46 protein-coding genes, 8 tRNA genes and 1 pseudogene (1 of these 55 running past the window's edge) are annotated in these 57,671 nt (G+C 42.8%); 9 read left to right on the top strand and 46 right to left on the bottom strand.

The features are described from left to right. The 3 genes in view from BLV90_RS13080 to BLV90_RS13070 are tightly spaced (at most 12 nt apart) and all read right to left on the bottom strand, a layout consistent with a single transcriptional unit that may run on beyond the window. A protein-coding gene (locus BLV90_RS13080; protein ID WP_091741910.1) for a non-ribosomal peptide synthetase crosses the window boundary here: on the bottom strand, positions 1-4,079 show its 5' portion. The gene continues 3,397 nt to the left of window position 1, outside the view; 4,079 of the gene's 7,476 nt are visible here — the first part of the coding sequence; its start codon is at positions 4,077-4,079; its stop codon lies beyond the left edge, outside the window. 12 nt (positions 4,080-4,091) lie between these two features. Further along, positions 4,092-5,120, bottom strand: coding sequence for a TauD/TfdA family dioxygenase (locus tag BLV90_RS13075; protein WP_177168063.1), 1,029 nt, complete (start codon positions 5,118-5,120; stop codon positions 4,092-4,094). 5 nt (positions 5,121-5,125) lie between these two features. Beyond that, positions 5,126-8,260: a non-ribosomal peptide synthetase gene (locus BLV90_RS13070; RefSeq protein ID WP_177168062.1), complete on the bottom strand. Its 3,135-nt coding sequence runs from the start codon at positions 8,258-8,260 to the stop codon at positions 5,126-5,128. Between the two features lie 430 nt (positions 8,261-8,690). Here BLV90_RS13070 and alr point away from each other — a divergent pair, with 430 nt between their 5' ends. Next, positions 8,691-9,848, top strand: a complete 1,158-nt coding sequence (gene alr, locus BLV90_RS13065; protein WP_091741901.1) for an alanine racemase — start codon at positions 8,691-8,693, stop codon at positions 9,846-9,848. A gap of 15 nt (positions 9,849-9,863) precedes the next feature. Here alr and BLV90_RS13060 read toward each other — a convergent pair whose 3' ends face one another. Then, entirely contained in the window at positions 9,864-11,099 is a 1,236-nt protein-coding gene (locus tag BLV90_RS13060) for an MFS transporter (protein ID WP_091741896.1), read from the bottom strand. Positions 11,100-11,447: 348 nt separating this feature from the next. Here BLV90_RS13060 and BLV90_RS13055 point away from each other — a divergent pair, with 348 nt between their 5' ends. Further along, positions 11,448-11,741 carry an antibiotic biosynthesis monooxygenase family protein gene (locus BLV90_RS13055; protein ID WP_091741891.1) on the top strand — a complete coding sequence of 98 codons (294 nt, stop codon included), beginning with the start codon at positions 11,448-11,450 and terminating at the stop codon, positions 11,739-11,741. Positions 11,742-11,770: 29 nt separating this feature from the next. After that, positions 11,771-12,229, top strand: a complete 459-nt coding sequence (locus BLV90_RS13050) for a hypothetical protein (RefSeq protein WP_091741886.1) — start codon at positions 11,771-11,773, stop codon at positions 12,227-12,229. Positions 12,230-12,328: 99 nt separating this feature from the next. Here BLV90_RS13050 and BLV90_RS13045 read toward each other — a convergent pair whose 3' ends face one another. The 5 genes from BLV90_RS13045 to BLV90_RS13025 all read right to left on the bottom strand — a co-directional run bounded on the left by BLV90_RS13045 (position 12,329) and on the right by BLV90_RS13025 (position 18,255). Beyond that, a complete protein-coding gene (locus BLV90_RS13045) occupies positions 12,329-13,948 on the bottom strand; it encodes an MDR family MFS transporter (RefSeq protein WP_091741882.1) in 1,620 nt (539 codons plus the stop codon). Between the two features lie 368 nt (positions 13,949-14,316). Continuing rightward, on the bottom strand, positions 14,317-15,864 hold the full coding sequence (locus BLV90_RS13040; RefSeq protein WP_245726355.1) for a S8 family serine peptidase: 1,548 nt from the start codon (positions 15,862-15,864) through the stop codon (positions 14,317-14,319). Beyond that, complete coding sequence (locus BLV90_RS13035; protein WP_091741876.1) at positions 15,851-16,075, bottom strand: hypothetical protein; 225 nt, start codon at positions 16,073-16,075, stop codon at positions 15,851-15,853. The genes BLV90_RS13040 and BLV90_RS13035 overlap by 14 nt, the downstream gene beginning before the upstream one ends. A 199-nt stretch (positions 16,076-16,274) precedes the next feature. Further along, on the bottom strand, positions 16,275-16,940 hold the full coding sequence (locus BLV90_RS13030) for a winged helix-turn-helix domain-containing protein (RefSeq protein ID WP_091741869.1): 666 nt from the start codon (positions 16,938-16,940) through the stop codon (positions 16,275-16,277). Positions 16,941-16,989: 49 nt separating this feature from the next. Beyond that, complete coding sequence (locus BLV90_RS13025; RefSeq protein WP_091741863.1) at positions 16,990-18,255, bottom strand: MFS transporter; 1,266 nt, start codon at positions 18,253-18,255, stop codon at positions 16,990-16,992. A 225-nt stretch (positions 18,256-18,480) separates the two neighbouring features. On the opposite strand from BLV90_RS13025, the gene BLV90_RS13020 reads away from it, so the two are divergent. Together BLV90_RS13020 and BLV90_RS16705 are read left to right on the top strand one after the other, a co-directional pair. Beyond that, on the top strand, positions 18,481-18,852 hold the full coding sequence (locus tag BLV90_RS13020; protein ID WP_091741858.1) for a DUF423 domain-containing protein: 372 nt from the start codon (positions 18,481-18,483) through the stop codon (positions 18,850-18,852). 206 nt (positions 18,853-19,058) lie between these two features. Continuing rightward, complete coding sequence (locus BLV90_RS16705; protein WP_281242034.1) at positions 19,059-19,187, top strand: hypothetical protein; 129 nt, start codon at positions 19,059-19,061, stop codon at positions 19,185-19,187. A 25-nt stretch (positions 19,188-19,212) separates the two neighbouring features. Here the strand turns inward: BLV90_RS16705 and BLV90_RS13015 are convergent, their stop codons facing one another. The 14 genes from BLV90_RS13015 to BLV90_RS12950 all read right to left on the bottom strand — a co-directional run bounded on the left by BLV90_RS13015 (position 19,213) and on the right by BLV90_RS12950 (position 33,176). Continuing rightward, the gene (locus BLV90_RS13015) at positions 19,213-20,058 is read right to left on the bottom strand and encodes a YihY/virulence factor BrkB family protein (protein ID WP_091741851.1); all 846 of its coding nucleotides are present in this window, start codon (positions 20,056-20,058) and stop codon (positions 19,213-19,215) included. A gap of 43 nt (positions 20,059-20,101) precedes the next feature. Further along, a complete protein-coding gene (locus BLV90_RS13010) occupies positions 20,102-20,773 on the bottom strand; it encodes an LrgB family protein (protein WP_091741843.1) in 672 nt (223 codons plus the stop codon). Beyond that, a complete protein-coding gene (locus BLV90_RS13005; protein ID WP_177168060.1) occupies positions 20,773-21,147 on the bottom strand; it encodes a CidA/LrgA family protein in 375 nt (124 codons plus the stop codon). Before BLV90_RS13005 ends, BLV90_RS13010 begins: the two co-directional genes overlap by 1 nt. A 210-nt stretch (positions 21,148-21,357) precedes the next feature. Continuing rightward, positions 21,358-21,813 carry a CBO0543 family protein gene (locus BLV90_RS13000; RefSeq protein WP_143035059.1) on the bottom strand — a complete coding sequence of 152 codons (456 nt, stop codon included), beginning with the start codon at positions 21,811-21,813 and terminating at the stop codon, positions 21,358-21,360. A gap of 457 nt (positions 21,814-22,270) precedes the next feature. Continuing rightward, complete coding sequence (locus tag BLV90_RS16410) at positions 22,271-23,152, bottom strand: C40 family peptidase (RefSeq protein WP_091741834.1); 882 nt, start codon at positions 23,150-23,152, stop codon at positions 22,271-22,273. 189 nt (positions 23,153-23,341) lie between these two features. Further along, the gene (locus BLV90_RS12990; protein WP_091741830.1) at positions 23,342-24,277 is read right to left on the bottom strand and encodes a cation diffusion facilitator family transporter; all 936 of its coding nucleotides are present in this window, start codon (positions 24,275-24,277) and stop codon (positions 23,342-23,344) included. A gap of 316 nt (positions 24,278-24,593) precedes the next feature. Further along, positions 24,594-26,195: a DHA2 family efflux MFS transporter permease subunit gene (locus BLV90_RS12985; protein WP_091741827.1), complete on the bottom strand. Its 1,602-nt coding sequence runs from the start codon at positions 26,193-26,195 to the stop codon at positions 24,594-24,596. A gap of 37 nt (positions 26,196-26,232) precedes the next feature. Beyond that, a complete protein-coding gene (locus tag BLV90_RS12980; protein WP_091741824.1) occupies positions 26,233-26,868 on the bottom strand; it encodes an HlyD family secretion protein in 636 nt (211 codons plus the stop codon). Positions 26,869-26,898: 30 nt separating this feature from the next. Continuing rightward, a complete protein-coding gene (locus tag BLV90_RS12975; protein ID WP_177168059.1) occupies positions 26,899-27,666 on the bottom strand; it encodes an HlyD family secretion protein in 768 nt (255 codons plus the stop codon). Beyond that, a complete protein-coding gene (locus BLV90_RS12970) occupies positions 27,666-28,124 on the bottom strand; it encodes a MarR family winged helix-turn-helix transcriptional regulator (RefSeq protein ID WP_177168058.1) in 459 nt (152 codons plus the stop codon). Before BLV90_RS12970 ends, BLV90_RS12975 begins: the two co-directional genes overlap by 1 nt. 177 nt (positions 28,125-28,301) lie before the next feature. After that, positions 28,302-29,744, bottom strand: coding sequence for a cardiolipin synthase (gene cls, locus BLV90_RS12965; RefSeq protein WP_091741815.1), 1,443 nt, complete (start codon positions 29,742-29,744; stop codon positions 28,302-28,304). Between the two features lie 671 nt (positions 29,745-30,415). Next, the gene (locus tag BLV90_RS12960) at positions 30,416-30,928 is read right to left on the bottom strand and encodes a DinB family protein (RefSeq protein WP_091741812.1); all 513 of its coding nucleotides are present in this window, start codon (positions 30,926-30,928) and stop codon (positions 30,416-30,418) included. Positions 30,929-31,259: 331 nt separating this feature from the next. Beyond that, positions 31,260-32,426: an MFS transporter gene (locus tag BLV90_RS12955; protein ID WP_091741809.1), complete on the bottom strand. Its 1,167-nt coding sequence runs from the start codon at positions 32,424-32,426 to the stop codon at positions 31,260-31,262. Between the two features lie 258 nt (positions 32,427-32,684). Further along, positions 32,685-33,176 (bottom strand): GNAT family N-acetyltransferase, encoded by a 492-nt coding sequence (locus tag BLV90_RS12950; protein WP_091741806.1) that lies wholly within the window; start codon positions 33,174-33,176, stop codon positions 32,685-32,687. 505 nt (positions 33,177-33,681) lie between these two features. Between BLV90_RS12950 and BLV90_RS12945 the strand changes: the two genes are divergently transcribed. Together BLV90_RS12945 and BLV90_RS16565 are read left to right on the top strand one after the other, a co-directional pair. Beyond that, positions 33,682-34,527 carry a LysR family transcriptional regulator gene (locus tag BLV90_RS12945; protein WP_091741803.1) on the top strand — a complete coding sequence of 282 codons (846 nt, stop codon included), beginning with the start codon at positions 33,682-33,684 and terminating at the stop codon, positions 34,525-34,527. 95 nt (positions 34,528-34,622) lie between these two features. Further along, positions 34,623-34,769, top strand: a pseudogene (locus BLV90_RS16565) (MFS transporter); the annotation flags it as partial. 220 nt (positions 34,770-34,989) lie between these two features. On the opposite strand, the gene BLV90_RS12940 reads toward BLV90_RS16565, so the two are convergent. The 6 genes from BLV90_RS12940 to argJ all read right to left on the bottom strand — a co-directional run bounded on the left by BLV90_RS12940 (position 34,990) and on the right by argJ (position 41,353). Continuing rightward, the gene (locus BLV90_RS12940) at positions 34,990-35,997 is read right to left on the bottom strand and encodes a phosphotransferase enzyme family protein (RefSeq protein WP_091741800.1); all 1,008 of its coding nucleotides are present in this window, start codon (positions 35,995-35,997) and stop codon (positions 34,990-34,992) included. Positions 35,998-36,108: 111 nt separating this feature from the next. Beyond that, positions 36,109-37,083 carry a LacI family DNA-binding transcriptional regulator gene (locus tag BLV90_RS12935; RefSeq protein WP_091741797.1) on the bottom strand — a complete coding sequence of 325 codons (975 nt, stop codon included), beginning with the start codon at positions 37,081-37,083 and terminating at the stop codon, positions 36,109-36,111. A gap of 47 nt (positions 37,084-37,130) precedes the next feature. Then, a complete protein-coding gene (locus tag BLV90_RS12930) occupies positions 37,131-37,985 on the bottom strand; it encodes a Cof-type HAD-IIB family hydrolase (RefSeq protein WP_091741794.1) in 855 nt (284 codons plus the stop codon). Positions 37,986-38,558: 573 nt separating this feature from the next. Then, entirely contained in the window at positions 38,559-39,299 is a 741-nt protein-coding gene (locus BLV90_RS12925; protein WP_091741792.1) for an SDR family NAD(P)-dependent oxidoreductase, read from the bottom strand. Positions 39,300-39,612: 313 nt separating this feature from the next. Next, entirely contained in the window at positions 39,613-40,107 is a 495-nt protein-coding gene (locus BLV90_RS12920) for an arsinothricin resistance N-acetyltransferase ArsN1 family A (RefSeq protein ID WP_091741790.1), read from the bottom strand. A gap of 40 nt (positions 40,108-40,147) precedes the next feature. Further along, positions 40,148-41,353 (bottom strand): bifunctional glutamate N-acetyltransferase/amino-acid acetyltransferase ArgJ, encoded by a 1,206-nt coding sequence (argJ, locus tag BLV90_RS12915; protein WP_091741788.1) that lies wholly within the window; start codon positions 41,351-41,353, stop codon positions 40,148-40,150. A gap of 297 nt (positions 41,354-41,650) precedes the next feature. Between argJ and BLV90_RS12910 the strand changes: the two genes are divergently transcribed. Both BLV90_RS12910 and BLV90_RS12905 read left to right on the top strand, forming a co-directional pair. Then, entirely contained in the window at positions 41,651-42,469 is an 819-nt protein-coding gene (locus BLV90_RS12910) for a hypothetical protein (RefSeq protein ID WP_091741786.1), read from the top strand. Between the two features lie 29 nt (positions 42,470-42,498). Further along, a complete protein-coding gene (locus BLV90_RS12905; protein ID WP_091741784.1) occupies positions 42,499-44,088 on the top strand; it encodes a hypothetical protein in 1,590 nt (529 codons plus the stop codon). A 228-nt stretch (positions 44,089-44,316) separates the two neighbouring features. Here BLV90_RS12905 and BLV90_RS12900 read toward each other — a convergent pair whose 3' ends face one another. From BLV90_RS12900 to BLV90_RS12820, 17 genes are all read right to left on the bottom strand, one after another. Further along, on the bottom strand, positions 44,317-44,823 hold the full coding sequence (locus tag BLV90_RS12900; protein ID WP_091742030.1) for a GNAT family N-acetyltransferase: 507 nt from the start codon (positions 44,821-44,823) through the stop codon (positions 44,317-44,319). Positions 44,824-44,884: 61 nt separating this feature from the next. Further along, positions 44,885-45,751 (bottom strand): GNAT family N-acetyltransferase, encoded by an 867-nt coding sequence (locus BLV90_RS12895; RefSeq protein WP_091741782.1) that lies wholly within the window; start codon positions 45,749-45,751, stop codon positions 44,885-44,887. Positions 45,752-45,883: 132 nt separating this feature from the next. After that, on the bottom strand, positions 45,884-47,716 hold the full coding sequence (glmS, locus tag BLV90_RS12890; protein ID WP_091741780.1) for a glutamine--fructose-6-phosphate transaminase (isomerizing): 1,833 nt from the start codon (positions 47,714-47,716) through the stop codon (positions 45,884-45,886). Between the two features lie 450 nt (positions 47,717-48,166). After that, positions 48,167-49,519 (bottom strand): phosphoglucosamine mutase, encoded by a 1,353-nt coding sequence (glmM, locus tag BLV90_RS12885; protein ID WP_091741778.1) that lies wholly within the window; start codon positions 49,517-49,519, stop codon positions 48,167-48,169. 26 nt (positions 49,520-49,545) lie between these two features. Then, a complete protein-coding gene (locus tag BLV90_RS12880; RefSeq protein WP_177168057.1) occupies positions 49,546-50,742 on the bottom strand; it encodes a CdaR family protein in 1,197 nt (398 codons plus the stop codon). Beyond that, complete coding sequence (gene cdaA, locus BLV90_RS12875; RefSeq protein WP_091741774.1) at positions 50,735-51,547, bottom strand: diadenylate cyclase CdaA; 813 nt, start codon at positions 51,545-51,547, stop codon at positions 50,735-50,737. The genes BLV90_RS12880 and cdaA overlap by 8 nt, the downstream gene beginning before the upstream one ends. A 160-nt stretch (positions 51,548-51,707) precedes the next feature. After that, positions 51,708-52,352, bottom strand: coding sequence for a sigma-70 family RNA polymerase sigma factor (locus BLV90_RS12870; RefSeq protein WP_091741771.1), 645 nt, complete (start codon positions 52,350-52,352; stop codon positions 51,708-51,710). Between the two features lie 189 nt (positions 52,353-52,541). Continuing rightward, on the bottom strand, positions 52,542-55,319 hold the full coding sequence (ppc, locus tag BLV90_RS12865) for a phosphoenolpyruvate carboxylase (RefSeq protein WP_091741768.1): 2,778 nt from the start codon (positions 55,317-55,319) through the stop codon (positions 52,542-52,544). Positions 55,320-55,468: 149 nt separating this feature from the next. Next, positions 55,469-56,383 (bottom strand): arginase, encoded by a 915-nt coding sequence (rocF, locus tag BLV90_RS12860; protein ID WP_091741765.1) that lies wholly within the window; start codon positions 56,381-56,383, stop codon positions 55,469-55,471. A 451-nt stretch (positions 56,384-56,834) separates the two neighbouring features. Then, a tRNA-Gly gene (locus BLV90_RS12855) sits at positions 56,835-56,909 on the bottom strand. A gap of 8 nt (positions 56,910-56,917) precedes the next feature. Then, a tRNA-Lys gene (locus BLV90_RS12850) sits at positions 56,918-56,993 on the bottom strand. Positions 56,994-56,997: 4 nt separating this feature from the next. Then, a tRNA-Gln gene (locus BLV90_RS12845) sits at positions 56,998-57,072 on the bottom strand. Positions 57,073-57,080: 8 nt separating this feature from the next. Continuing rightward, positions 57,081-57,165: transfer RNA gene (locus BLV90_RS12840), tRNA-Tyr, on the bottom strand. A 14-nt stretch (positions 57,166-57,179) separates the two neighbouring features. Beyond that, a tRNA-Val gene (locus BLV90_RS12835) sits at positions 57,180-57,255 on the bottom strand. A 5-nt stretch (positions 57,256-57,260) separates the two neighbouring features. Then, positions 57,261-57,336, bottom strand: a tRNA-Glu gene (locus BLV90_RS12830). A gap of 4 nt (positions 57,337-57,340) precedes the next feature. Continuing rightward, a tRNA-Thr gene (locus BLV90_RS12825) sits at positions 57,341-57,417 on the bottom strand. A gap of 4 nt (positions 57,418-57,421) precedes the next feature. Continuing rightward, positions 57,422-57,496, bottom strand: a tRNA-Asn gene (locus BLV90_RS12820). Positions 57,497-57,671 lie beyond the last annotated feature (175 nt).

Here is a 57,671-nt window from a genome sequence, read left to right as displayed (position 1 = left end):
ACTAATTTTTCAAAGGGAAGATCCTGATGATCATAGGCTTCCAATGCCGTTCTGCGCACTTGTTGTAACAATTCGCGCAGGGATGGATTTCCTGAAAGATCCGTTCGAATGACTAACGTATTCACAAAAAATCCAATTAGCTTTTCTAACTCTGGCTGATTACGGTTTGCGATAGCTGACCCTACCATTATATCCTCTTGATTCGTATAACGATAAAGTAGGGTGTTAAAAGCAGCTAGTAGGACCATAAACAAAGTAGCCCCTTCTTGCTGACCCAACTTCTTCAAATTCTTCTTTAATTCTTCATCTATCGTGAATCGTCGCAGTGCACCAGCAAATGTCTGCTCCACCGTTCGTGATCGATCCGTCGGTAGTTGTAATTGCACTAAATCTCCACTTAGTTGTGTCCGCCAATACTGCAATTGTTTCTCCAACAGATCCCCCTGCATCCATTCCCTTTGCCATACCGCAAAGTCTGGATATTGAACGGCTAGCGAAGGTAAGGGCGAATCTACTCCTCGAGAGAAGGCTTGGTACAGTTCGCTTAATTCCTTCACAAATAACCCTCTAGACCATCCATCATGTACAATATGATGGATGTTAAGGATAAATAAATGATCCTCTGCACTTAGTTTTATGACTTTTCCTCGAATCAGTAAATCCTCTTCCAGATTAAATGGCTTCTTTGCTTCATCTGCAGCGATCTGTAAAGCAAATTCCTCTCGTTCCTCTTCATTCTCGCCCTTTGCCTCCATCACCGGTAACTCAAAGGTAACTCGTTTGTGCACTTTTTGAATCGCTTCTCCTTCCAAAGAATGAAAAGAGGTACGAAGCGCTTCATGGCGTTCGATTATCTTCTGTAGCGCCTTCTCAAGGCTCTCGATATGGAGCGTTCCTTTCAATCGAATAGCAGACGGCATATTGTATAGGGGACTATCTGGTTCTAAACGATCCAAAAACCATAATCGTTGCTGAGCAAATGAAAGCGGATATGTCTCTCGTTTCTCTATCAATGCATCAAATCGTGGTTTTGGTATTGCCTTTGCAGACTTCCTTAGATCTGAAATTAATAAAGCTAACGCTCCTACCGTGGATGCTTCAAATACTCTCAATAGAGAGATTTCCACATCAAACACGGCACGAATTCGCGTAACCAATTGTGTAGCAACTAGGGAATGGCCACCTAAGTTAAAGAAATCATCTGAGCGCCCTACTTTTTCTACTCCTAGAATCTCAGTAAATAAACCTGCGACAAGTTCTTCCGTCTCATTTTGTAAGGGTTGACTCTCCTGCTGACCTTCTATTCCTTCCTGATTCGGGCGAGGAAGGGCTGTTCGATCCACCTTTCCATTTGATGTCAGCGGCAGTTCTGGTAGAATCATCACAATCTGAGGAAGCATATGCCCAGGAAGATTTTCCCTCAACATACTCTGTAACGCACTCTCATCTAAGGAACCTTCTCTACAAACAAGATAAGCGGCTAATACAGGATGATCATCTTCGCCTAGCGGAGTTACAATGACGATAGAGCTTTCAACCCCTGGAAATTGGTTGAGACAATATTCAATCTCCCCTAACTCAATCCGAAACCCTCTCCACTTCACCTGGTGATCCTTACGGCCTTCAAATATGATGCTCCCATCGTCTAAATATCTTCCGCGATCCCCCGTTTTATAAATCCTTCCGAGCTTTGCATGATGAATAAATCGCTCTTCCGTCAGCTCCGGACGATGAAGATAACCTGTTGCCAACCCATTCCCTACAATGTACAACTCCCCCGTTACACCGATTGGAACGGGTTGTTGCTGTTCATCTAAAATGTACACACGTGTATTATCAATCGGCTTCCCAATTGGAATTACCTTGCCTTTTTGATTCCTTTCACACGTCCAATAGGTCGTATCAATGCAGGCCTCTGTTGGTCCATACAAATTGACCAAGTCACAGGACATGGTTGCAAAGAAGCGCTCCTGTAATTGCGGAGTTAAGATTTCACCCCCACAATAAACACGCTTTAATGTATCACACTGCGCAAATTCTGCATGATTAAGAAGCATGGTCAATTGTGTAGGGACCACCTGCAACACAGTAACACTAGCTTCTTGTATCACTTGTGTAAGATATTCTGGGTCCATGTGGCCTTTTGGTTTAGCCATCATCAATGTTGCACCTGCAACTAGGGGAGCGAAAATCTCCCAGACCGAGGCATCAAAACTAAAAGAGGTCTTTTGTAGTACAGAGTCCCCTTTGCTCAGAGGAAATTCTCGTTGCATCCAGATCATATGATTACTTGCTGCTTTATGGGGAATCACAACCCCTTTGGGAGCACCAGTTGATCCCGATGTATAGATAATATACGCCGGTTCTTCCAATCCCACGTCAGCTATAGGATTACTCTGACGGGAATCTACAACACGATTATGTTCATCTATGAAAAATTGTTTTCCATCGCTAAAGGCCTCTTCTGCACCCTGAAATAAAGCATTACTGGTAATTACCATTTTAGGAGAAACATCTTTAATGATATAGGAAAGTCGTTGCTCTGGATAATCGGGATCGAGTGGCAAATAAGCCGCCCCTGATTTCATCGTTCCTAAGATTCCTACAATCATCTCCACCGAGCGTTCTAGACAAATACCAACGATTTCCCCCGCTTTTACACCACCATCCATCAAACCATAGGCCACTTCATTTGCCCATTGATTTAACTCTGTGTATGTGTAAGATTGATCCTCACTCTTGAGCGCAATCTCATGAGGCGTTTTCACCACTTGATCCGCAAACATTTGATGCAATGGTTGTAAAGCGTGCTTGATCTCAACTGGATTGAACTGGCTTAACACGGCTTCTTGTTCATTTATCGAAAGCATGCGCAATGTATCCACTGACTTTAAAGAATCAGCAGCCACATCCTCAAACATAGTAATTATGTAGTCACTCATCCGTTGGATACTTGACTCGTCATACCACTGTGGATCATACTGCAGTGTTGCTTCCAACCTATCATCCCGAAGAATGACGGATAACCTCACCTTAAAATAATCATAGATGTATTGCTGATCAACCACAGATAAACCTATTTCGTCCCCAATGACCTCACATGTCTGTTTTACAAAGTCGAATCCATAAGAAAAATAAGGATCATCCTGTTTTGATAAATCCCAAGAGAAACATTCATGGTAATCAAATAATTCTGTTCTCTCCTCTTGAACTGCATGCATTGCATGGACTACTGAATCATTACCCAATCCCTTAGTAAAAGGGACATACCTACCTAGTGGCCCTGTCATTCCTGCTAAGTCTTCTTCTCCCAGCCGTGGGTCACAATACACCCCCATCGTAATTTCATCCTGTTGTGTCAATCTGCAAAGCAAAAGGTTCCAGACAGTAAGCAGCAAAGATTCAACCTCTACCTCTGCTTTTTCTGCAGTTCGTATAAGCTTGTCACTCAGTGAAGCAGGTATTTTTACAGGCACATAGCTAGGACGAAACGTTATCCACGGCTCCTCTAGCAAATTATCCCGTTCATTAGGCAAAGCAGGTTGATAGATCTTTTGTTTCCAGTATTCTCTTCCTTCCTCTGCTTCGTTAGAAGTTAGCAAGTCATTAAACCATTCAGAAACCATCACATACTGTAGTTCCTCTTCAGATCTCCCTTCATCCCTATTGGCATGATAGCAATCCGATAAAGCCTGAAGGAATCCAGCCAACTCATGGTCCATATTCATGGAGGAGATCGTCAGGGATAAGAGACTCTCTGTCTCTGATTTTACAGTTATCTTGGCACCCATCACCCCTGCTTCCAATAATTCCTTTTCATCTTGATTACTTATTGCTGGAGAATCCTTAACCACTTGGATTGGATAATTCACCCCTGGAACAGGGTCAAATTGTGTCTTCAAGATATGTTGACAGTTCATCACCTGATCCAATGCCTTCTCCAATCGCTTATGATCCAGAACACCTGTGATTTTCACTACAAAATGAGTGCGATATGGAGAATGAGCCAAGTTCCGATTCATCGACCATACATGTTTTTGCTGTGGAGACATCGGGTAACCCTTTAATTGATTTTCCATTTGTTCTCCTCCTTATCGTTGAATGGGTTCTCCCATAGATACCAACACTTTTCGCTCACCTTCAAAGGAATTTCTGCCATGTGCAACCATCATATTATCCAGCATCAATACATCCCCTTCTTCCCAAGGGAAGGCAATTGTCTCTGCTTGATAAGCTGCTCTAATTTCGGCGATCACTTCGTCCTCAATCTGTTCCCCATCGCCGTAATACGTATTAAACGGAAGTCTATCTCGCCCAAATTCCGCTAATAACATCTCCCTCACTTGTGAATCTAAGCTAGATTCATGCCAGAAAACCATATGGTTGAACCACAATGGTTCCTTCGTCAGCGGATGAATTTCTTCTGTCGGTCGCACCTGCTTCGTGCGCAACTGATTATTTCCCAGAAACTCTAGGGTAATCCCATGGTTTTCACAATATTCCTCTACCTCTTTCAAGGAATCCGTCTGAAAAACATCCTGCCATGGTAATCCTAACTTTTCACCAAAATTCCTTACGAGCATCCAGCCCTTCTCTACAAATCTAGCTCTCGTTTCCTCACTAATCCGTTTATAGACATTTCTCACATCGGCTATTGGCGTTTCCCCGCCCTTTTGAGCATTTTTGATCGAACAAAACCAGATTTTACGTGGCCAATTATGGACATACGAAAGTTCATTGTGCAGTTCAATTCTTTGGGATGCAGGAAATTCTGTGGATGTATACACTTGTTCACTCAGCTTCGTGCGAGGAGTGGCCCCTTCTTTATAAGTCATCACTTGTGGACAAACCTCTTGAATAAAACGATTAAAATCCTCTTGCTTGCCAATATTAAAACCCCGAAAGAGAAGACCACCATAATGTAGAAGATTTTCTTCAACCCAGGCTTCATTATTCTTGTACCAACCTGTTAAGTCCACATCCGGAATCGTTGGTTGAATGATTAATGGTAGCTTCCCATTCTCATTCCCATTAAAATGACTCGTACCCACAATTTCTCGTGCAGAGATCGGCGAAGACCCCAGCTGAAAGGACTTTTTCTTCCAAGAAGGTTTTTTCATTCTCCCTATAACCCCTTTTTGAATTGTAGTTTTTTCTTTTTTTTCTTCCATTCGTTTCTCTGCTGAGAAGAAAATTGCTTGCCGATAGCTGATAATCGCTTATCTGGCTCATGGATCAACAACGTCAGGATTTGCTCAAACTGACTCATCCACTTGCTAATCGTTTCTGATTGAAATAAATCCTTATTGTACGTAAGTGAGACACGAAGTCGCTTATCGAGCTCCACTACCGACATGGATAAATCAAAATTGGTTGTATCCACCTCTAAAGGCATTAGCTGAAATTCAATACCGTTTGTTTTTACCGCTTGCGGAATATGCTGAAAAACAAGCCAAGCTTGTATTAACAACGGATATCTCAAATCCCGTTTTGGTTTAACCACCTCCACCAACTGATCAAAGGGCAAATCCTGATGATCATACGCCTCCAGGGCCGTTTGTCGTACTCGATAGAGTAAATCAGAGATGGTTGGATCTCCAGATAGGGATGTGCGCAAGACGAGCGTATTGACAAAAAATCCAATAAGATTTTCAGTACCTTTTTGCTTGCGAGAAGCAATTGGTGATCCTACTAAAATATCTTCTTGATGAGTTTTTGTATGTAGTAATACTTTGTATGCTGTAATAAAAAGCATGAAAAGCGTTATTTCATATTTTTTAGCTACTCTATATAGGTCATTTGTAATACTTTCATTGAGGTAAATGACTTCAGAATCTGCTAAGTGGGTAAATCGAGGAGGGCGGGGACTGTCTAAGGGTAAATCTAATGTTGGTAATGGACCAGCTAACTTCTTTTTCCAATAACTTTCCTCTTTCTTCATCCTTTCTTCATTTTTCAAGTGATTTTGCCATACAGAGAAATCACCATATTGAATAGGAAGATCCGGTAAATCCGCTTGCTTTTTGAAGAACTTTTCCTCATAGATCGCAGTCCATTCACCAATCAAAACTCCCATCGACCAGTCATCCGAGATGATATGGTGCATCGTAACTATTAACGCTTGGTCTTCTGTTCCAAACTGCAAAATATGTGCACGAATTAAGGGACCTTCTTCTAAGGAAAAACGTTCTTTTCGTAATTCTTCTGCCACTTCACTAATTGTTTGTTCGCGCTTTTCTTTCTCTACTTCTGGCCGTTTCATAACCCTTAGTGGAACAGCTAATGAAGGCATCACCCTTTGTACAGGTATCCCTTCTGATTCCATAAACACAGTCCTTAAACTCTCATGCCGCTGTACAATTTCTTGCAGGCTCTGTTCTAGAATCTCAGGGTCACAACCTGCTTTTATACGCCATACCGTCACCACATTATAGGAGGGACTATCCTCATAGAGTTTATCTGTAATCCACAAGCGGTGTTGAAAAAGAGATAGGGGCTTTAAAGATGAGTCATCATCCTTGTATTCTCTCTCCGTTAACTGCCACACTGGACGGTCTACTCTGACCTCAGAACCTTCCTCTATTACAGCCGCTAGTTTCGCAATAGTGGGATTTTTAAATAAGTCACCGATGGAATACTTCCCATGGAAAATATGATTCACTTCTTGCATTACTTTTGTAGCAAGTAACGATTGTCCACCCAAATGGAAGAAGTCCTCATTACGGTCAATGGTTGATACTCCAAGTATGGTCGACCAGATTGAACTTAATTGCTGTTCTGTCGGGCTTACCGGTAGCTGTAGTGCATCACTGGTCAACAATCGTGCCTCTTCCAACTGTTTGACCGCCTTACGATCCACTTTTCCATTCGGTGTCAGTGGCAACTGATCCAACACATAGAATTCCCTCGGAATCATGTACTGTGGTAGTTTATTTTCTAAGTGTTGATAGAGAGCTATCCGTGTAGGATGTTGTACACATTGGATATAGGCACAAAGCACTTTCAACCCTTCTTCTCTCTCATCCACTGTAACAACAGCTTCATCCATCCCGGGAAAATCCAATAACTGCTTTTCAATCTCTTCTAGTTCCACACGATAACCATTTACTTTGACTTGGTTATCTACCCGGCCTATATATTCGTAATCACCATTTGGGAGCCTTCGAACTAAATCTCCTGTCTTATACAAGCGCTTCCCTTTAAGTGCCTTGGAAACTATAAAGTTTTCTTCCGTCCGAGCAGAATCGTTAAGATATCCCCGCGCTAACGTTTCCCCTGAGATATATAATTCATTCCGCTCATCCACATAAAACTCTACTCCACGGATAGGCTGACCAATCGTAATATGATCTGCATCGGTTACATCCTTTGCTGTGATCGATACTGTAGTCTCCGTCGGCCCATACAGGTTATACAACGTTGCACAAGTAACCCTTCGGGTTTTCTGCAACAAGCTTACAGACAGAGGCTCCCCTGCAAAAAATATTTTCCTTACATGACGAAGGCCCTCTGTTGCTTTAGCACTAAGAATCTGTTGCATGCGTGTAGGGGTAATATTAATTAGATCGACGGAGTGCCTCATCAGTAATTGGTTTAGTAAATGAGGGTCCTGTTGCTCCGACTGATTAGCCATCACAACTGTAAATCCGAACCCCAAAGGCACTAGTATCTCTAAAATGGATGCATCAAATGAAATCGTCGCTAATGCTAACATCTTGCTATGATCCACTAAGTTTACTTCCTCTTTAAACCCAGTCATAAACTGTTTCAATGCATGATGCTCAATCATAATCCCCTTCGGTTTCCCAGTTGAACCCGAAGTGTAAATAACATAAGCTACCTGATCCGGTCTAACTGGAGAAAAGGGAACCTGTTCATTTTGGAAATCATCGACTGAGTCCATAAGTTCTCTATACTTCTCATCGGTGATTATGTAATTGAGCCCGGCATCTTCCATAATCGTATTTACCCGTTCCGATGGAAGCGCTGGATCCAGCGGAAGATAAGATGCGCCCGTTTTTAAAATGCCCATCATTGCGACAACTAAATCAATAGAGCGATCCATCATCAAACCAATGGAATCTATGGATATTGGTAGTGCCAAAAGTAAAGCGGTTGCCAATCGATTTGATTCTTGATCCAACTGTCTATAGGTAACCGAATTTCCACTGCAAATTACCGCCGTAGCTTCTGGTTGATCCAAAGCATAATGCTTAAATCCCTCTACCACCGTATTAAACGCCAACTTTGGAATACTCATCATTCTCCCACTTTCATATTTTTAAAATACTATAAAATGGAAAAAGAATGTTTTTATAAGATATTTAAATAATACCTATTAATTTAATTGATTGTACCAAATGATAACAAAAGACATGGACTGCGCAATTATGATATTATATACAAAAATGTGTATATTTAATAATTTTATACCAAATTTAAAAATAGAAATGATTTCTTTCCATGAAAAAATGAAATGATTTCTTTCCGCTTTTCACTTTACACGATATAAAAATTAATTTCAATGCTATTCATCAATTTTATAAAACAAATAATTATAAATTAAAATAAATAATTTGTTTCATAAAATAACAATAATTAATAAAAAATAAAATAATGATATATAAGCAGTATTGACACCTTTCTATAATCAATATATTATTAAAAAATATAAAAACAGGAGGATCCATATGCTCAAGAGTACGGATAGGCTCCAAAAAAACTTCTCATCGGTATGGGCAACAGTAAATCTAGCTACAATTCGTCATAATTATCAAGAAATAAAAAAAATGACCACCGCCAAAATAATGGCTGTAGTCAAATCAGATGCATATGGCCATGGTCTTCTTCCTATAGCCGAAGAACTTGTTGAACAGGGTGTGGATCAACTGGCGGTTGCTACAGTGGATGAGGGCCTACAATTACGTCAACATGGGATTCAAACCCCCATTCTCGTTTTTGGAAACACACATCCGGCGGATATGGAACCATTAATTCGCCATGATCTCATGCAAGCTGTATTTTATGATGAAATGATCGATGAATTAGCCTACCGATCCTCTAGTATTGGACAGCCTGCAAAAATCCACCTCAAATTAGATACAGGATTAGGGCGTATCGGTTACCCCCCACACTACCCTGTGATTTACCAAACGATGCAACGAATCCAACAATCTCCAAATGTACATCTTAAAGGAATCTACACCCAATTATCCTCCGCCCATGTCCTCGATCACTCATCTGTTTGGAAACAATCCGGGCAATTTATATCGATTACAGAGCGACTGGAACAGGACGGTTTTACAATCCCTGACCGGCACCTCGCAAACAGCTCCACATTCTTAAATTTCCCTGGTCTTCATCTGGACATCGTTCGACCTGGAATTTTATTATATGGGGCTTTTCCGTCCCAGGATATCACATCAGAAGCACTCTCCTTACAGCCCGCGATGACTGTCAAGACTCAAGTGATCTTCCTCAAAGATGTAGAGGCCGGAACTTCGATCGGTTATGGCTCAAACTATGTTGTTTCACGAAAAAGTAGGATCGCAACCCTATCTGTCGGATTCGCCAATGGTTATAACCGTCACTTGACAAATACTAGCTCCGTACTTCTTCATGGCAAATTAGCTCCTCTAGTAGGTAGCATTTATATGAACCATTGTACGATAGACGTCACAGATATTCCCCAGGCTTCCCTATGGGATGAAGTGATTTTATTTGGCCCAGATCACCCAGAAATCAACATCACTGCCCTTGCAGAACAAGCTTCTACAGTAAATACCGAACTCCTCAGTCTGATCGGTTCACGCCTTGACAAGATCTATATCGATGACAATACTAACTAATCTTCCATCATTCTATCAATCTGCTTTGCGCATGGGCTTGGATATCCCCATCACAATAATCGCAATCCCGACTAATATCCATCCACAATAAAATTGAATGGATGAGATGGATAGGTGCATGGATAATGCCCCTGAAACTGCTGCATATCCCACCGGAATCAAACCCATGGATACAGTAGTATTCAAACTTAGCACACGGCCCAGTTTTTTAACCTCTGTATTTTCTTGCACTATACTGGGACCAAAAATATTGATTGAAGCGATACACATCCCCACCGCAACCATCGTTCCAATCAGAAATACGAGATTAGTGAGAAAGCTTAAAGCGATTAGTAGTATCCCTTCGACTATTAAACAACTCAGAATCAATGAGCCCCTCCTACGTTGAGGGTTGAGATAAGCAATTACCATGGCGCCTATCAGCATTCCCCCAGTAAGAGCACTTTGTAAGTAACTGAGTGCCAGTGGACTACCATCCAATATGGTACTAGCTATTATCGGAATCCCCATCATTAACGGACCGACAAAAAAGAAGTTTACTAAAATAAATAATCCAATCAATGTCGCTATCAATGGTGAACGAACAACATAGAGAAAACCCTCCTTTAAGTCCTGGAATAATGCAAAGGGCCGTGTAATCGGCTCAATGGGTTCTCGAATAAAAAACAATAAACTACCTCCCAGTAGCAACACCACAAAAATAATAATCAATGCTCCCTCATACCCTACACCAGTAATCGCCAGTCCACCTACCAACGGGCCGGTTAAGATCGATACCTGACTGGTTGTCTGCATGAAGGAATTGGCTCGTGTAATCTGATCCTTTGGTACGATCACAGGTACCAAGGCATCCCGGGCTGGCCAAAATAGTGCATCCAACGATCCAAAAATAAAAGCGACACCCATTAGTAGCCATACATTTAACCAACCATAATGGAGAAGAAGAATAAGGATTACTATCGATAAACAGCGTGTAAACAAGGAGATCAACATCAACTGAGAGCGACGAAATCGATCTGCTAATACTCCACCCACCGCCATAAATAATACCCTTGGCAAAGATGTAGCTATCATCACTAACCCCATATAAGCAGCACTCATATGTAATTGTTGCAGGACAAAAAGTTGCTCAAATACGATGTACATTGAAATCGATATCCCCGATAGAACGGTCGATGCTAGTAATAGAAAGATTTCTTTATTCCTCCAAATCGATCGTGCCTCTACAGTTACTTCTCGCTCTAATTCCATAACCTAAACAGCATCTCCTTTTACACTCTTTTGTGTAATCACCGATAGGGCGAAGAACTATAGAAATATAATATTCCTTCTATATGATAAGAGACAAGTATAATTTCAAAAAAATTTATTTTTCATAGTGTGTCGTTTCATGATTCCCCTAAAATAAATTCTATTTAAAAAATAATGTCCCCTGAGCCCCTGAGCAAGTTGCTTGGGGACATTATTTTTCACCATACTATTGACTCATCTTTGTAACACAAGAAAAGCTATTTTCCCAATTTATCGGGATACACTGGTGTTGTAAGCAGACACAGATCCTATTTCCATGTACAATAAAATCAAGAAAGGAGTGATGGCATGTATCAGGTGAATAACCGCATCGCGATTCAGTCAACTGAACAACTTAATCACCTCGTTGAGAGGTTTCAAGACGCAGACAAGCGCATGCAGTCCGTGCCTGGTTTTGTCTCTTTTCGACTTCTCAAGGCAGAGGATGGCAGTCGTTTAGTCGTCGAGAGTGTATTTGAAACCCAAGAAGATTTTATCAACTGGACAAAAAGTGAAGCCTTTTCTCGCGCACACGGAGGAAAAAGTGGAAACAATGAAGGTCGCAAACCTGACTTAGAAACCTTTGAAATCCTCATCGGCTAATTTCATGATGAAAGGGATTGGAGTGAATCATGCAAATGGATTACAGTATTGCTCTCTTTATTCACGTCTTGTCTATGGCTAGCTGGTTTGGTGGCCTTGCTGTGATGGTGATATGGCTTCGAAAATCAACACGCTTAAACGAAGAAGGCCTTTCCATGAAGAAGAGCATGGAAAGCATTCACAATCTCAACGTACGTATGATGATCCCAGTTGCTGTCCTTGGTGCACTTGCTGGATTTTACATGTACTTGTCTCCAATGTGGTCTTCCAACATGCCTCTCTGGCTCACCATTAAGGAACGGGGCATTAGTATCTTCATCCTTCTCTATATCATCGCTTTCCCTATCTATGGTGGGAAATTATCCAAACGCGCTCAAGCCGAAAGCGGACAGGCTGCAGAAACCGCAGTAAAACGCTACATCATGCTTCTCAACATCTCTGTGCTTGTTCTTCTTTTCACCATCTTCATCGTAACCATCAAACTTTAATAATGCCATTGTCGGCGTTGTTAACATCTTCTCTCCACAAAAAAACCAGGGCCTTCCGCTCATCGCGAACAGGCACTGGTTTATTATTATGAGCCCTCTTTATTTTACTTCAGGCAGAGGCTCCTCACCTTTTTCTTCTTCTCGATCCGATATGCGGACATTTCCTAGAAACACAGTTAACACCGTACCCAACAACACAAAAACCAGTCCAAAAAGAAAAACACTGTGCAAAGATTGGACCAAGGATGTTTTTAATATCGGCAACACTGATTCGTTAAACATGGGAGGCATCTTAGCTAAGGTTTTGGGATCCAGTAAGGAGGAGTACAAACCTTGGGCATTTTCATTTACTTTCACCATCAGTTGCTGGATCATCTCGTTGCCAGGCATCCGAGCGGCGATGGGTTCCATCTTATCTGTCAAGAGCTGGCTCGATTTCGCATTGAGTACAGCCCCTAAAATCGCCATCCCAAACGTCCCCCCTATTTGACGAGAAAATTGACTGGAAGAGGTGACGACACCTAGCTCCGATTTTGGGAAACTCTCCTGAAGAGCGACAGTGAGAATCGGCATGACTAATCCCATTCCCATTCCTAAGACCACCATGTAAAGAGTAACCATCCAGCGGGATGTATCAATCGCCAGCGTGGACAGCAAAACAAAACTGATCGCCATAATCACCATACCCGTGGCTGTTTGTAATCGTACGCCTAGCTTTTGTACTAGTCGCCCACCCAGGATACTCCCTAACACGATAGTAAGCATCATCGGTGTCATTGCACTTCCTGAGGCGGATGCACTCACCCCAAGAATGCCCTGCAAATATAACGGAACAAACATAATGGAACCAAACATCCCTACACTCATCAAAAAACCGATCCCGTTTAATGTAAGAAAGGTTTTATGTTTAAACAATCTCACAGGCAAAATTGGTTCTGCCGCTCTGGACTCAATCCAAGTAAAGAGGGTAAGCGTGATCACTCCTATACCAAAGAGTCCAATGATCTGCCAGGATGCCCATTCATATTGATTGCCGCCCATGGTCAACCCAAGTAAGATCGATACGACTCCCACGATCATAGTGAAGATGCCTGCCCAATCAAATTGAATATTTTTCTTAAGCTGACTCTTTCCTAAGCCGATGGAAATCAAAATGATGGCTAGCACGCCAATGGGTAGATTGATATAAAATACCCATCTCCAATGGCTCGCATCCACAATCCAACCACCAATCTGTGGACCAATGACCGATGACAAACCAAACATCGCTCCAAAAATACCCTGCCACTTTGCCCGTTGTTTGCCGGTAAAGAGATCACCGATGATAATCATAGCCATCGGCATCATCACGCCTGCACCAATCCCTTGTAGCCCTCGGAACCAGATCAACTGTGTCATGTTCTGGGCTAATCCGCACATTGCAGATCCAATCACAAAAATAAGTAGGCCTGTCACATAAATGCTTTTTCTCCCCATCAGATCCGCTAATTTACCCGCAATGGGTACAACGGTTGTCGAAGCGAGCATATAGGCAGTCGTCACCCAAGTCATCATAGAGAGTCCACCTAACTCTCCAATAATCCTCGGCATGGCTGTCCCTACAATCGTTTGATCCAAAGAGCCAAACAACATCGCAATAATAAGTCCAGTAATTAAGATCGCCCGGTTGCCTCCTGTACTCTCCAAACCGCCCTGCAACTTTTCTGCCGTGTGATCCATGATTGATCTTCCTCTCCTGCCCATCAGCAAATCTTCACCACATTAATATTTCTGTAGTTGATAATTTAATAAGGTTAAGTAATTTCACTTTAACGCGCACTCCGTATTATGTCAATTAAAATTTCCCAAATCCCGATAGTTCCCTTAATCTACAATTAGTCTCTACTCGCGGGGTAATTACCCTTATTATCCATATAAATCCATTTTTGATAGGGTTGTTCCTCCCACTTCAATACAACCTACGAGACATGAATTTCCGAGTCATTGGTTACCCTGCTCTCCAATCAACAATAGATAAATAGCCTACTCCGATGAATCGAAGTAGGCACTTTGACTACCAACGTTGATCAAGAAACTACCTGGTTTGCTTACTTAAAAGTAGCTTTTAAAGCATAGTTGCTCGTGGTGCTATGGGCACCATCCCAACCGACTACCTTGATATAGTAAGTACCAGCTGCCCTTCTAGTAGAGATGGACTCGTTGGAGGTTCCGGAATTCCATGAATAAGAAAGCAGGTTCCCCGAAGAATTATACAGGTAAAGATCGTAGTCCGCTGGTACATTGGAGAGGTTCACAGCAATGGTTCCGGTGGAGCTGGTTTTTATTTTGTACCAATCTTCATCGGTCTCACTGAAGATTTTGCTGTTGTAGACAGTGCCAGATGTTAGGGGTCCATGGGATGTGGCGAGACTGTTGTTGGGCTCAAAAGTATCCTGAGGGTCTGGATCTGGATCGCCACCACCCGCACCCACGGCTTTCGCCGCATTCAACCTGCCATGTACCCAGTAGTCACCTGTCCCTGTAATTTTATCTGCTGTACTCTCCAACGTGGAACGAATCTCTGTATTGGATCGTCCTTGAGATGCCAAGAGCGCAGCGACACCAGATGCATGGGGTGTAGCCATCGACGTACCACTATACTTGTCATACCCTCCACCTAAGACTGTCGATATGATGTTTTCTCCAGGTGCCGCTACATCTACCCAAGTTCCATAGGTAGAGAAGGAGGCTTTTTTATCATCGGCATTGGTAGCCGCTACTGCAATCGCTTTTTCATAGTACGCAGGGTAATTTGGGGAGGTATTTCCTGAATTTCCGGCCGCACATACTACCACAGCTCCCTTATTCCATGCATAGTTCACTGAATCCTCCAAGGTTTTCGAGGGGCTAGATCCCCCGAGGCTCAAGCTGATAACCTTCGCCCCTTGGTCTGCTGCGTAGGTAATTCCTTTGGCCACTCCCTCGTTGGTACCCGAACCATTTTCATCGAGCACACGGACCGCCAACACTTTTACATTGGGAGCTACACCAGCAACACCTACACCATTATCCGTTAACGCAGCAACGGTTCCTGACACATGTGTCCCATGGCCCTGTTCATCCTTAGCATCATTGTCGTTATCTACAAAGTCATATCCTTGAAGGATTTGTCCTTTTAAATCCGGGTGGTCAAACTGTACGCCTGTATCCACTACGGCAACTTTCACATCACTACTACCTTTGGTAACATCCCAAGCCGCTGGTACCTGCATTTTCTGTGGCCCATATTGATCAGATGCGTACAGAGGATCATTCGGGGTCCAGAAAGCTTTATATTTAATGACAGGCTCTGCGTATTCCACATCCGGCATCTTATTGTAATCCTTAATTGCTTGTTGTGCAGATTGACCATGGACTTTGACTACTTGAAACCCTAAACTCTTGTTTTTGGATTCAACCGTCGACTCCTCTTTTTTGTGCAGGCTGCTAATCTTACTTGCCGATACATCTTTTTTGAACTTTACAATAATTCTGTCTTTTACTTGCAATCCTTTGTGTTTTGCCGATGGTTGCGCTCCAGCGATGGGTGACCATGCCATAGATAATCCAAAACCAAGAGCAGCAACAACTAATCCTATACGCCTAAACCTTTTCAAGCACATCACTCCTTATTTTTCTGACTCTAATATATACATCGCTTTTTCCTTTCTTTGCTTGTATACAAAAAAAAAATAGGGAATTTGTTTGTTGTAGATTTTTATTTGTTGTTTTGAAATAATAAAGTCCACCTTGTACAAATAACGAAACGTAGAATGCACCATCTCCGTCATGAACTATTCCACTAAAAAACCCCTCTCCCGTAGACAAGTGTGTTCTTCCTCACTACGCTCTTCGTCTCATTATCTTCCCGCATCCACTACTTTGATCCAATTCAGTGTGGTCCTCTTTTCTATGCGCCTTTCTTTAACAAAATCAATAAAAATATCAGGCGCATTAATAATAAAACATTGAAACATGCCGAAATTCATCAGCATACTCCAACGTTTATTACACATCCATTCGCTCATCAGTCATTCTTTTCCTCATCCTTCTCACTAAAGGAGGGAATGATCCCCAGTTTCTGACCGTCTTCAATACGGTAGCTGATCAAAACGTATTGATAGGTTCCTTTTTCATCCCCTGTATCCTCGAACAACCTCCCGATTTCCTCAGGCCACGTTTCCTGTTCATCCTTGTTGTCTTGCCAGAATGTGCAGCCATGTTGAAGGCTATTAAGCCACTCCTCTTTGGTCAAGCGATTGGTTCCACTATTAATGGTCACATGGTAGGGAAGTCGACCCGGCTTTTCCTCATCCTCATTTTCCTCTTTCCAGAGGGAAACGTTCTTCTCGATCATATCGAATCCATACTTTACACTTTGTTGTATTCCTGCTAGTACCCTCTGGGGTGCTTCTGCAAGCAAGGATAAATCTATGTTATATGTCACGTTGTTTGTACGATACAGCTTTTCTGTCAGATTCCCATGTTGACGTGTGTCGGCCACTTCTAACAGTTCGTGATCGACCAGTTTATTCACATGATAATAGAGGCGAGAGGGCTCTTCCCCCAGCTTTATTGCTAATTCCTTCACTGAGAGTGCTTCCTGAGTACACAGATTCATGATTTGGCTACGCCTAGGATCAGAAATCAATTTCATTAACTCTAAATCAGTAACCCTTTGCAATCGTACCAATGATCGAGCCTCCCATCTATATAAATTTGATATCCACGCTTATTACCCCTTAATCTGTCTCGCGGATCACCCTAGCTGTCATTAGCATAAGGCCATTATAAAGGATCATCAGTGTACTAGAACAGAAGAGAATGGCTGAGATCGACACACCCATAGATAATATCAATGATACAAGTCCATGGGAAAGAGGGATAAAACCCATCGCAGCCGTAACTACAAGACTCATTACCCGTCCTATCTTCTCTTTATCCACCCTCTCCTGAAATAAGGTGATGATAATCGTATTACTCATAGAGATCGCCACACCACCGAACGCTAAAACAATCATCCCCTGCCATGTCTCCATAATAACACTAAAGATAGCGATCGCTACACCGAGGAACATGATTAGTATGATGCTAATCAGCATTCTCCGTCGACGAAAATTCAGCCACCCTATTAATAATGCTCCCCCTATCATCCCTCCCGCAATGGAGCCCTCTAAAAAACTAAGATCCAAGGCATCCCCATGTAATTGGTACTTTACCATTAAAGGAATTCCACCCTGCAAAGGACCTTGCAACAATAGATTAGTTAACAACGCGATTAACATAAGGGTACGTAACCAGGGAGTGGCCCAAACATAATGAATGCCTTCTTTTAGCTCCTGAAAAGTAGACTTCTTTTCCCGATAGGAGGAGGTAGTCTGATCCTTATGTAGTTGGATCCCCGTGAGAAAGAGACAAGCAATCATCAATGCGACACCAGAAACGGAAAAGGAAGCGATAAATGATCCCCATTTAAGTATGACACCCGCAAAAATTGGCCCTAGGATCACCCCAAAATTTCGTGTGATCTCCATAAAAGAATTGGCCTTTAACAGTTGCTCTTTTTTTATTATCTGAGGCAATATCGATTGGCTTGCTGGCCCAAAAAATGCATCGAGTACTCCGAATACTCCGGCAAATAGGAGTAAATAAAGTAACGGTAACCCCTTTGCCCATAAGAGATATACCATCGCAACAATCAATAAACAGCGGGCCCCACTCGACAAAAACATGATGCGAACACGATCAAAACGATCCGCTATAACACCACCCCACATCATGAAAACTACCCTTGGGATTGCCGTTACCATCATCACAACACCCACAGCCCATTTCATTTTAAGTCCATTCACTACGTACCAAGATTCCGTGGTGAGATAGGCGGAAAAAGCAATCCCGGAAAAGAGACTAGCTATCCATAGACAGATAAATTTGTAATTTCTCAATAAGGGAAATGTACTAACCATATCTACCGGTGAATGTAGCTGCTTAGATACTTGATTCTCCATGCTAAATGACCTCCTTATTTTTGGATTGCCTATATAGTGGTCTTCTTCCTCACTGTGTACCTTTAAATAAACTTTATCGCTAAAATTTATTTTAATGAAAGACGAGTTCCCTGTAAAGGGAATCAAAACGACCCCACTTCCCACCCTGTTGTGGCAAAGCGGTGAACCGACGTGATTTTACGATTCCTGCGGATTATAATACGGGGAGGAGGGAGTGATCACTCGATGAAATTGTTTATTTTCCTGGGTGCAGTAAACATGTTTTTAGCTGTAGCACTCGGTGCTTTTGGTGCTCATGGATTAGAAGGCAAGATCTCTGATCGCATGATCGCCAATTGGCAAACCGGTGCGCTTTATCACATGATCCATGCCTTGGCGCTTCTCTTTATTGGCTTACTCGCCGCTAAAGTTGGACCTTCCCCCTTAGTAACGACTGGTGGTTGGTTAATATTCGCAGGAATTGTCTGTTTCTCTGGTAGTCTTTATGCAATTGCATTGACTGGCACAAAGGTAATATGGCCTATTACACCAACAGGTGGACTTGCTTTCCTTGTAGGTTGGGCTTGCATTGCTATCGCTGCAATTAAAAAGCTGTAAGTATACTTAGCTCAGGAATCGAAAGACTTCTTTAAAAGCAGAAAAAAGGAACGTTGGTATCCCAACGTTCCTTAAGTCACTCCTCCTTCAACTTCATACTATATTCATATAACCTTTACCAACTTCACAAACTTTTTCCTTTATATTGAGAAGGAGATGCTCCCTAGTTAGCGAATGGAACTAGTATGAAAGGGGGAGAGAGTTCAATGGCTAAACTGTGTATCGAATGTGAAGAACATCTGCCAGAAAAGCTGGATGTCTGCCCCTATTGTGGCGAATTTCTAGATTTTCACACGGATGGAGAAGAGCTAGAATACGAAATGGGAGATGAATGACGGTGGCCCGTCACTCATCTCCCATTTAACTTTTCCGCAGCATCCAGCGATGTCGATGAATCCCCGCATTAATCACACCACCGAGGATGAGAAACATTCCTGTGAGATAAAACCAGACCATCAGGACAATCACACCACCGAGACTACCGTAAGTAGCTGAATAATTGCTATAGTTACCGACGTAGAAGTAGAAACCAAGGGAGCTTAACTGCCATCCTGTTGCTGTCACCAATGCCCCGACAATAACTTCGCCTAAAGGGAGCCGGGTAGCGGGAGCAATCTGATAAATCCCCACTAACACAATGACGATAAGTAAGAAGGAAGCTACCCACTTCATAACTTTAAACAACACCCCAACTTTCGCCATGGGAAAAAAATGAACCAAATGGCTAAGTAGCAGATCACCGAAAACCGAGAACACCAGCAGAATGACTATTCCCACTACCAAACCAACCGTTAAGCTGATGGATAATAATCGCACTCGCACAAGGTGTCGATTCTCCTCAACTTCATAGGCGATATTTAACATCCGGATAATCGCACTTACTCCATTGGATGCAACCCACAGGGTGGCTAAAAGGCTAAAGGAAAGCAAACCATCCTGTCGTTGACTGACGACTTCGCGTATCGTTCCATCAATGGCACTCTGTGATATCGCAGGAACGATTCCGTTTACAAAGCGCACTGCCGAATCCGGATCAATCGATGTATAAGGCAAAAGAGTGACCAAAAAAATGATCAGGGGAAACAAGGACAATAAAAAATAATAGGCCAAGGCCGCTGCCAAATCCGTGACACCATGTTCCATCACGGATCGATAAACATGCCGGATCACCGGCCAGAGAGCTACGCGCGCCTCCCTTGCCTTCATCTCTCCACCTGCCCTCTCATCAATTAGAACGCCACAGGTTCTATTACACGAATTCGAGAGCCCATAAGCTTACTCCTGCTGTCACCATTGCAGTCAGGGTCATCGATACTGTACTAATCGCTCCAACAATCTCTCCTTCTTCCATCGCTTGAGCCGTTCCCACACCATGAGAAGCACTGCCAAAGCCAACTCCCCGGCCGAGAGGATGATCCACACGAATCCAGCGGTAAAGAAGAGGACCCAACACTGCCCCACACATCCCTGCAAATACAACCATGATTGCAGTTAGAGAAGGAATCCCCCCTAGTTGTCGGGATAGATCCATCGCAATAGGGGTTGTTACAGACTCGGGTAATAGCGTACGAAAGATTTTGGATTGAAGCCCAAGGAAGTTGGCCCAGCTAAACACCACCGTAAACGTCACGAGTACAGCCATACTCACTCCGCCAAGTAATGGCACCCAATTTTTTCGAATTAGCTTACGGTGATAGTACATTGGATAAGCAAAAGCAACCACTGCCGGCCCCAATAGTTTATCGATCCATTGTCCACCAGCCATATAGGTACTATATGGAACATCCAGATTCGATAGCAGTAGGATGAGAACAAGACCCGAGGTAGCTACAGGCGATAGTAAGGGGTGTTTTACCCTACGATAAAGTTCCCTGAATAATAGATACAACCCAATTGTTAAACCAACATATAACACAGCCATCACATGCTCTCCTCTCCACCTGCTCGACGCCTTACCAGCCACTGACTAGTTAAGGATGAAGAGGCCATCACCAGTAACGTATTCACAATCACAACAATCATCAACTCCCATCCGCGATCCTGTAAAAAGGGCAGAACCCCAACAACCCCTGCAATCGAGGGCAGAAAGAGTAGGGGTAACCAACCAAGGAGCCACTCAGATCCTCCAGCCAACCAACGTTCCGGAAAAACCCCTGTCATAAGGAGAGTGAGCAGTATACCCATACCAAGTAGGCTACCAGGGATGGGAATTTGTAAAATATCCCTTACCCAAGATCCCAGCTCATAAAATCCCCACAACCCTGCAATCTGTACGGGTATTATTAATGTCCGCACCTTTGCTCCACCTCCTAAAGTAGCCACTTCGAAGTCGAATGTTTACCCAAAAGGGTATCATTTTTTGTAGTGAGCATCTACTCCATACACAATAAAAAGCCTTACTCACTGCGTAATATAAACAGTAACAAAGTCCATCTCGGGAGATGGACTTAAACGCGCGTAACGTAGCTAAAAGTGGATGAACGAGTTTTTTCGAACTTGAAACTGTCATGAATTGGATGTTATTGCTCCCTCTTCAACCTTTATAAAATGGATACTCAGCAACGTTAATAAAACAACATTAGCCAAGGCTGACCAGCCAATGTTCCATCCATGGTGGTAGGACATATGACCTAAGGACCGCAAATTGAATTCCACAGCGAGAAGAGCAACCGTACCGACTAGCACCCACCGAACCCATTTACCTGCTGTCTTCGGCAATCGCTGTACAAATATCCATGCCCCTACTGGATAGATGCTAATATTCAGCAGAATGTTAGGCCATAGGCCCTTATAAAAATCGTCACTATAACTCCAGAAACCCCCACTAACAAAAGCCGCATCGAGTATAAAGGAACCCAAGCTTCCTGCCAGAGCCGTTGTATAGCCAATTCGCCATCGTTTCCAATCGATATAAAGAAGACCAATTATCCACCAAACGATCAACCACGATGTAAAAACCACCGTCCATTCCTCCAATAGCATCCTAATAGATCAAGCTCCCTCCAATTGATCATGACAACAAAAAGCAACCATTTTCTTTATCATTCAATGAACTTCATTATCAGTTAGTCTACCCTGCACTAACTTCCTAATATGCCTCAATAAAAAAGAGAACCGGTATTCACCGGTTCTTCATAACGCGACCCTCTCTCATCTGCATTCTATAATTGAAAACTATATTTAACTCCCAGTCTTACTGGGCCCGAAGAGTGTCAGTATTCTGCCTTACCTTATCAGCCACACACCTATATTCAGAAGGCTCCTTTATTTGAACGGTGTGATTTGGGCAAAGGTCTAGTTTCTAATGAGATGACTTCTTCCTGCTTCTATACTCCAACATGATCATGGACATAGAGGGGTGAAGCAGGGTACCTGCTGAATCCCACCAAGTGATGGGAATAATGACTGAGATGTAGAATCATCGAAGTACCCGACGTGCAGTGACAAAACGCTCAATCCAATAACGCTCTCCCAAATTGCTGATCTCTACATCATTTCGTGGATTAGAGGCATGGATCATCTTCCCTCCACCCATGTAAATGCCTACATGACTAATACCACCGCCACCTGTGCGGAAAAATAAGAGATCCCCCGTACGAAGATTGCCCCTTGAGATGAATCTTCCGACGTATGCTTGCGCTGAGCTAGTCCTAGGCAGTTGTTTCCCTGTGGTTTGACTGAAGACATATTGAGTAAAGCCTGAGCAGTCAAAGGTATTTGGACCATTTGCTCCATATACATAGGGTTTGTTTAAGTGGCTCGTTGCTTCGTTAAGCACCGAAGCACCTTTGCCTGTACCCAGTTTCGGGGTAGACGGTTTAACCTTATCAGGCTTACCTCCCTTTTCGGAGGTCCCCTTAGATACACGTAACTTATCACCGATATAGATCTTTGCTGGATTCTTGATCTGGGGATTCATCTTGATTAGCTTAACCAAACTCACTTCATATCGTTGAGCTACTTCAGAGAGAGTGTCCCCTTGCCTCACGACATAATACATTCCACTTCTCAAACCATCCTCGCCCACATTCGCCCGAATCCCAGTAGACGCGACATGAAAACGCCGTTTGGAAAGTGATTCCTGAACCGCCGCTTGATCAACCTGAAACGCGTTATCCTTTGACATTGTCTCTGATTTTTCCGGGTTCGCCGATGCATTTGTTACATGGGGACTAACCAGTAACGAACCGGCGACAGCCAGGGTTGTCATCACCTTCTTATCAGGATATACGGACATGAATCCAATTCCCCCGTTCATCAGTTTTAGGCCTTGGTTTCCAGCTCGACCCTCCTTTCTCAACCGGAGCTTCCTGACCTAGGAAGTCGTGATTTACTAACCCTGCCAAGCTAGATCCATTACGTACAGGGTTACAGTTTCTAGTTTTATTGATGAGACAAGCTAAAAATGCCACTTTCCGCGAATTTCTCCCATCGAAATGAAAAAAACTCCCCTTGCAGGGAGTTGAATCGCACCGAATAAGCTCACAATTTATATCTCTAATTCGCCAATGTGACAATCGGATTTCTCTATTTGGATTGTTGAATGCTTAATACCAAAGGTATCCGCGATACTCTGTATGGCTTCTTGAAGTATCTTCTGAAAATCCTGGTCAGCCTCGATTCGTATATGACAGGTAAGGGTGTCCAACCCCGAAGTGATCGTCCAAATATGGAGATCATGGACATCGAGGACTCCATCGATTCCCAGTAATACCTGCCTCACTTTTTCCTCATCGACGTTTGCAGGAGTCCCTTCCATAAGGACATGAATACTCTGCTTTAGTACACCATAAGCACTTTTTAAGATCAGTAATGAGACAAGTACACTAATAATCGGATCTGCAACATACCAAGAAAAGAAAATCATCAGTAATGCTGCTACGATTGCACCCACCGAGCCTAGGGCATCGCCGATAATATGAAGATAAGCGCCCCTAAGATTGAGATTTTCCTTTACATCCCCTTTTCTAAGCAAAACCCAGGCACTGGAAATATTGGCGAGTAACCCGATGATCGCTATGATAATCATTGTTCCACCAGCTACCTCAGGTGGTTTCTGAAAACGTTCTATCGCTTCCCACAGGATAAAACCTGCGATCACAAACAGGGTAATCGCGTTAAACATCGCCGCTAAAATCTCAAAACGATAGAGACCATAGGTTCTACGAGACGATACGGGACGACTTGCAAGCACCATTGCCACTAGCCCAAGTACCATGGAAGCAGCATCACTCAACATATGCCCAGAATCGGATAACAGCGCGAGACTATTAGTAATCAAGCCACCAATAAATTGTAAAATCATAATTCCTGTAGTGATGATAAGGGCAGTAATCAACCCTTTACGGTTAGACGCCCGTTGTTCACTAAACGACGAACCTGACTCATTGTGTCCATTCCCATGATGATGGTGATGGTGACCCATTTTGATCGCTCCTTTATCGCAACATTATATGTACATATGATCATATAATGTTTATAACCAAGTATCAACCCCTTTCACAATATTATTTCCTCTTTTTACAGATTGATGCCGAGAAAAGTCACCTCAAAACGGTTTTCACCCTTGTGGATGTACTTACCTGCAGGAGCGGAATTTACACTCCCACAGCTGAAGGACCCCAAGGGCACTTCCTTCGGGCCTTGATTGATTAGCACTGCAACGAAAACAGACTGCGTCTGCGGACGCAAAAAACCTCCAAGCAACAAGCTGCTTGGAGGTTTTTGCTGTTCATTACCACTTAGGATGCTACGATTTCTTTTTCTGGTTCCACACGATCTGCAGGTTGAACTGATTTTTTATCTTTTCGTACATCACGTAGGAACAGACTGAGAAGCAGTCCTGCTAGGGTAAATCCTGTTGCCCAGAAAAATGCATCGTTGATCCCCATGGTAGCTGCCTGCTTTGCCACATCTCCAAAAAAGAGAGAGGAGAAAAGTTCCTTTGCTTGATCTATCGGCATCGCTGCAAAGCTCGCAAAGTTTTGCAACGCACTTTGGAAAGTTTGCATGAATGTAGAATCGAAAACATTCATTCCTTGTGTCATTGTAGCAAGGTGATTGCTAGTATTGGTTGTATAAACTGTGGTCAATAGAGCTGTACCAATGGACCCTGCGATTTGCCGCATGGTATTGCTCATTGCGTTACCATGACTCGTTACCGATGCGGGGAGTTGGTTTAATCCTGCTGTCATAATCGGCATCATCAGCAAGGACATAGCAAAGGAACGCACAGTATAGAGCATGACGATGAACGAATAGCTCGTCTCCAAGGTGATCTGTGTAAATTCATAAGTGGTGATCGTCGTCAATGCCAACCCGATAAAGGTAAGCGGACGAGGCCCTATCCGGTCAAAGAGTACACCTGAAATCGGGGTTACCACCCCTGCGATCAATGCACCTGGTAAGAGCAATAGCCCAGACTCAAAGGGAGTATATCCACGTAAGGTTTGTAGATAAATCGGAAGCAAGAACATCCCTGCGTACAGCGCCATAGTGATAATCATATTGATCACTGTCGATAGGGAAAATATATCGTACTTGAATACCCGGAAATCGAGCAGAGGCTGCTCTAAACTTAGTTGTCGTAGGATGAAAAAGAAAACACCAATGCCACCAACTACCAAACTAACGACAACTTCCATGCTACTCCAACCTTCCGTACCTGCTTCACTGAAGCCGTAGAGAATCCCACCAAAACCAATCATAGACAAAATTACACCCGGGATATCCAAGGGGATCTTCCGTTTGGGACCGACATCCTTCATCAAAAAGATCCCTAAGATGACCGTAATAGCTCCCATGATCACCATGCCATCAAACATGATGCGCCAGGAGTGTTTTTCAAGCAACCAGCCTGCCAAAGTGGGGCCGATTGCTGGCGCAAATATCATCCCAATCCCGAGAATACCCATCCCCCGACCTCTAAGTTCAGGAGGAAAGATAAAGAGAATCACGTTGGTCACAAGCGGTACGATAACTCCCGCTCCCATTGCTTGAACGATTCGACCGGTCATCATCACGGCGAAGGAACCAGCTACTCCACAGAAAAGAGAACCAATAGTAAAGAGACTCATCGCAATGATAAACAGTTTACGGGTTCCCAATGTTTCCATTAAATAAGCAGAAATAGGAATTAGCACACCGTTGACCAACATATAGCCCGTCAGCAACCACTGGGCAGTATTCGCTGAAACAGAGAAATCGGTCATCAATCGCGGAATAACTACGTTCAACACGGTTTGGTTTAAGATCGCCAAAAACATTCCCAAAATGCTAATCATGAGCAATACAGCATGTTTACCTATACCACTACTTTTTCGTGATCCTATTGCTTCACTCATCTGCGTCTCCTCCTTTCGTCGAAATCACTTACGCTCATCATTTGTCTATTTCAACGCTCGCATTTAAACCAGGAACGACATCACTTGGAATGTTATCCATGGAAATACGCACAGGAACCCGTTGTACGGTTTTAGTATAGTCACCACTCGCGTTTTGATCAGGCATGATAGAGAACGTAGCTGCTGTAGCCAAGCCGATCCTCTCTACATCCCCTTCAATCGTCGTATCTGTATCCTCATCGATGACGATGTCTACGTTAGCACCTTTCTTCACATCTTTCAGGTCGGTCTCTTCAATGTTTGCTTCAATGTAAAGATCCTTCATATCCGCCATAGAGGATAGAGGTTGACCAGCTGCTACCATTTGGCCTTCTTTAACTTGATCACGGATGATCGTGCCGTCAATCGGAGCGCGCACATCAGAAACTCCTGTTTCCCCTTTAATTTTCCCGATGACATCGCCTTTTTTGTACTCTTTGCCTTCCTTACCATCCCAAGATGCCAACTTACCAGCACTTTGTGCTGCAAGGGGTGTGATATCCGCCTTTACCTTCGCATCATCGGTTGAAACGTAATTCATACTATAGTTGTAATACGCATATCCACCAATACCTGCTCCCGCGATGACCACCAGGATCAGGATATTGAGCAGGATAACTCGAGAGGTCTTCATTTTGTACTGCTCCTTTCCCAATCGGGTAAATTATTTATGAATTTTTATCATTGCACTTAAACCAGGAATAGCCCAACGACCACCATTTAGATCTTCTACTTTGATTCGGACAGGCACTCGCTGGGTTTCTCGATCTTTATTCCCTTGCGACGCTTTGTTGTCTATCGCTTGTTGTGTAAGTTGATTCCCAGCCTCATACCCAATCTTATCCACCTTACCATCTAAGGTTTGGCTGGAATCCGCATCTAAGGTCACGTCTACTTTCTGTCCCTTGCTTACATCCTCTACATCCTCTTCATCGATATATGCCAGGATATAGGGGTGTTCCAGATCTGCAATCATGGCTAAGGAAGTTCCCTTCAATGCAGCTAACCCTTTTTGTCCACTCATACCAATAATCGTCCCATCCATCGTAGAACGAATCGCAACCATCTGGGAACGGGAAGCCTTGGAGGCGAGCTGAGCTTGACGTACTGGAGACAAGTTTTGTTTTTGAAGTAATGAATTACTCATTCCCTGAGGCTGTTTCATCAACTTCTGTTGTTTCTTTGCACTACTTTCAGTAGGCTGCTCAGCTTCACGTCCAAGCTGATCACCCACCTGAACCTTGTCCCCAACCTCAGCTGACCAGCTCGTCACCATGCCTGAATTGGCTACAGCAACGGTTGCCATATCAGCAGAAACCTTAGCATTATCTGTGGTGATGAAATTTTCATGTTGATACCATCCCACAACACCTGCAGTGACTGCCCCAATGACAATGATCACGCTCAAGGACAGGAGGACTGTCTTGCGCATCATTTTTCCTCCTTTCCATATTGATTCAATTCTTCTTCAACTAATTGGTGTAACTTCTTCAACTGATCTACTAACAACGTCACATCTTCCTCAGGCATGCGACGAAGTAGCTGTTTGAAATGATCTGGATTAAGAGCTGGCACTTGACGGACAAGATCCTTTCCTTCTTTAGAGAGCTCGATCCAAACCACTCGACGATCATTTTTATCCCGTCTCCGGGTAACCCAACCACTTGACTCCAAGCGATCCACAATCCCACTAACAGAACTTGTAGTCATCCCTGCTTGATCACTCAAGTTGGCTAGAGAATACTGGTCATCCATCGCCAAGGTCTTCAAAATGATGCTCTGAGGATAAGTTAGATTGTACTCTTTTAACTCCCGGAACACATGTTGTCTGAGCACTCGTGCTGTCATACGCATCAGGACAACCAATTCGTCCAGGTTCTCCTCTCTCACAGCCATTCCTCCTTATGTCCATCGCAGATATTTTGCATACGAATTTTTAGTGGAGCTAATTATTACATTATAGATAGTTCGTATGCTAATTGTCAACACGTCTCTTTGTCCAAAAAAAACCATGCCGATAATGGCATGGTTCCCAGAAAAAGAAAAATTTATCGCTTTTGTGATCCGTTACAAAATCGGGGAAACTAGACGGGAAACCGATTCCTTCAAGCGGATCGTTAATGACCGTTCCATATACTTTTCTAGAGTAAGCGGGGTGGATAACATCATATCTTCGTGAAACACATCCGCTAGACATTTTGCCGTACCTTCGTGATAGAGAAATGCATTCACCTCAAAGTTTAATCGAAAACTACGAACATCAATATTGGCCGTCCCCACAGATGCAATCTTGTCATCCACTACGATCGTCTTCGCATGTAAAAATCCATTTCGATAGATGTAGACTCGTCCACCAATCCGTAATAGCTCTCCCAAGTAGGAGTAAGTCGCCCAGTAAACAAAAGGATGATCGGGCTTATCAGGAATCATCACTCTCACATCAATCCCAGAGGTTACAGCAATCCGCAGAGCATCCAATAAGCTGTCATCCGGAATAAAATAAGGTGTTTGGATGTAGATATATCGTTTGGCCGATAAGATCATCTTGATGTAGCCATTTTTTATCTGCTCACACTCAGCATCTGGGCCACTGGATATGATTTGGGCATTTACATCCCCATGCTCGAAGGGCTCTGGGTAATAATAATCTTGAAAAGAGAGATTACGGTGGGACGCTTGGTTCCAATCCAGAACAAACCGCGCTTGTAAAGAATGAACCGCCCCACCCTGGATACGAAGATGGGTATCACGCCAAAATCCAAATCGAGGATTGGATCCGAGATACTCATCCCCTATATTAAAGCCACCAATGTACCCGGTCTTCCCATCGATCACGACCAACTTCCTGTGGTTACGGTAATTCATCCGGGGGTTAATCCAGCGTAACCGTGAAGGAAAAAATGCCTCTACTTCACCACCTGCTTTTCTTAGCATCCGGATAAATCGTTTACTTAGTCCTCGCGATCCTAAGTCGTCATAAAGAAGACGAACCGATACCCCTTCCCTTGCCTTACGTTCAAGTACGGCTCCAATTTGTTGTCCCAGATGATCATCCCTGACGATATAGTACAAAAGATGAATATGATCCTCCGCCTTTTCTAAATCAGCAAGCAAAGCATCAAACTTGCTTTTTCCATCTGTATAAATCTCAAGATCATTATGGTAGGTAAGCACCGCTTGATCTTGGTTCAGATGCATGCGAATCAGCTCACGATACTCCGCAATAAGCGGATCACACTTGGCCCTTTCAATGAGACCTTCTTTTTGTGCCGTCACCAGCCGACGCATGCGCAGTCGACTTTGCCGATCCCATGTAAATATCTTTTTATGGCTTAAATTTCTCCCAAAGAGGAGATAGATAATAAATCCGAGCACAGGAATAAAACTGAGCACCAACAACCATGCCCAAGTCGCACTAACATTCCGTCGTTCAAGAAACACAACGACGACTGCTAGAAGGATATTCATGATCATGAGGGTTCCGAATAAAAAAGCGACGACCACACTCACCGTCTTTCTCCCCTTTTTCCTTCGCCGACAACCTGTTCAATTAACTGACGCGCAGTTATGCCCTGCCACCATTTCATCCAATACACCCTTACAAGATAATTTAATCGGCGTATCCTTATTATTTATGCTCAAAGGACTAAGATAATGTGTTCATTAATCTCTTTTCGCTTTTTTTAATAAAATCCCTGTATAGTTGTTCTATATTTCCACAAAAATTTTGATAAAAATCATTAGGCTAATAAGGAGGATGTCCTTTGGTCTCTTCAACAGAAGTTTTGATCTGACATATACATCACCTTAGCAACTGTGAAAGTGTTTTAGAGGGTGAATCTATTTTTCCTTCGTTTCTTGGTGGTAGTACGTCCCCATAGAGCACAACTATGAGTATCCCCACAAACAGCGATATCCACCATCTGCGTATATGCACTCTATGCAACATTTTTATTTCCTCTCACTCCACATACAGCTTCTTACCCTCCTTGCACCTATAACTAACATTAAGTGTACATAAAGAGTACTCCTATTCATATTAAAGCTTAGCATTGATCAGAAGAAAAGTAATTTGAGAGGGCCTGCCATGGAATAAGCAAAAAGAAAAGAAGTGAATCACACCTTCTATAGTTAGAATGAGGGCCGACTCGCTATAGCGAATCGGCCCTCCTATTTGAATATTAACGTACCGCACACTTCTCAAAGTAATAATACACATAATCTGTCGGCACACTCGCTTGACCCAGCTGTCGTAGCATCGCTGCGATATTCCCTCGATGATACGTTCCATGGTTAACCACATGGTAAACCATTAATGCCAAACTCATCTCTACTTCTCCGAAGGATGGGTGTTTTAGGATCAAAGTCCTATCCAGATCCTCTCCAGCAATAAAACGATGATACTCCTCACTCACTGTTTTAAACAATTCGCCTAGTTCCCCTAGACTTTTCCCCTCGATTTTCCCACGTAAATCCTCCGCAAATTTTTCAATCTGTTCAAAGGTGTCCCCTTGCATTGCACGTAGCCAAATCTGATCGGTGATGTACAAATGCTCGATCACTGCTAATATCGTAGGAAAAACACTTTCCACTTCCTTGGTACAAATCTCCTCGGGTAAATCATGCAACTTGGCCATAAGTCGTTCATTTGCCCATACATGATAATCATACTGATCCAATGCAGGATGTCTCATCAGACACACCTCCGATAAGATTGTTTAAAGTAAGTTTTCTTCATTGTTCTCTCAAACCCTTTCTTCATAGGGGGGCTTTGCCCAAAACCACTATCTATAAGGTAACCACCCTATCTCTCTACTTAGTAGGAGCTTCAGATCCAATCTCCATTTTCATAATAAATTCTTTCACATCTTGATTACGCACATGGGAAAATCCTTGATCCTCCTCACAGAGAAAAAACATCTTCTTAGCTCCACAAACTCCAACGAACCTTTCCTATATAATAAAAAACCGTACACTGTATTTAACTACAGTACACGGTTTTTATATTATTGAATACTAATTACCTTATAAATCAGCATTCACTGCCTGATTTACTCTAAATCCGTTTCTCATGCTGTAAAAGTGTAAACAAAGAGATACTACCATCGAGATAACAGCAAAGTACACCAGTGTATTGGCTCCCATTTGCAAAGAGAGTACAACCCCACCTAAGGTAGCTCCTACAGCACTCCCTAGATAATTGATTGAACTGTTTAATGCTACTGCTGAACCTCCGTTATTCGGCTGATAGGAGAGTAGAATATGTTGTTGTGGCGCTTGAGATGCCCAACCCATTGCTCCCCAGACAAAGAACGGTAAATACTTTAATAGTGGGATGTTGATCATGAGTGGTATACATATAATCGATACGGTCAAAGTAACTAAAATGAATGTCACTAGCGTTTTTGTCCTTTTAAAATAGTCAATCAGATAACCGATCATCACGCTTCCACACAATCCTCCCAAGCCCCATGCCCAAAGATACATCGTTAAATTACTAGAAAAGTCGATATCCTTCACTAATTGTGATGAATATGTGTATAATCCTAAACTAGCAACACTAGCAAAGAAAGTTATACATACAGTAATAGCTACCCTCTTATCCAAGAACATCTTTAACCGTTCGCTTAATGCAGGAGGCGGCGAGGTTGGAATATGGGGGAGAAATTGAAGCATGCCTAAAGCGGCGATGATACCAATGATCACTAATAACCCCATTGTTACTTTCCAATCGTACAACTCAGAGATATAGAGCCCTACCGGGACACCCAGAACAGTTCCAATACTCATTCCGCCAATAGTTAAACCAATCGCTCTTCCTCTTTTTTCACTTGAAACGAGCTGTGTAGATGCTGCTACCGCTAATGGTGAAAACAAACCAGCACCTGCTCCCGCGATTGCTCTAGATAATAGGAGAATAAAAAATGTTGGCGCTAGTGCTGTAAGACCATTAGCAATGGTAAAGACAAGCATGGACCATAACAATACTTTTTTGAGGGGTTTTCCGGCAAGTAGAGAGGAGAATACCGGCGCCGATATCGCATAAAACAAAGTAAATACGCTAACTGCTTGCCCTACTTGTGATGCATCCTTATGATAGGTTTCACTAATTCCCGGAATTAGTCCCGCAATAATATATGCATCAAACCCCAATGCAAACATGCCCAATGATATTAATAAAACTTTTCTCATCAGTGAACCTCCTAAATTGATAGGTAATAACGATTCACTCTAAATATTTTAATTTATATTTTTCATACGTATGTAATTTCATACACAAAATACAAAATAATAGATTTAGAAAATCATTATTTGCATCATTTCTGTCAGTCCAATTTAGCAAGGGACTCATAAGTTCATCCCTTGTCTCTTCCTATCCTAATCTTCCAAACCATTTTCTCTGTCGGTAGGGGTCTTAGAAAAGCTTGATAATGAGTGCCCTCGATCCCCCTATTGCATTACCTGAACAAGTAACTTCTCACCCGTATCGGTATAGCCTATCTTCCTATAAAATTCTTCCGCCATTTTACTAGATTGCACAACAACCTTATCTACATCACTATCTTTAAACCATTGATGAAGAGATGCCATCATGGCATCAGCGATCCCTAACCCTCTTCGATCTTTATGCACCACAAGGGACTGAATCCAACCTACTTTGCCGTTCAATGCGCCCACCATTGGGGCTCTTAAATCGATAACACCGATTCCACATGCGCAGATATTGCAATCTCCCTCATACTCTCCTACTAAAATGGCTACATTCTTATTTGAAACATTTTCTTCAATCCATTCTCTATAGGCCCTCTGCCATGCAAGATCATCTTCCTCACTCTTTGCAGCATAATGAGTGCCACCACTTGATAATAATACCTTTCTCAATTCAACCAATTGTTCAGTATCATTAATGGTCGCTTTACGAATAGTTAGGCCGTAGATCATTAAATATTCTCTCCTTTATTACGAAAAAATAATGGCATTCTACCTTCCGTCAGAATAAACACCTAATACTTGCTTAAGTATTAGGTGTTTGGATTTAGAAAAGAAATATCATAGTATCGAGAGACTTCCACCAGTGTGTTTGTTAGATGAACGATCTGTTCTTGCGTATGGGTGTCACATTGATTCAAAAACGCTCGGTCCAATAGGTACTATGGTTGAGTTAATCGGTTGTAGAAAAACTTGATGTTCTTCTAGTAACCTTTTTCACTTGATTCCATGATCGGTATCACTGTTCTCCGCCTTCTTTCTCTTATATCTTCCAACTCTCAAGTTGTTTTTTTATTCATCTCGTGCGATAATGAGATAATTTTAAGATGATATCATATAACAATATTTTATAATGAAATCATCTTTAATTAGAAGCTTACCAAAAAGCCAACGAATTAGGAACAAACATTGTTTAATACGGATATAACCAATCGTTATCGATACTGGAGTGAATCCAATGAATATAGAGTGGTTAAAAAGTTTTGCTGAAGCAGCTAAACAAAAAAGCTTTTCTAAAGCGGCAAAAGAAAATAACCTGTCCCAACCAGCCTTGAGTAAACATATTAGAAATTTAGAAAATAACCTTGATATCGTCTTGTTTCATAGATCCTCCGCCGGAATTCAGTTAACAGAAGCAGGTCAACGCTTTTATACTCGAATTACACCGGTTATTGCTGAATTAAATACCATTCGTCAAGATTTAAAGCAATTCCGCAACAATCCTATCGCCATAGGCAGCTTACCAAGTCTAGCAACTTACTACCTACCTTCAAAATTTAAGAAACTGAATCGACCTATGACTCTAATGATTCAAAATACTTCTGGTGAGCTATTACAGTCTTTACAGGAAGAAAGACTCGATGCAGTTTTTGTTGATACTTTGCATACAGGAGAATCGTTATCGAGGTATGAATTATTTACGGAACCCTACTATGCAGTTTTTCCTTTAGATCATCGATTCAAATCCAAAGAGACAGTTGAGCTTGCAGAACTGTGCGAAGAGCCACTTATTGTTCACCAAGCTCCTTGCGATGTAAGAAAACATATAATCGAACAAATGGAATTACTCGGTCACAAACCTAATTTCATCTACGAAGTTGCTTTTGGTGATTTCATCCTAGGATCCGTAATGGCTGGAATGGGAATAACCATCTTTCCTGAGATGATGGCGAAGAATATCAGTCATCTCGAGCTTTTTTCCTTGCCCATTGTTAATTTTGGAAGGGAAAGAACGGTTTCATTAATTACCAAGGATAATAATATTGGATCCAAGTTATTTGGTTTAGTTAGTGATATTAGCTAAATAGCTATCATGTCAGTATTTATGTAAGAATAATTTTCTGAAAGTAACGTTTGTCAATGGAACTATAAATTAGTTATCATAAAAAATGAGTACTATATATTATAGGTGGACTCACCCCTATATTAGCGGGTATCGAACGTGATTTTTTCCACAGTTACCAGCAGATCTTTATCATGTTGGCACTTCTTAGCGTCATTTTGTTCATCTTAACATTGGAGAGAAAAAAGAAAGTTAATACCTGAAAACTTACAGTCGGCTTTTTTACAAGTAGAAAAAGCCGACTTCATTTTTGTCGAAAAAACTGAAGATGCGATTTTATATGTATTTGCTAGACCACGTATTTGTAAGTTAAAAAAGATGACCCCCTGTTCAATATAGGAATCATTTTCTTAATACTGCTTAGCTATTTCTTTATAAATGCCCTTAACAAGGGGTATACTTTACAGGAGGCGGGGGATTTTTTTATGATCGGCTCAGTTTCGTAAAATCAAATGTCGTAATTGGAATCGCTTGCTCAATATCTGTCCGAAAGCCAGCAAGCATTGCTTTCTCTTCCTCCCCAATCGTACTTAAATCAAACGCTTGGTGCAAGAGACCGTAAATGAGCATATGACGTAAGCGAAGGAAGTCAGGTATGTACGCCAGCCACTGATCCCCCAATTTATTCTCTTCACGATAGCCTTTAAGAAAATGCTGCATAAAGTTACCTGCAAATGCGGCTTTGTCCTCATATGGAATGACCGGATACCACATCACGTTGTAAAGCAAAATGCTAATATCATTGATAAACCAGTTGTACCCTATGTCATCAAAATCAAACGTCGTAATTTTGCCATCATCCCAATGGAAGTTACCATGATGAAGGTCAGCATGAACCAAGCCATAGCTGTCCTGATCTTTAGGAAGCTGGGCTAATTTCTCCATTAATTGATCCGCTTGTTCAAAAACAAATGTCTGATCAGTTGGAACGTATTTTTCCAGCTTTAGCTGTTCTTCTTCATCCCATTCTTGTCTTTTGTAACGAGCATCGGATAATTGATAGCTCTTTGTTAGATAGTGCATGCGGCCTGTATATTTTCCAAGTGCATAAAATAACTCGTTGTTCCAATCAGACTCTTCTACTTTTCTGCCAGGGGCTTTCTCATACACTCGAAGTAAAAACGCGCCACCTTGACCATCGTCTACTTTCTCAATATCACGGCCATTTAATGAATCAATCGGTTTGGCAACGGAAAGACCACCTTTCGCTAAGTGGTGCAGCCACCCTATCTCTCCTAAAATGTAGTCAGGTGTTCTGCGAATGGTATGTGTAATTTTTAAAATAAATGGCTCGTCTCCTTTCGTAAATTCGTACACATAACTTTCTGCATCTGCGATGAAGTGAACGTCATTTCGTTGAAACCCAAATAAATGAGTCGCCTCATCCAAAATTTTCGATTCTTCATAAATGGCTTTTACATCTTTATGCATGCTGATTCTCCCTCTTCATATATTTTGCTAATTCGTGAATGGTGTGTTTTTCAGCAAAATTCAAATCATCAACATACCAACCCTTCTTTACCTTTTAGATCAAGCCCTGATTTATGCTGACTTTCTTTTAATTAGCTCTAATTCCAGTGTTATAACAGAAGGAACTTCCTGATTGTCAATAATTCTATACAATAGGTTAGCTGCTGTCTCACCAATCTCTATAATCGGTTGATTGATTGTTGTAAGCTCTACTACCTTAGATATAGGCTGGTTATCAAAGCCTATCACAGTTAATTCCTGAGGAATCTTTATTCCCTGTTTCTTTGCTTCATAGATAATTCCCGCAGCTACCTGGTCGCTTCCCACAACCATCGCAGTAGGACGTGACGATTGTGCCAAAATAGTCTTTGCCACATCAATCCCATCTTCAATCGTGTATTTTTCATCAAAATACCAGTCATCTCTCCAAATCAACCCGGATTCTTTTTGAAGGTAAAAAAAAGATTTCTTTCTGGTTACTCCTACTCCACTCCGTGGGTTTCCCATACACAAACCAATTTCTTGATGTCCTTGAGATTTCAAGTGATCAACTGCCAACTTAATACCGGATTCATGATTCACAAACACTTTTGCAACCTTTTTACTTTCGGAGAACTCACAAGAAACGATTTTCCCAAAATAAGAGAGTTCATCAATTATACTGACGGGACTTATACTCGAGCCTAAAATAAGTCCATCAATCAGTTTATATTTCAACATATTAAAAAACTCTAACTCTTTTTTTGGATCGTTATTAGTTTGATGGACAAGTAAACTATAATTATGTTTATTACACTCTTTGCCAATACCTTCAACCAAATTACTAAAAAACGGATGGTTTATCTTGGGAACGATAACCCCAAATACATTTGTTCTTCCTTTGGATAAGTTTATAGCATTCCAATTGGGGACATATTTTAATTCCTCTACTGCCTTTAGAACAGCATCCTTTTTTTCGGGTTTCACATAAGGTTGATTATTTAATACCCTGGACACTGTCGTTCGAGATACTTTCGCTTTTTTTGCTATCTCTGTTATATTGCTCATCCAACTATCCTCCTCGCTCGTTTCCAATGAGACTGCTTTTTTGCAGCTCATATCCCTTGTATATACTCTTTAAAAGCATACGCCACACCACATTCTTTATTTGATAAAGTCTTAAAGTCGGCTATTTTAATAAGCTCTTCATCTGCATTCCCCATAGCTATTCCCATTCCTGCTACTTTAAACATAGGCATATCATTTAAATTATCCCCGATCACTGCAGTATTCTGAACGGTTGTTCCATAATACTCGCAGAGTTTATTTAAGGCGATCCCTTTGTCTACTCCCGAACTCATAATTTCCAAATTAAATGACCCTGAACTAGATACAACACACCCGTCCAGTTGATTAAAATATTCTTTTGTTTTTCTTAGTTTACCTATGTCCGGTGAAACAATCATTAATTTAATAATAGAATCATAATCCCCCGGCTGAATCGTACCGTTCACTTTTTGCAAACCATACTGATATATTTGAGCTTTAATCGATTCCCAAAAAGCATCTTTGTCAAACCTAGGATCTTGACTTCCTTTATCATGTAACTGTTTTTCGAGATGAAGGGTTCCTTGATCTGACACAACAATCTTATCGGGCAGATATATTTGATAGTAAACTTTTTCATCATTCATCCACTGAATGATAGGCTGTATGATCCTTTGGTTAATGAACTGTTCGTGTATTTTTTTCCTTTCTATACAAATTTGAGCTCCATTCGATGCGATTATAGGGCAATCCAGCATATACCTATTACTAATATTGTCTGCATCAAACAAAGCCCTACCCGTTGCAATTGCGACTATATAACCTTTCCTTTGCGCCTGTATTATAGCGCCTACATCCCCTTTATGAATGAACAATTCTTCTGACAAAAGAGTACCATCTAAATCAATTGCGATTACCTTCAAACTATTTACCTCATTTCCTTAAGATTAAGTCCTCAGTCAGTATAAGTTATGGAACGCGTTCCATATCAACAGTTATTTTATTTGACAACTTTAAATTTCCCCACAGTGATACAGGTTGAATCCAGTGCCTCCTTCTGGATAAAGGAACGAACGCCTGAGTACACGAGAGCTTTTCTTGATGAGCGTCCCAGAATGTGTTGGAGAACTGAGAAAGGGACATCACTCGCTTTTTTAGAGAGCGTTGTATGTCAACCCGTGGCAATACGGAAACCAAATGCATCGCCTTTTCACTATTTACGAGCGGTATCGACGTATTCTTTTTCATCTAACAGGGTGGTTAAGTCTTCTTGCGAAAACAAGGTTTGTAAGAGGTGTTCATAAAGAAGTCTCCTTTGTTTGGGTTGGGACATCAACCCAAACAAAGGAGACTTCTTTTTTAGTAATTATTTCGGAATATTTATGCATCGAATGGGTGCCGTATTTTCCAAGAGGATTTTGTTGTTTTCCGTCCCTCTTACCTGGAATATACTGCCTAATCAACACGCCTGGTATTTACTAGTTGCTCAACGAACTTCACATCGTTTGACCATTATCGATTGTAAAAACTTGACCTGTGATAGATTCTTGAGTCATTTGAAAAATGATAGCCTCTGCAATATCATCTGGTGTTGAAATTCTCTTGAGGGGTAAATTGCCAGCAAGTTGAACCATCTTTTCTTCATTACCAGCCCACCATCTAGTATCCACTGCACCAGGAGATATACTATTCACTCTGATAAAAGGTGCCAATGCGATAGCTAACGACCTTGTCATTGTATGAATGGCTGATTTTGTTGCTGCATATGGGATGGATGAGCCTATTCCAGTCATTCCTGCAACGCTTCCCATATTAATAATCACACCCGATTGTTGCTGCTTCATATAGGGAACAACCGCTTTTATACAATGAAACATCCCTTTTACATTTACACTAAACAGGGAATCCCACACCTCGTCCGTAACGGCGTCTAAGTCATCCATCGCTATTTGTGCTGTAATACTCGCATTGTTTACTAAACCATCGACCCTCCCAAATCGTGTAACAGTTTTATCAATCATATCTTTCACTTCTTTTTCTATAGCGACATTCGCTCTATAGACAAGTGCTGATCCTCCCAACTGTGTAATCTTATTGACGGTTTCGACAGCTTCTTTTTCAGATCGGCTATAATTAATAACAACTTTTGCGCCTGCATCTGCTAACTTTAATGCTGTAGCTCTTCCAATACCAGTTCCTCCGCCAGTTACTATAACTACTTTATCTTTTAATTTCATTCTAAATCACCCTTTCTTTGTTTTATTCAATAATAAGAGAGGAGGTGAACTCGAATGGAGTTTTTTCTGAAGGATCTAAAGGAGATACGGAAATTATAAAAAAGGATAATCATAACGATTTCCCCCATCTACGTATCCTATCGTCTCCAAAAGCCAGAAGACACAAAGAAACCCGGCTCTCAGGTTGCCGGCCCAAACCAGGTTTCTCACTCAAACGAGGGGACTAGTTCCTTAGAGGAAACACCCTAGTAGAATTATTAGATTGCATAATTCAATAGTACTTGAAAATGGTCTATCTTTCTATTCGATGATGTTAACAACAATCTGTTAGAATAACTTTTTCCATCATTAATACATCTACATATTGACCATCTAGCAATCCATGACTTTGAAGTAGGCCAACTGTCTGAAAACCAAACTTCCAATACAAATGTTGGGCGGGATAGTTGAAAGCAAGGGTATTTAATACTAATTTATGAAAACCCTGCGCTTTTGCCCGGGATTCTAATTCCTCCATTAATGAGAATCCTAATCCCCGACCACGTGAATCCCGATGGATATAAATAGATAAGTCAGCAATCCCGGCATGTGCACTCCGATGGGAATAAGGGTTTAAAGAAGCCCAACCTTGTACCTTATCTTCCGCCGCTACAATTACCGGATAGAGAGGAGAACGTGAACAAAACCATTGGTGCATTTCATTTATCGTTTTTGGATCTTCCTCTAATGTGGCTATCCGTTCTTTGATTCCTTGGTTATATATGATTTGTATTTCAGGTAGATCTTTTTCCGTCGCCGTTCTGATCATCTGACTCTCATTCCCTATTCGTCCACATTACTGGTATCGGTCAAGTTGTATATTCTGCATTGATCCGAACATAGTCATAGGAAAGATCGCATCCCCAAACTGTTGCTTTTTCTTCACCCAATCCAAGGGATATACGGATGGATACCTCTTCGTTCAGGAGATAGGCTTGCAATTTATCCAAATCCAGATTGAGCTCCCTCTCTCCTCCATAAACGGGAATATCTCCAAAGGCTATACCTATGTTTTCAGGATCGATCTGGTCTTCATCTTCACATTTACCTACTGCCATCGCAATTCGCCCCCAGTTGGGATCCCGACCAAAAATAGCTGTTTTCACGAGAGGGGAATTAACGACAGACTTTGCTACTTTTTTAGCTTGTTTGAAGCTTCCCGCCTGGTCTACCACTACTTCAAGGAGTTTAGTGGCCCCCTCTCCATCTCTTGCTATTTCTTTGGCCAATTCAATGGACATGCTTCGCAGCGCTTGGCGAAAGTCTTCGATATCTACTTCTCCAGCTAAACCGTTAGCCATAATGGCCACCGTATCACTGGTACTTGTATCCGTATCGACACTGATCATATTAAACGATTCATTAACCGCTTCTTTCATCATTTCGTGTAAAACGGGTTGAGAAATTTTCGCATCGGTGACGAAATAACTGAGCAACGTGGCCATATTGGGTTCAATCATGCCCGAGCCTTTGGCTATCCCCACCAGAGTTGATCCGCCAACTTTGGCAATACGTATTTTTGGTCGTGTGTCCGTAGTCATGATCGCTTCCGCAGCACGTTCAAATCCTCCATCGGACATCTGGTGGCGAAGACCTTGTATCCCCTTTATCATTCTTTCAATTGGAAGCTGAATTCCGATGACCCCAGTTGATGATGGTAGGATATCATCGGGCAATATATCGAGGGCATTGGCCACTTCATGAACAATTCTTTGGCTGTTTTTAATACCTTGCTGGCCCGTTGCCACGTTGGCATTCTTGCTATTGATAACAAAAGCTTGTAACCGGCCGTTAGCAATATGTTTTTTCCCAACCTGTAAGGGGGCCCCGCAAAATCGGCTCTGCGTAAACATAGCGGCAGCATTGGCGGGGACAACGGATTGAATGACGGTAAAATCTAAGGTACCGTTCTTGATTCCGAGATTTATCGCACAGGTTTTAAATCCCTCAGGCCATTTTACGGAGGCATCATCGAAACGATTAGTCGGTGTTATTGTTGGCACTTTCCCTACCATTGAAGTCAGCCTCCTTAAGTCCTGCGTTTTTAACGTCCTTTTGTCACTCTTTTTCTATCGCATGTTTCAAAGCCCGTTCTTCAGAACATACCTTCCAACATGATGCGAAAGAAAGTATCGACATTATCATTTCACCATTCCATTCCAGTGGTTTCTCGAAACTAATATTGAATAAATATACATTACTATGAGTGAATTATGCAACCCTTTTCCATTCGTTTATGAGATATTCATGGACAAAATATTGCATGGCGCACATGAGGATAGGACATAGTTAACAACAAGGAGGAACGATATATGGATGTAAAGTTAGAGATTCAGGACGGATCCCCCTGGTACCTGAGTCCCGATATTTGGACTGTATCAGGAGATGATCCTCTCGGTACGCCTGGACAACCAATCGTTGGGCAACCGTGTTATATATGGGCACGTGTTCACAACAACGGTAAAGATGCTATTCAGAACGCCAATGTACGCTTTTATTGGGCCAATCCGGCCGTTGGATTCAACCGGAAAACAGCCAATTTTATTGGTAAAGCATATGTATCACTTGCTGGTAGCGAGACACGCGAGGTATTGTGCTTGAGCCCATGGAATCCGAGTTTCGTTAATAATGGACATGAATGCGTCATGGTAGAAGCATCTCATCCCTATGATCCATTACAAGCTGGCTTAACCTTCAATGTTACAACCGACCGTCATGTTGCACAGCGTAACCTAACCGTGCTCAGGTTGAGGAAGGGAAACGCGCATTTTACACTGAGATTCGAATTACATAATCCTTCAAGACTGGCACAAACATATCGCATTACCTCTCGGGTTGGTCATCTTAAGGAGATTAAACCGTTGCTACCACATCTTGGTCACGACATACCACATCACGGCGAAGGTACAATTGTTCAAGCGGGATTTGTAACTGAATCTTGCCCGGACAAAGATGATAGTAATAAAGCGCAACCTACCTCTAAAGTTGAAATTGGTCCGGGTGCCACAGTTGGCTTATCGGTTGTAGGGGTGCTCGAGGGCGAGATAGCACTTCTTCATGTTGTGCAAAAAGCAGAAGAGCAAGAAATCGGTGGGCTGAGTATTTTGGTTTTTCAAGGTAATGAGCAATAGTAGGAGATGATGAGAAAGGAGTGATTACTATGTTACAATTTGCAATTCCTAATCGACCATTTGCTTCAGAACCAATCACTGGCTTGATGACGCCAGATGGAATTTTTGAAGTTTCTCTGGGAAAACAAATAATTAACATTCATCTTATAAACAGCGGTATAGCAGTTAATCAGGTACAAGTTTATATTGAGAGCATTTCAGATCCAGGTATTGTGATAACAGCACACACCCATGACATTGCTTACGCTGATTCAGAAGTTTCTCATCTCTTTAGCTGGGAAGCTGATTTTAGTGCAGCGGCGCCCGGCAAACACATGGTGAGCTTTATTGTGGTAACAGCCAGCGGACATCAGCGGATAATCAAAAAGATTTTTGTGACGAAGATGAACTTTAATCCAAGTAACCTTTCGTTTTCAGTAACCACACCAGAAGCAGTATTCGATGTGGCTTTTAAAGAAATGATTGGTCCACAAGACATAACATGTTCAAATAAAAAAATAGATATCGCTTGTTACAGTGACCGGAAACCCCTGCTTGATGTTCTTAATGTTGTTGGAGAACTTCAATCTTGCGACTGTCAGTCTAACAATCTGCTGAATTATCTATGTAAAGGTGTTAGGGTCACAAATAATCCACACTTTTCATTATGTGCACGACAATTACTAATTGGGAAAATCAAAGCTCAGGTTCAACCGACGCCAGCCTATAAGGGGCAATATGGAGACCTACCGTTCCAAGATCCGTGGTGGAAAGTTGTTCTTGCTATCGTAGCGTTTGTTCTGCTTGTAGCGGCTGCAATAGCAGAAGCTGTAGATGGTTCAGGTGACCTTACAGCAGGTGGAGGTGGTACACATGATCTACCTAGTAATAGCGGAGGGGAGTGCTGTACGCCAGCAGCCCAAAATGGTGGTGACAGTAAAATAGCTGCCGGCTTGGTGGCAGCTGCTGCGACTGTTGCAACTATAGCTGGTGCGAGCGATGCCCGTGATCCCTTCCGTAAAGGTCAGGACCACACTGCACCTGCCACTGGAACAGAACTAACGTTAGCCGAAACGCTAGATTTGAGTTTCTCTTATCCAGAAGAAATTGTGCCCGGCAAGGCATTTAAGGTAAAGGCTGATTGGCAGTATCAACGCGACACCACGGAAGGAATATACGAGCATAAAGATACGGAGACTAATGCGAATATCCATATCCTGTCCAGCTATGACATTAACGCACCGAATACGGTTCATCCTGACGAGCCATTTATTATTAAAGCACAATTTTATAACGCCAATAACAATCTATTTGTTGGTAATCAGCTTTTCGTACAGTGCTTTTTCGTAGGACCGTCTGGGGAATGGCGTAGTATAGTTTTGCAAGACAATGGCCTTGCTAAGGATGAAGAGGCCAATGACGGAACCTATACTGGCGTCGGGTACTTTTCTACCGATGAACCCATGGGTAGATGGAAGTATTTGGTGGTTGCGCAAGATGTCAATCATGCTACTCCAGATATGAAGCCAGAGGACGCTGCACAAATCGTAGGCGGTATGCTTCTGACTAACCAGTTGAGTTTCACCTTTGGGGGCGGGGATTGTCCAATTAATTTTGACGGCGAAGTTAACGTTGGCTAACTGATTATCAAAATATTTTCGGTGTAATTATAAATAATCCCCACCTATTCTCGCTAGGTGGGGATTATTTATAAACCAACAAGTGATCTCCGTACACGGGATTCACTTCCGTATAGAAATCCTTTTGAACCACAAAGCAAAACGTTCATCCTTGAACCCCACAGAGAGCATGACAGAATTCACATGCGCCCCAATCTCTTGGTAGTTTTACTGCTGCAGCAACATAATTTATAGTTTTTTATAATATAATACCGTTTCTTCTAAATTACCATCAGCCGATTTTGCGTAATCAGGGATGATTCCGACTTCAACGTATCCGAGTGACTTATATAATATGTTGGACGGATCCCCTGATCGGGTATCCAATACCAGAAGGCTTTTTTCCTCTACCTTAGCCCGACTTTCTAAGGCGGTCATTAAAGCTCTTCCAATCCCCTTTCTGCGTTGATGGGAATGAACCATCAACTTCGCCACCTCAGCTCTATGAACGCCATTCGTCTTTAGGGTTAGGTGCATTTGAATCGCTCCGCATACCTTATGATTTAATCTAGCAATCCACAAAATAGCATCAGGTTTTAATACACTTTCCCAGTGTTTTCTCGCCTCTTCCCTACTCAAAGGCGGTAAAAAGCCCACTGAAGCCCCTTCGTCAACAACATCAATTAGCAACTCCATCAATTCTTCCATCAGTGCCTCGTCAATTGATGTAACCTCTGTGATTTGCACTTCGTTGATCAAATTGATTCTTCCTTTCACCCTTTTATATGTAACCCCTGCGGGGCGGTTAATAACTTCCCTAACCAAAAATCTGGGCAGCAATGCCATAAAGTAAATTTTTTCTTTCAGGTAATTGGTTTGAGTTTTTAATCATTACAGGAGGTCGACTTACTTTTTTGAATCCGCATTGCTCTAGGTATTTTAAAAAAGAATGTTGTTTATCAGGTACATCAATTCTAATTTTTCCTTGATATCCTTTTGCAAGGTTATGAATGATGTACGATGCTACATCCTTATTGATTGCTACAATTGGACCCAGTATCATATTAACTGGCCCTTCAATTCCTAAGCCATATCCTAATAAAATTCCATTCTTCCCTCTGACAACTAGCCCTTGTTTGGCTTGCCGAATTCTTGTTTTTAGAAAAAGTCCTCTATTTACTCCAACGGCAGATTGATCTAATGCCAGAACTTCGTTAAAGTGGCTATCATCTAACGGAAGAATACAGTAATCTAAACTTTCATGTACAGGTGAATGAGGTGTATAGCTATCACTTAACAATTTATGAACGCAAGTAACTGTTTGGAACCCTAATCTTTTATAAAGAGACTCTCCCTCCTTTGTGGCAATAAGCATAATTGTCACCTCCTTAGAAACTGAATTAACACAATGTTGAGTAATTTCTTGGCCTAATCCATACCCTCTGTATTTTTCATTAACAATCACCATCCCAATAGAAGCTACTTGATTATCATAAGGAATTATTGCTGCACTGGAAATAATATCTCCTTGCTTCGTTCTATGTCCATATACATGACCTACCGACATAATCGTGTTGATTACTTGCTTATCATAATCCCAACCAACTGAGGATGAAAGATCAATTAGTTTCGGAATATCTTCTAAACTCAATTTATCTAGTAGAAATCCTGTTTGGTCTTGCATATAAATCCCTCATTATATTGAAAAAGGCTGTTATCATGATTATCTCATAATAACAGCCTTAGTAAAAAACTTCATTGTTCAATAAAACAACTTTATTGTCACTCAACAACAGGTACCTGCTACTTCTATCCGTTACTCCACCGTTACACTCTTCGCAAGGTTACGTGGTTTATCTACGTTAATCCCACGCGCCACTGATGTGTAGTAGGCGAGGAGCTGAAGCGGGATCACAGATAGAATCGGTGTAAACAACGGAAGAGTATCTGGAATCGTAATAACACGATCCACGGATTTCTTCAGTTCTCTATCTCCTTCGAGGCCAAAGCCGAGGACGTGGGCACCACGGGCTTTTACCTCAATGATGTTGGAGATGGTTTTTTCAATGACAGCATGCTGGGTAGCTAGGGCGATCACTGGAATCCCTTCTTCGATCAAGGCCAGGGTACCATGCTTTAGTTCCCCTGCTGCATAGGCTTCCGAGTGAATATACGAGATTTCCTTCAGTTTCAAGGAGCCCTCCATAACGACTGCGTAATCGAGGCCACGCCCGATGAAGAAGAGATCCTCGTGTTTCGCAATCTCCTTCGCTAAAGACTGAATAGCATCCGTCTTCGCTTCAATCAATTGGCCTTCAACTTGTTCGGACAACTGAATGAGCGCCTCGGTAGATTTTTTCAAAACTTCTTCTGTCCGAGTACCCAGTATACGCGCCATATAGAGACCCAAAAGGTAAATGGCAACCAGCTGGGAGGTATACGCCTTTGTAGATGCGACAGCAATCTCAGGACCGGCCCAAGTCATCAGTACCTCATCCGCTTCCCGTGAGACAGAGCTTCCGACGACATTGGTGATACCAAGGGTTTTTGCTCCTGCTTTTTTTGCTGCCCGCAGTGCGGCTAAAGTGTCCGCAGTCTCGCCGGACTGGCTTACTACGACAACCAGAGTGGACGGGGTGATAATCGGATCTCGATAGCGGTACTCGGATGCGACATCTACCTCTACAGGAATCCGAACCAACCGTTCAATAACGGATTTACCGATCAATCCTGCATGATAAGCCGTTCCACAGGCGATAAAGTGGACCCGATCAAATTTTTTCAAGTCTGCTTCTGTGAAAGACAGATCCTGGGTAAGATCGATCAATCCTTCTTTGATTCGACCAGCCAGAGTATCCCGGATAGCCTTTGGTTGTTCATGGATTTCCTTCAACATAAAGTGCTCATAACCGCCTTTTTCAGCTGTTACAGCATCCCATGTGACATGAAGGATCTCTTTTTGTATGGTTTTCCCATCAAGAGTAGACAGCTCCACTGTATCTGGAGTTAAAATCGCCATCTCTCCATCCTCTAATACATAAACGTCCCGAGTATGCTCGAGTATTGCAGGGATGTCCGAGGCGATAAAGTTTTCCTCCTTACCTAGTCCGATAATCAACGGACTCGCTAGGCGAACTGCTACCAGTTTATCTGGCTCACGCTCACTAGTGATAGCGAGGGCATAGGCTCCTTCTAACCGCTGAATCACTTTGCGGACGGTAGAGACGAGATCCCCATCGTACATATCCTTTAAGAGTTGGGCGATCACCTCTGTGTCTGTTTCCGATGTGAAGGAATAGCCCTTTGCTAGCAATTCCTCTTTCAATTCAATATAGTTTTCAATGATCCCGTTATGAACTACCGCAAACTGATGCTCCGCATCCATATGGGGATGGGAATTTTCATCCGAAGGCTTCCCATGGGTTGCCCACCGGGTATGACCCATGCCAATCATCCCTGTAAGGGGATGAGTCACTAGCTTTTCTTCTAAAGCAGCAAGGGGCCCCTTCGTCCTTTCTACAGCTAGCTTACCTTGTTGGATCACTGCGATCCCCGCAGAATCATATCCACGGTATTCCAATTTCCGAAGACCTTCAACTAGTATATTTTGAGCGTTTTTCGGCCCAATATAGCCAACGATTCCACACATATATTTCACAAACCCCCTGATTCATTGGGGAGCGCTCCCCAATAACAAAAAAACTTCATCGGCTACGCCCCCCTCTTTTTGTCTGATTAATCGGGTCGCTACCGGTTATCATCTACGCATTTTCTGTGTCATTCAAATAGCATCGTGCCAATGCCTTTGTCAGATAGGTCACCCCACCCATTTGTGCATTGGCCCCACGGCTTCGATGCTAAAGCCGGGAGGTATCCGCCGAAGGATCGATTTCCCTCCACCTCGTCAACTGCCTTTGCAGTCCTGGCGCTTCACAACATGATACGATTGAATTCCTCTCTTTTTCTTGCCTTCACCTCCTTAGAAACATATCCCTATCTTATGCAAATATTTCAGCTTTGTAAAGAATATTACACTGTCAAAAAATGAATGAAGGGTGCGGACTTACCTCCGCCCCCTCTCCCATTTGATATGATTATCTTATGCCAATTCCACTCGGATAACATCCGCGATGCCATTCACGAATTCATCCAACTGATTGGCATCCGGGCCTTCTGCCATCACGCGAATCAATGGTTCGGTTCCAGATGGTCGTACGAGTACACGACCATCTGTACCAAGAGCATGCTCCACTTCACCAATTTTCCCCTGAATAGCAGAGTTCTTCTCCCAACCATTCTTCTCCTTCACAGGTACATTCACAAGAACTTGTGGATACTTTTGCATTTCTTCAGCCAATAGATGTAAAGTAGTCCCTTTCTCTTTCACCACACGACAAAGCTGTAAGGCCGTCAGCATGCCATCTCCTGTCGTATTATGATCGAGGAAAATAATATGGCCAGACTGTTCTCCCCCAAGGTTGAAGCCACCTTTGCGCATCGCTTCCATCACATAACGGTCGCCAACCTTGGTCTTCTCACTCTGAATCCCCAATGCTTCTGTCGCTTTAAAGAAACCAATATTACTCATCACCGTAGTGACGATCGTATCCCCTTTTAGTTCATCCATCTCGCGCATAAAGCTTCCACAGATGTACAGAATCTGATCGCCATCCACGATCTCACCTAGCTCATCTACAGCGATTAATCGATCCGCATCGCCATCAAAGGCGAGACCAAGATGAGCTTGCCTTTGTATCACTTCCTGCTGCAAACGCTCAGGATGGGTAGAACCAGAATCTACATTAATATTTAATCCATCAGGGTCCGCGTGAAGTGCAGTCACATCCGCTCCTAGATCTCTAAGTAGGATAGGGGCCAATTTTGAAGCGGCTCCATTGGAGCAGTCTACGACAATATCCATACCACACAAGTCTGTCTGTATCGCTTCACGTAGGTGATCAAGATATGTTTGATATGCTTTTGGTCGATTCTCAACCCGGCCAATATCTGCTCCTACTGGACGAGGCAGTTGGTCTTCCTGCTCAAGAAGAGATTCAATCTCCTCCTCCATCTCATCGGACAGCTTAAAACCATCTGCGCCAAAAAATTTAATTCCATTATCCTCAAAGGGATTATGAGAGGCTGAAATTATCACTCCAGCACTAGCAGACCCTTCCTGTGTCAAATATGCCACTCCCGGGGTAGAAACAACACCGAGTCGAGCCACATCCACTCCAATAGAAAGCATCCCTGCGATTAAAGCCGATTCAAGCATCTCTCCTGATAATCGAGTATCTCTACCAACTAGCACACTCGGTCTTTTCCCAGGTGTCGGCTCAATATGTTTTGTCAATACATAGGCACCAATACGGCCTAATTGATATGCAAGCTCTGGGGTTAATTCGCGATTCGCCACGCCTCGAACCCCATCCGTTCCAAAATATTTGCCCATAGTTCTCCTCCTTGCAACCCATCAATCTATCTCTCGATGCGCACCTTCACAGAGGGTTTCTCATCCCCATTAAGTCGAACATAAAGAGGCAGGTTCACTTGTACAGGTACACGATGCTCCCCTGCTGATAAATTGGAAAGATCGATGGAGGCCTCCACATCAGCCTTCTCTACTTTCTTTAGTAAAGAAGGTGCTCCAAGTAATTCGAAGTCCATCTGATCGATATCCCCTTCCAATTTCGCCATCCCTGACTCCTTCCCGCTCATGCTTATCGGAACACCTTTTATTTTCTTGGTCTTGCCCTTCACGATTTGGACGGTAATATCTGTCACTTCGGGTGCTACCTTCACCGCATCACCTGAAAGGGGAATCGGCAATTCAAAGGTGCGATCACTCTTGGCCTTGGATAAATCCGGCTTAGGACCTGGATACACTTCCAATCCCTCTACATAACTCTTCGGCCCATATACGGTTACTTGCTTTGTTCCTACTGTCATACTTTTCACAGCATACCCATCTGGCGGATCTTTGCCGATCTCGACCTTCAATGGTACAACCGCATTGGGACCAGCAATCGGCAATTTCACATCAACTACCCGCGGGTTTACCTTCAAACCATCGATCTCTCCATTTTTCCCGTATACTTGTAACGAGGCTGAGCGAGAAATGGTTTCCTGGGCACCATCGGCATTGATCACTGCTTTCACCGCTGTGACCCGGTTTAATGCGGATTTCGATCCACGAACCAATACTTTGGAAGGTTTAACCACAGGGGTTCCTACTTTATATTGGCCACTTGGTTTACCGATTACATCCACCTGTACCGACATCTCTTTTTGTTGCTTCTCTTCCAAAACCACTTTCACTTTATTAGGTTGAGCCTTCGCATCAAGCCCCTGAAAACCTTCTACTTTCACATTTGCAAAATGTTGACCTGGCCCCATTTTCCGTAGATCCACATACGCCTTATATTGACCGGGATTAGTCATTTTCAAGGTATCCGTATCCCCTTGAAGCACTAGGTTGACTGTCTTTGGCATCTGCGTAACTTCAAATCGATCCTTATTATACAGGGCCTGTAATGTGACGTTATTAATGATTGAACGATCTTTTTCTTCCTTTAGGTTGCTAAAGGAGGCATCGTTGACAGACATCCACAACATGATCGCAAGTGCTAAAGCTATTAACTTAATCACATTGGTGTTTTGTAACCATTTATCCATCACGATCCCCCCTTCGGCTCCAGAATGAAGCATTTCGTTCTGGGGGTTTTAATTCTTCATATAATCGGGAGATTAACTTCTCCTCGGATAATCCTCGTTCCAACTCGCCATGAATCGCCAGGGAAATTTGGCCTGTCTCTTCAGAAACAATAATAGACAAGGCATCCGATACTTCACTCATTCCCATCCCTGCTCGATGACGCGTACCTAATTCTTTACTGATAAATGGATTCTCTGATAATGGGAGATAGCATCCTGCTGCCATAATTTGCTCGCCTCGGATGATCACAGCCCCATCATGCAAGGGAGTGTTGGGCAAAAAGATATTAACCATCAGTTCTGAGCCCAACTTGGCTTCCACAGAGATACCTGTCTCAATATAATCGGATAGACCGGTCTTACGTTCGAGAACGATCAAGGCACCAATTTGGCGCTTTGACAGATGGGCCACAGCCTTAATCAGATCACTAACCATCTTAGTGACCACCTGATCTTCAACCTGACTTCCACGGCTAAAGAGACGTCCTCGGCCCAATTGCTCCAATGCTCGACGCAACTCCGGTTGAAAAATAATGATAATCGTAATCACGCCAACAGAAAAGAGATTCTCCATCAGCCATTGCAAGGTAGATAACTGGAAAAAGCTCGACACCATCCATGCTACGATGACGATCGAGATCCCCTTTAGTAACTGAACTGCTCGAGTGCCTCTAAGCAGCATCAGCAATTTATAGATGACGTAAGAAACAATCAAAATATCAACGATATCATTTACGTATCGAGTCAAACCGTCCAATGCTTGCATGAGGCCCCTCCACAGTCAGTTCCTTTCGTTAGTATGCTTCCGGTCGGCATCACCAAATTCCTCCCTCTTTAATCCATTATGCGACAACTCAAGTCAAAAAGAAATGGTCACAAAGAGGAAACCCACCGTAATCCATACTCGGGCCTATTTTATTCAAGCATTAGAGAGACGCGACAAGTTCATTTCGTAATGCTTTTCTCCCTCGATACACCCGTGTTTTAACCGTCGTCACGGGCAAATGTAGTATTTTTCCAATATCTGCTAGAGGAAGTTCCCCCATATAGCGCAAGATCATCACTGCACGATATCGTGGAGGAAGTCCATCTAAAGCACGACTAATCTCTCTTTCCCTTTCTCTTATCAAAAGGAGCTCCTCTGGCGTGGGGTCGATGGATAAAATATAGTTGTACATATCCTTTTTCGACTCTCCCTTTCCAGGGTCGTCTAAATGTACATCTGCTTTTTTCTTGCGCATACTGTCAATACATAAATTAACAGTAATACGGTAGATCCAAGCAGAAAAGTGCTGGGAATCTTGAAATTTTTTTAAATGAAGATACACACGAAGGATTACTTCTTGTACTACATCCTCCGCCTCTTCCGCTTGTTTTAATTTTCTTCGTGCCAACAAAAACAATCGACTACGGTAGAGTTCGATCAACTCAACAAAGGCTTGATCGTCACCCGATTGGGCACGTTGAATCAGAACACTCTTCTTTACTTCCTTCAATGTTTGTCGCCTCGCGGTCCCCTGAGACAGTCGTAAAAAAAACGTCTCTCTGATCTTTATTTCAGATGATTTCATTTCTTTACCATCTTATCTTATGGTTCAACCATTTTCTACAATTATTCTCAACAATACCGTTACTAACCTCAATATAGGTTATTCTGCCTAGATAAAATAGGTTAAAGGTACTAGATCACCAGCTCATATATCCGCACACAAAAAGAGTTTCCTGCCACAAATGGCAAGAAACTCTTGTTTAACAGAGGATCATCCGGTATTACGAAGGCCTGCTGCAATGCCATTAATCGTTAATAACACTTGTTCTAGCTCATCTTCACGCATCGCCGGATTCTCCGCATTACGTGACAATCCTAAAAGATATACTTGAATGAAGCTAAGTGGATCTACATAGGGGTTTCTCAGTCGGATCGACTCTTGGATCACTGGAATATGATCCAAAATCTCCGTTTGGCCTGTGATGGCTAACACAATTTCCTTTGTTTTTCCATATTCCTCCTCCATTTGACGATAAATATCATCGCGTACCGCCGAATCCTTCGTCAAAGTGGAGTACTCTCGGGCAATGACCAGATCCGCCTTCGCCAAAGCCATTTGCAGATTATCAATTAGAGACCGAAAGTAGATCCAGGATTGATACATCTCCCGTAGGCGATCCACTCCGCCGGGTTGGGAAGCAATGTGAGACAGGCCTGTACCTGCAGCAAACCATGCAGGAAACAGATTACGACTCTGGGTCCAGGAGAAGACCCAGGGAATGGCACGTAGGTTTTCAAAGGCGCGGCTGTTTTTTCTTCGAGTCGGTCGTGAACCGATTTTCAGTTCTCCGATCTCTGGTAATGGGGTAGATTCGTTAAAATAATCCAGGAAACGTGGATCATCAAAGACAAGGTTCTGGTACTTCGTTAACGCATTGGCTGAAATTTCGACCATTGTCTCGATCCACTTCGCCTGAGGTGCTCCCTCTTCCCCTCTGCGGGAAGTGGCATGGGAAATTAGTAACGCAGAGGTGGCCTGTTCCAAACTACGGAAAGCGATGGGCTTTAGGGCATAGCGCGAGGAAAGCACTTCCCCTTGCTCCGTAATCTTAACGCCACCTCCTAAGGTCGCTGGTGGTTGAGCTTGGATGCTCTGGTTAAGTGGCCCACCCCCTCGTCCCAAAGCTCCACCTCGACCATGGAAGAAACGAACATCAAGTCCGTTTCGTTTCGATAAGGCATATAGTTCTTCTTGAGCCCGATAAAGCTCCCAGTTTGCCGTTAACATCCCACCATCTTTATTACTATCAGAATACCCGAGCATAATCTCTTGATATGGTTTATCTTTCATGACTCCAGGGACATACGCAGGGTGAAGATAGTAGGCCTCCATGATCTCTACGGAACGATGAAGATCATCGATCGTCTCTAATAACGGGGCTACGTGAAGCCTGGAAACGGGTGTTCCTTTCTGTTGACGCCATAATCCTACCTCTTTTGCAAAGAGTACCACCTCAAGTAAATCACTCGTGCCTTGGGTCATACTGATAAGATAATTGCGGATGGCATCTTCCCCAAATTCTTTTTTTGCGCGGACAATTAAGGCAAACAAGTCTATACACTGCCGAGTATCATCAGAAAAGTCCATAAAACTAGAGGTAATTGGACGAGGATCCTGCAATAGTTCTGTTAATAAAGCGACTTTCTCTTCCTCGGATAATCCGGCATAATCTTCTACAATGCCTTGAGAAGAAAGAATCTCCGTCAGCGCGCTCTCATGCTCTCCACTATCCTGACGAATATCTAAGGTCAACAAATGAAAGCCAAACAACTCCACTTGACGAATCAAGGTCGCTAGATCTCCATCAGCAATCGCATGCGCATTGTGCCCCCGTAGCGACTGATCGATCAGTTGTAAGTCTTTTAATAGCTCATCAGCACTCTCATAGTAACCCTGCTTTTCTGCTCCCAATCGGGTATGATTTAACCGAGCCAACATATAGGTGCATTTGCAACGATAAAGCTCATCTTCATTACGCCATTCCCCTTCACCCATATCGCTTATGACGACTTCTTCCCCGTCTTTCTTAAGGGATTGTAGCAATGTAGATGGAAATTGCACCACACGAGTAGAATGGCTTAATTTCTTCACTAATCGCTGAAGACTTGCTTCATATTTGCGGATCACTGAATCCCTTTGTAATTCAAGAGTGTTCCATGTTACCTCTGGTGTAACCCAAGGGTTACCATCCCGATCTCCGCCTATCCATGAGCCAAACGTTAGATAGCATGGCACACGCCAATCCCGTTTTGGATAATGACGCTTAAGACTATGTTCTAGCTCTCGATGAACCTGAGGCAGTACATCAAATAGGGTTTCATCTAGATAATAAAGTCCATTACGAACTTCATCCATCACCGTGGGCTTCCGTTGACGTAGCTCATCACTTTGCCAGAGTGTGAGCACATCACCCTTTAGTTCATCCCGTAGACTTTCATATTCCTTCTCTGATAACAAAGGATCGTCCATACGAGCGACCCCTTGGGAAATTCGATGATGAATATCGAGGATAGTCCCCCTTACCGCTTCCGTGGGATGAGCTGTCATAACCAACTCTAGAGAAAGTTGCTCTAATATTTGAGCGACTCCCTCAGCGTCCATTCCTGACTCCTTCAGAGAACGAACCGCTCCTTCAATCGAATAGCGTTGCGCATCTTGATCCCGCTGATAGGCTCGATGACGGCGAATACGATGGTTTTGTTCCGCGATGTTTACCAATTGGAAGTACGTTGCAAAGGCACGGATGACATCTCGACGCATCTGTGGAGAAAGCTGCTTGATTTCCTCTTTACATTGTTCCAATAACTCAGGAAGATCCGAGGTACGCAATTCTTTGGTCATCTCTCGAATTTTTTCGACTCGGTCAAGAAGTTCTTGACCGCCCTGCATTACCAGTACTTCTCCCAAGATATTGCCTAGGTAGCGAACATCCTTTCGTAGAGGCTGATCCTTTTCTTGTTGATCTAGCTCATGTACACCACTACTCATCGAGTCATCACCTCACTCTATACAGATTTTCATTTTAAATTTAAAATGCATTGTCCCCTATTGTAACAGAATTTACCCTCGAATGTACGTATAAGAAGATAGTTCCAGCCACAATAAAAAAGCCGCCTACAATTGAGGCGGCAGCAAAATCAAAGGATTTTTTCACCAAACACAGAGCCTATTAAGGCGACAGCAGCCTGTGCAGTACAGTTCTTCCGATCAAGAATCGGATTGACCTCCACAAACTCGGCAGAGGTAAGAACGCCTGCATCGGACAACATTTCCATGGCCAAGTGACTCTCACGATAGCTGATACCACCTGGAACGGGTGTCCCTACACCCGGTGCATCCTTAGGATCCATCCCATCTAAGTCCAAACTGAGATGGACACTATCTGTATCCTTCGATACGATGTCAATTGACTCTTCGATGACACGGCCCATCCCCAGCCGATCAATATCATGCATGGTAAATACACGAATACCCTTTTCTCTAATCAAATGGCGTTCTCCCTCGTCGAGTGAACGAGCGCCAATTACTACGATGTTCTCAGGTTGCACCTTCGGAGTAAAACCAGCTAGGTTGACAAGGTCAGGGTGACCAATTCCAAGGCTAACCGCAAGGGGCATCCCATGAATATTACCGGTTGGGGAGGTTTCCGCTGTATTTAAATCACCATGGGCATCAAACCAAACCAAGCCCATACGCTTTCGCCGTTTTGCTACACCTGCAATCGTTCCAATTGCAATACTATGGTCTCCACCCAACACTAAGGGAAAACATCCTTCTAGCACTACTTTATCTAAAGTTTCAGCTAGTTCTTCATTCACGGATGTTATTTCACGAAGGTACTTCAAATGGGTTTCTCCAACATCATAGGATTCAGGAGTAGGTACTTGTAGATTACCAAGATCCTTTACATCAAATCCGAGGAGGGTTAACTTCTCCTGAACAGAAGCGTAGCGAATCGCGCTCGGCCCCATATCTACACCTCTTCGATCTGCACCTAAATCCATCGGTACACCAATAATCGTAATCCCTTGACGTTGATTATCCTTCTCCATCTATTAACCCTCCTCGAAATTCACAAAGAAAATGGATCATTGTATAATGATTTCACTTCTATGTTACCACATAAAAAGGGCATATCATGGCTTTATAACGTGTATATACCCCTCTATTCTTTTATATTTAAAAAAGCGAGTATGAAGGAGTATAAAAGCATAAAATGCATATATATGGGCGTTTTTTGCATCTAGAGTAATTCACCATAGAGCAGATCCCCGCTAAAAAGCCCTTACTGTGTTCACCCAAAAATTTTTACATTCAAGGGTTTGCATATGAGCTGAAGACGTGGAGCTAACGACCTTTTTCCAGCGGCCTTCCTCCCAATCGGACGTAGCCACAACACCGAATTCTAACTCCATGAATTAAACATACAGAAAAACAGACACAAAAAAAGAAGCCCCAGGTTACAAACAACCTAGGGCTTCTTTTTACTGCGCTTTTCTTTTTTGGAGCGGAAGACGGGAGTCGAACCCGCGACCCTCGCCTTGGCAAGGCGATGCTCTACCGCTGAGCCACTTCCGCAAGAGAAATGGTGAGCCATGCAGGATTCGAACCTGCGACACCCTGATTAAAAGTCAGGTGCTCTACCAACTGAGCTAATGGCTCATAATGGCTGGGGCGGAAGGGATCGAACCTTCGCATGACGGAGTCAAAGTCCGTTGCCTTACCGCTTGGCTACGCCCCAATATGATATGGTGGAGGGAGTAGGATTCGAACCTACGAAGGCAGAGCCGGCAGATTTACAGTCTGCTGCGTTTGGCCACTTCGCTATCCCTCCAAGGGATAAAAATATGGTGGACGATGACGGGCTCGAACCGCCGACCCCCTGCTTGTAAGGCAGGTGCTCTCCCAACTGAGCTAATCGTCCGAAAATGGTGACCCGTAGGGGATTCGAACCCCTGAATGCCAGCGTGAAAGGCTGGTGTGTTGACCGCTTCACCAACGGGCCGTTCTGGAGCTCCCAACCAGACTCGAACTGGTGACCTCTTCCTTACCATGGAAGCGCTACTACCGACTGAGCTATGGGAGCATAATGGCTCCTCAGGCAGGACTCGAACCTGCAACCTACCGGTTAACAGCCGGGCGCTCTACCATTGAGCTACTGAGGAACAGTGAGATCTAATTGGAACTAAAATCAACAGGTTACATTATACAACTTCATCTCTCATTTAGCAAGAGATTCCTTCAAGGTGATACACCCTGAAAACCGGAATGGAGTAAGGTTGGAATGAATCCAGGAGAAGTCCTCGACCGATTCGTATCTGTCAGCTGAACACATTGCTG

Origin of the sequence: Marininema mesophilum (assembly GCF_900106775.1) — a bacterium.
In the GTDB taxonomy this organism is placed as follows: Bacteria; Bacillota; Bacilli; order Thermoactinomycetales; family DSM-45169; genus Marininema; species Marininema mesophilum.
The sequence above is the reverse complement of the archived record's forward strand: the minus strand, read 5'-3'. Positions and strand labels throughout refer to the sequence as shown.

Excerpts from the sequence above, each read along its gene's own strand:
- BLV90_RS13075 (WP_177168063.1), bottom strand. The coding sequence starts at position 5,120 with ATGAAAAAACCTTCTTGGAAGAAAAAGTCCTTTCAGCTGGGGTCTTCG.
- BLV90_RS13070 (WP_177168062.1), bottom strand. The coding sequence starts at position 8,260 with ATGAGTATTCCAAAGTTGGCGTTTAATACGGTGGTAGAGGGATTTAAG.
- alr (WP_091741901.1), top strand. The coding sequence starts at position 8,691 with ATGCTCAAGAGTACGGATAGGCTCCAAAAAAACTTCTCATCGGTATGG.
- BLV90_RS13060 (WP_091741896.1), bottom strand. The coding sequence starts at position 11,099 with ATGGAATTAGAGCGAGAAGTAACTGTAGAGGCACGATCGATTTGGAGG.
- BLV90_RS13055 (WP_091741891.1), top strand. The coding sequence starts at position 11,448 with ATGTATCAGGTGAATAACCGCATCGCGATTCAGTCAACTGAACAACTT.
- BLV90_RS13050 (WP_091741886.1), top strand. The coding sequence starts at position 11,771 with ATGCAAATGGATTACAGTATTGCTCTCTTTATTCACGTCTTGTCTATG.
- BLV90_RS13045 (WP_091741882.1), bottom strand. The coding sequence starts at position 13,948 with ATGGATCACACGGCAGAAAAGTTGCAGGGCGGTTTGGAGAGTACAGGA.
- BLV90_RS13025 (WP_091741863.1), bottom strand. The coding sequence starts at position 18,255 with ATGGAGAATCAAGTATCTAAGCAGCTACATTCACCGGTAGATATGGTT.
- BLV90_RS13020 (WP_091741858.1), top strand. The coding sequence starts at position 18,481 with ATGAAATTGTTTATTTTCCTGGGTGCAGTAAACATGTTTTTAGCTGTA.
- BLV90_RS16705 (WP_281242034.1), top strand. The coding sequence starts at position 19,059 with ATGGCTAAACTGTGTATCGAATGTGAAGAACATCTGCCAGAAAAGCTG.
- BLV90_RS13015 (WP_091741851.1), bottom strand. The coding sequence starts at position 20,058 with ATGAAGGCAAGGGAGGCGCGCGTAGCTCTCTGGCCGGTGATCCGGCAT.
- BLV90_RS13010 (WP_091741843.1), bottom strand. The coding sequence starts at position 20,773 with ATGGCTGTGTTATATGTTGGTTTAACAATTGGGTTGTATCTATTATTC.
- BLV90_RS12990 (WP_091741830.1), bottom strand. The coding sequence starts at position 24,277 with ATGGGTCACCATCACCATCATCATGGGAATGGACACAATGAGTCAGGT.
- BLV90_RS12985 (WP_091741827.1), bottom strand. The coding sequence starts at position 26,195 with ATGAGTGAAGCAATAGGATCACGAAAAAGTAGTGGTATAGGTAAACAT.
- BLV90_RS12980 (WP_091741824.1), bottom strand. The coding sequence starts at position 26,868 with ATGAAGACCTCTCGAGTTATCCTGCTCAATATCCTGATCCTGGTGGTC.
- BLV90_RS12975 (WP_177168059.1), bottom strand. The coding sequence starts at position 27,666 with ATGCGCAAGACAGTCCTCCTGTCCTTGAGCGTGATCATTGTCATTGGG.
- BLV90_RS12960 (WP_091741812.1), bottom strand. The coding sequence starts at position 30,928 with ATGAGACATCCTGCATTGGATCAGTATGATTATCATGTATGGGCAAAT.
- BLV90_RS12955 (WP_091741809.1), bottom strand. The coding sequence starts at position 32,426 with ATGAGAAAAGTTTTATTAATATCATTGGGCATGTTTGCATTGGGGTTT.
- BLV90_RS12950 (WP_091741806.1), bottom strand. The coding sequence starts at position 33,176 with ATGATCTACGGCCTAACTATTCGTAAAGCGACCATTAATGATACTGAA.
- BLV90_RS12945 (WP_091741803.1), top strand. The coding sequence starts at position 33,682 with ATGAATATAGAGTGGTTAAAAAGTTTTGCTGAAGCAGCTAAACAAAAA.
- BLV90_RS12940 (WP_091741800.1), bottom strand. The coding sequence starts at position 35,997 with ATGCATAAAGATGTAAAAGCCATTTATGAAGAATCGAAAATTTTGGAT.
- BLV90_RS12935 (WP_091741797.1), bottom strand. The coding sequence starts at position 37,083 with ATGAGCAATATAACAGAGATAGCAAAAAAAGCGAAAGTATCTCGAACG.
- BLV90_RS12925 (WP_091741792.1), bottom strand. The coding sequence starts at position 39,299 with ATGAAATTAAAAGATAAAGTAGTTATAGTAACTGGCGGAGGAACTGGT.
- BLV90_RS12920 (WP_091741790.1), bottom strand. The coding sequence starts at position 40,107 with ATGATCAGAACGGCGACGGAAAAAGATCTACCTGAAATACAAATCATA.
- argJ (WP_091741788.1), bottom strand. The coding sequence starts at position 41,353 with ATGGTAGGGAAAGTGCCAACAATAACACCGACTAATCGTTTCGATGAT.
- BLV90_RS12910 (WP_091741786.1), top strand. The coding sequence starts at position 41,651 with ATGGATGTAAAGTTAGAGATTCAGGACGGATCCCCCTGGTACCTGAGT.
- BLV90_RS12905 (WP_091741784.1), top strand. The coding sequence starts at position 42,499 with ATGTTACAATTTGCAATTCCTAATCGACCATTTGCTTCAGAACCAATC.
- BLV90_RS12895 (WP_091741782.1), bottom strand. The coding sequence starts at position 45,751 with ATGCAAGACCAAACAGGATTTCTACTAGATAAATTGAGTTTAGAAGAT.
- glmS (WP_091741780.1), bottom strand. The coding sequence starts at position 47,716 with ATGTGTGGAATCGTTGGCTATATTGGGCCGAAAAACGCTCAAAATATA.
- glmM (WP_091741778.1), bottom strand. The coding sequence starts at position 49,519 with ATGGGCAAATATTTTGGAACGGATGGGGTTCGAGGCGTGGCGAATCGC.
- BLV90_RS12880 (WP_177168057.1), bottom strand. The coding sequence starts at position 50,742 with ATGGATAAATGGTTACAAAACACCAATGTGATTAAGTTAATAGCTTTA.
- cdaA (WP_091741774.1), bottom strand. The coding sequence starts at position 51,547 with ATGCAAGCATTGGACGGTTTGACTCGATACGTAAATGATATCGTTGAT.
- BLV90_RS12870 (WP_091741771.1), bottom strand. The coding sequence starts at position 52,352 with ATGAAATCATCTGAAATAAAGATCAGAGAGACGTTTTTTTTACGACTG.
- ppc (WP_091741768.1), bottom strand. The coding sequence starts at position 55,319 with ATGAGTAGTGGTGTACATGAGCTAGATCAACAAGAAAAGGATCAGCCT.
- rocF (WP_091741765.1), bottom strand. The coding sequence starts at position 56,383 with ATGGAGAAGGATAATCAACGTCAAGGGATTACGATTATTGGTGTACCG.